At 63.1% G+C, this 56,108-nt stretch carries 51 protein-coding genes and 3 tRNA genes (1 of these 54 cut by a window edge); 29 read left to right on the top strand and 25 right to left on the bottom strand.

Annotated features, from left to right (window positions below):
• Positions 1-73: 73 nt before the first annotated feature.
• Positions 74-150: transfer RNA gene (locus tag ACGYK2_RS11100), tRNA-Arg, on the bottom strand.
• A 147-nt stretch (positions 151-297) separates the two neighbouring features.
• Between ACGYK2_RS11100 and ACGYK2_RS11095 the strand changes: the two genes are divergently transcribed.
• Both ACGYK2_RS11095 and ACGYK2_RS11090 read left to right on the top strand, forming a co-directional pair.
• Positions 298-1,335: a LacI family DNA-binding transcriptional regulator gene (locus tag ACGYK2_RS11095; RefSeq protein ID WP_120349930.1), complete on the top strand. Its 1,038-nt coding sequence runs from the start codon at positions 298-300 to the stop codon at positions 1,333-1,335.
• Complete coding sequence (locus ACGYK2_RS11090; RefSeq protein ID WP_271688762.1) at positions 1,332-2,546, top strand: winged helix-turn-helix domain-containing protein; 1,215 nt, start codon at positions 1,332-1,334, stop codon at positions 2,544-2,546. Before ACGYK2_RS11095 ends, ACGYK2_RS11090 begins: the two co-directional genes overlap by 4 nt.
• Here the strand turns inward: ACGYK2_RS11090 and ACGYK2_RS11085 are convergent.
• Complete coding sequence (locus ACGYK2_RS11085) at positions 2,543-3,238, bottom strand: aspartate/glutamate racemase family protein (protein WP_271688761.1); 696 nt, start codon at positions 3,236-3,238, stop codon at positions 2,543-2,545. The genes ACGYK2_RS11090 and ACGYK2_RS11085 overlap by 4 nt on opposite strands.
• 164 nt (positions 3,239-3,402) lie before the next feature.
• Between ACGYK2_RS11085 and ACGYK2_RS11080 the strand changes: the two genes are divergently transcribed.
• The 8 genes from ACGYK2_RS11080 to ACGYK2_RS11045 all read left to right on the top strand — a co-directional run bounded on the left by ACGYK2_RS11080 (position 3,403) and on the right by ACGYK2_RS11045 (position 11,049).
• Positions 3,403-4,644, top strand: coding sequence for an FAD-binding oxidoreductase (locus ACGYK2_RS11080; RefSeq protein WP_271688760.1), 1,242 nt, complete (start codon positions 3,403-3,405; stop codon positions 4,642-4,644).
• 38 nt (positions 4,645-4,682) lie between these two features.
• Complete coding sequence (locus ACGYK2_RS11075; protein WP_271688759.1) at positions 4,683-5,672, top strand: TRAP transporter substrate-binding protein; 990 nt, start codon at positions 4,683-4,685, stop codon at positions 5,670-5,672.
• A gap of 76 nt (positions 5,673-5,748) precedes the next feature.
• The gene (locus ACGYK2_RS11070) at positions 5,749-6,273 is read left to right on the top strand and encodes a TRAP transporter small permease (RefSeq protein ID WP_067264971.1); all 525 of its coding nucleotides are present in this window, start codon (positions 5,749-5,751) and stop codon (positions 6,271-6,273) included.
• 4 nt (positions 6,274-6,277) lie between these two features.
• Entirely contained in the window at positions 6,278-7,588 is a 1,311-nt protein-coding gene (locus tag ACGYK2_RS11065; RefSeq protein ID WP_271688758.1) for a TRAP transporter large permease, read from the top strand.
• A 21-nt stretch (positions 7,589-7,609) separates the two neighbouring features.
• Positions 7,610-8,536, top strand: coding sequence for a hypothetical protein (locus tag ACGYK2_RS11060; protein ID WP_271688757.1), 927 nt, complete (start codon positions 7,610-7,612; stop codon positions 8,534-8,536).
• On the top strand, positions 8,529-9,257 hold the full coding sequence (locus tag ACGYK2_RS11055) for an allophanate hydrolase subunit 1 (protein ID WP_271688756.1): 729 nt from the start codon (positions 8,529-8,531) through the stop codon (positions 9,255-9,257). The genes ACGYK2_RS11060 and ACGYK2_RS11055 overlap by 8 nt, the downstream gene beginning before the upstream one ends.
• Entirely contained in the window at positions 9,254-10,285 is a 1,032-nt protein-coding gene (locus ACGYK2_RS11050) for a biotin-dependent carboxyltransferase family protein (protein WP_271688755.1), read from the top strand. The genes ACGYK2_RS11055 and ACGYK2_RS11050 overlap by 4 nt, the downstream gene beginning before the upstream one ends.
• A complete protein-coding gene (locus ACGYK2_RS11045; protein ID WP_271688754.1) occupies positions 10,282-11,049 on the top strand; it encodes a LamB/YcsF family protein in 768 nt (255 codons plus the stop codon). The genes ACGYK2_RS11050 and ACGYK2_RS11045 overlap by 4 nt, the downstream gene beginning before the upstream one ends.
• Here the strand turns inward: ACGYK2_RS11045 and ACGYK2_RS11040 are convergent.
• Complete coding sequence (locus ACGYK2_RS11040) at positions 11,046-11,915, bottom strand: branched-chain amino acid aminotransferase (RefSeq protein ID WP_271688753.1); 870 nt, start codon at positions 11,913-11,915, stop codon at positions 11,046-11,048. The two genes, ACGYK2_RS11045 and ACGYK2_RS11040, sit on opposite strands and share 4 nt — an antisense overlap.
• Positions 11,916-12,086: 171 nt before the next feature.
• On the opposite strand from ACGYK2_RS11040, the gene ACGYK2_RS11035 reads away from it, so the two are divergent.
• The 5 genes from ACGYK2_RS11035 (at position 12,087) to dxs (ending at position 16,509) form a co-directional block, all read left to right on the top strand.
• Complete coding sequence (locus ACGYK2_RS11035) at positions 12,087-12,599, top strand: MarR family winged helix-turn-helix transcriptional regulator (protein ID WP_271688752.1); 513 nt, start codon at positions 12,087-12,089, stop codon at positions 12,597-12,599.
• Positions 12,596-13,297, top strand: a complete 702-nt coding sequence (locus tag ACGYK2_RS11030) for a response regulator (protein WP_271688751.1) — start codon at positions 12,596-12,598, stop codon at positions 13,295-13,297. The genes ACGYK2_RS11035 and ACGYK2_RS11030 overlap by 4 nt, the downstream gene beginning before the upstream one ends.
• A gap of 109 nt (positions 13,298-13,406) precedes the next feature.
• On the top strand, positions 13,407-13,649 hold the full coding sequence (locus ACGYK2_RS11025) for an exodeoxyribonuclease VII small subunit (RefSeq protein ID WP_271688750.1): 243 nt from the start codon (positions 13,407-13,409) through the stop codon (positions 13,647-13,649).
• Positions 13,650-13,657: 8 nt separating this feature from the next.
• Positions 13,658-14,539, top strand: a complete 882-nt coding sequence (locus ACGYK2_RS11020) for a polyprenyl synthetase family protein (RefSeq protein ID WP_271688749.1) — start codon at positions 13,658-13,660, stop codon at positions 14,537-14,539.
• A gap of 41 nt (positions 14,540-14,580) precedes the next feature.
• Positions 14,581-16,509, top strand: coding sequence for a 1-deoxy-D-xylulose-5-phosphate synthase (dxs, locus tag ACGYK2_RS11015; RefSeq protein ID WP_271688748.1), 1,929 nt, complete (start codon positions 14,581-14,583; stop codon positions 16,507-16,509).
• Here the strand turns inward: dxs and ACGYK2_RS11010 are convergent.
• From ACGYK2_RS11010 to ACGYK2_RS10990, 5 genes are all read right to left on the bottom strand, one after another.
• Positions 16,506-17,099: an exopolysaccharide biosynthesis protein gene (locus tag ACGYK2_RS11010; protein ID WP_067264997.1), complete on the bottom strand. Its 594-nt coding sequence runs from the start codon at positions 17,097-17,099 to the stop codon at positions 16,506-16,508. The genes dxs and ACGYK2_RS11010 overlap by 4 nt on opposite strands.
• 26 nt (positions 17,100-17,125) lie before the next feature.
• Complete coding sequence (locus ACGYK2_RS11005; protein WP_271688747.1) at positions 17,126-17,980, bottom strand: SDR family oxidoreductase; 855 nt, start codon at positions 17,978-17,980, stop codon at positions 17,126-17,128.
• A 143-nt stretch (positions 17,981-18,123) separates the two neighbouring features.
• On the bottom strand, positions 18,124-20,007 hold the full coding sequence (locus ACGYK2_RS11000) for a nucleoside-diphosphate sugar epimerase/dehydratase (protein ID WP_271688746.1): 1,884 nt from the start codon (positions 20,005-20,007) through the stop codon (positions 18,124-18,126).
• A 240-nt stretch (positions 20,008-20,247) separates the two neighbouring features.
• Positions 20,248-20,859: a sugar transferase gene (locus tag ACGYK2_RS10995; protein ID WP_271688745.1), complete on the bottom strand. Its 612-nt coding sequence runs from the start codon at positions 20,857-20,859 to the stop codon at positions 20,248-20,250.
• Between the two features lie 10 nt (positions 20,860-20,869).
• Positions 20,870-21,775, bottom strand: a complete 906-nt coding sequence (locus ACGYK2_RS10990) for an NAD(P)-dependent oxidoreductase (RefSeq protein WP_271688743.1) — start codon at positions 21,773-21,775, stop codon at positions 20,870-20,872.
• Between the two features lie 129 nt (positions 21,776-21,904).
• Here ACGYK2_RS10990 and ACGYK2_RS10985 point away from each other — a divergent pair, with 129 nt between their 5' ends.
• Positions 21,905-23,023: a polysaccharide biosynthesis/export family protein gene (locus tag ACGYK2_RS10985; protein ID WP_271688742.1), complete on the top strand. Its 1,119-nt coding sequence runs from the start codon at positions 21,905-21,907 to the stop codon at positions 23,021-23,023.
• A gap of 2 nt (positions 23,024-23,025) precedes the next feature.
• Here ACGYK2_RS10985 and ACGYK2_RS10980 read toward each other — a convergent pair whose 3' ends face one another.
• Positions 23,026-24,270 (bottom strand): glycosyltransferase family 4 protein, encoded by a 1,245-nt coding sequence (locus ACGYK2_RS10980; protein ID WP_271688741.1) that lies wholly within the window; start codon positions 24,268-24,270, stop codon positions 23,026-23,028.
• 123 nt (positions 24,271-24,393) lie between these two features.
• On the opposite strand from ACGYK2_RS10980, the gene ade reads away from it, so the two are divergent.
• From ade to msrA, 6 genes are all read left to right on the top strand, one after another.
• Positions 24,394-26,196, top strand: a complete 1,803-nt coding sequence (gene ade, locus ACGYK2_RS10975; protein WP_271688740.1) for an adenine deaminase — start codon at positions 24,394-24,396, stop codon at positions 26,194-26,196.
• The gene (locus ACGYK2_RS10970; protein WP_067262140.1) at positions 26,193-27,656 is read left to right on the top strand and encodes an AMP nucleosidase; all 1,464 of its coding nucleotides are present in this window, start codon (positions 26,193-26,195) and stop codon (positions 27,654-27,656) included. Before ade ends, ACGYK2_RS10970 begins: the two co-directional genes overlap by 4 nt.
• A gap of 127 nt (positions 27,657-27,783) precedes the next feature.
• Positions 27,784-28,071, top strand: coding sequence for an HU family DNA-binding protein (locus ACGYK2_RS10965; protein ID WP_007118569.1), 288 nt, complete (start codon positions 27,784-27,786; stop codon positions 28,069-28,071).
• Positions 28,072-28,251: 180 nt separating this feature from the next.
• On the top strand, positions 28,252-29,121 hold the full coding sequence (locus ACGYK2_RS10960; RefSeq protein ID WP_168612445.1) for a DMT family transporter: 870 nt from the start codon (positions 28,252-28,254) through the stop codon (positions 29,119-29,121).
• A 79-nt stretch (positions 29,122-29,200) separates the two neighbouring features.
• Positions 29,201-29,650 carry a peptide-methionine (R)-S-oxide reductase MsrB gene (gene msrB / locus ACGYK2_RS10955; RefSeq protein ID WP_067263849.1) on the top strand — a complete coding sequence of 150 codons (450 nt, stop codon included), beginning with the start codon at positions 29,201-29,203 and terminating at the stop codon, positions 29,648-29,650.
• Entirely contained in the window at positions 29,647-30,156 is a 510-nt protein-coding gene (gene msrA, locus ACGYK2_RS10950; RefSeq protein WP_271688739.1) for a peptide-methionine (S)-S-oxide reductase MsrA, read from the top strand. Before msrB ends, msrA begins: the two co-directional genes overlap by 4 nt.
• A 28-nt stretch (positions 30,157-30,184) precedes the next feature.
• Here the strand turns inward: msrA and ACGYK2_RS10945 are convergent, their stop codons facing one another.
• The 9 genes from ACGYK2_RS10945 to ACGYK2_RS10905 form a co-directional block, all read right to left on the bottom strand.
• Positions 30,185-32,191 (bottom strand): hydantoinase/oxoprolinase family protein, encoded by a 2,007-nt coding sequence (locus ACGYK2_RS10945; protein ID WP_271688738.1) that lies wholly within the window; start codon positions 32,189-32,191, stop codon positions 30,185-30,187.
• A gap of 11 nt (positions 32,192-32,202) precedes the next feature.
• Positions 32,203-33,267: a tRNA epoxyqueuosine(34) reductase QueG gene (gene queG / locus ACGYK2_RS10940; RefSeq protein ID WP_271688737.1), complete on the bottom strand. Its 1,065-nt coding sequence runs from the start codon at positions 33,265-33,267 to the stop codon at positions 32,203-32,205.
• Positions 33,267-33,935, bottom strand: coding sequence for a glutathione S-transferase family protein (locus tag ACGYK2_RS10935; protein WP_271688736.1), 669 nt, complete (start codon positions 33,933-33,935; stop codon positions 33,267-33,269). Before ACGYK2_RS10935 ends, queG begins: the two co-directional genes overlap by 1 nt.
• 58 nt (positions 33,936-33,993) lie before the next feature.
• Positions 33,994-34,722 (bottom strand): monofunctional biosynthetic peptidoglycan transglycosylase, encoded by a 729-nt coding sequence (gene mtgA / locus ACGYK2_RS10930; protein WP_168612441.1) that lies wholly within the window; start codon positions 34,720-34,722, stop codon positions 33,994-33,996.
• 7 nt (positions 34,723-34,729) lie between these two features.
• Positions 34,730-35,434, bottom strand: a complete 705-nt coding sequence (locus tag ACGYK2_RS10925; RefSeq protein ID WP_271688735.1) for an SGNH/GDSL hydrolase family protein — start codon at positions 35,432-35,434, stop codon at positions 34,730-34,732.
• A 149-nt stretch (positions 35,435-35,583) separates the two neighbouring features.
• Positions 35,584-40,116, bottom strand: coding sequence for a glutamate synthase large subunit (gene gltB / locus ACGYK2_RS10920; protein WP_271688734.1), 4,533 nt, complete (start codon positions 40,114-40,116; stop codon positions 35,584-35,586).
• A 163-nt stretch (positions 40,117-40,279) separates the two neighbouring features.
• Positions 40,280-41,713 (bottom strand): NAD(P)-dependent oxidoreductase, encoded by a 1,434-nt coding sequence (locus ACGYK2_RS10915; protein WP_271688733.1) that lies wholly within the window; start codon positions 41,711-41,713, stop codon positions 40,280-40,282.
• Positions 41,714-41,872: 159 nt separating this feature from the next.
• Positions 41,873-42,679 carry an undecaprenyl-diphosphate phosphatase gene (locus ACGYK2_RS10910; protein ID WP_271688732.1) on the bottom strand — a complete coding sequence of 269 codons (807 nt, stop codon included), beginning with the start codon at positions 42,677-42,679 and terminating at the stop codon, positions 41,873-41,875.
• Positions 42,679-43,665 carry a complex I NDUFA9 subunit family protein gene (locus tag ACGYK2_RS10905; RefSeq protein WP_271688731.1) on the bottom strand — a complete coding sequence of 329 codons (987 nt, stop codon included), beginning with the start codon at positions 43,663-43,665 and terminating at the stop codon, positions 42,679-42,681. Before ACGYK2_RS10905 ends, ACGYK2_RS10910 begins: the two co-directional genes overlap by 1 nt.
• 168 nt (positions 43,666-43,833) lie before the next feature.
• On the opposite strand from ACGYK2_RS10905, the gene ACGYK2_RS10900 reads away from it, so the two are divergent.
• Positions 43,834-43,919: transfer RNA gene (locus ACGYK2_RS10900), tRNA-Leu, on the top strand.
• Between the two features lie 93 nt (positions 43,920-44,012).
• On the opposite strand, the gene ACGYK2_RS10895 is transcribed toward ACGYK2_RS10900, so the two are convergent.
• The 3 genes from ACGYK2_RS10895 to ACGYK2_RS10885 form a co-directional block, all read right to left on the bottom strand.
• Positions 44,013-44,408: a PleD family two-component system response regulator gene (locus ACGYK2_RS10895; RefSeq protein WP_271688730.1), complete on the bottom strand. Its 396-nt coding sequence runs from the start codon at positions 44,406-44,408 to the stop codon at positions 44,013-44,015.
• Between the two features lie 75 nt (positions 44,409-44,483).
• Positions 44,484-44,663: a hypothetical protein gene (locus tag ACGYK2_RS10890; protein ID WP_067265753.1), complete on the bottom strand. Its 180-nt coding sequence runs from the start codon at positions 44,661-44,663 to the stop codon at positions 44,484-44,486.
• Positions 44,664-44,781: 118 nt separating this feature from the next.
• Positions 44,782-45,864, bottom strand: coding sequence for an NAD(P)/FAD-dependent oxidoreductase (locus ACGYK2_RS10885; protein ID WP_271688729.1), 1,083 nt, complete (start codon positions 45,862-45,864; stop codon positions 44,782-44,784).
• Between the two features lie 249 nt (positions 45,865-46,113).
• Here ACGYK2_RS10885 and ACGYK2_RS10880 point away from each other — a divergent pair, with 249 nt between their 5' ends.
• Genes ACGYK2_RS10880 through ACGYK2_RS10865 form a run of 4 tightly spaced genes read left to right on the top strand, consistent with a single transcriptional unit; the run spans position 46,114 to position 50,451 of the window.
• Entirely contained in the window at positions 46,114-47,205 is a 1,092-nt protein-coding gene (locus ACGYK2_RS10880; RefSeq protein ID WP_271688728.1) for an ABC transporter ATP-binding protein, read from the top strand.
• Between the two features lie 59 nt (positions 47,206-47,264).
• Positions 47,265-48,308 (top strand): ABC transporter substrate-binding protein, encoded by a 1,044-nt coding sequence (locus ACGYK2_RS10875; RefSeq protein ID WP_067265759.1) that lies wholly within the window; start codon positions 47,265-47,267, stop codon positions 48,306-48,308.
• Between the two features lie 60 nt (positions 48,309-48,368).
• Positions 48,369-49,598, top strand: coding sequence for an ABC transporter permease (locus ACGYK2_RS10870; protein WP_271688727.1), 1,230 nt, complete (start codon positions 48,369-48,371; stop codon positions 49,596-49,598).
• 4 nt (positions 49,599-49,602) lie between these two features.
• Positions 49,603-50,451 (top strand): ABC transporter permease, encoded by an 849-nt coding sequence (locus ACGYK2_RS10865; protein ID WP_271688726.1) that lies wholly within the window; start codon positions 49,603-49,605, stop codon positions 50,449-50,451.
• Between the two features lie 64 nt (positions 50,452-50,515).
• On the opposite strand, the gene ACGYK2_RS10860 is transcribed toward ACGYK2_RS10865, so the two are convergent.
• Positions 50,516-50,591 (bottom strand) — tRNA-Lys (locus tag ACGYK2_RS10860).
• Between the two features lie 104 nt (positions 50,592-50,695).
• Here ACGYK2_RS10860 and dapF point away from each other — a divergent pair.
• Together dapF and mtaB are read left to right on the top strand one after the other, a co-directional pair.
• A complete protein-coding gene (dapF, locus tag ACGYK2_RS10855) occupies positions 50,696-51,529 on the top strand; it encodes a diaminopimelate epimerase (RefSeq protein ID WP_271689908.1) in 834 nt (277 codons plus the stop codon).
• Positions 51,526-52,779 (top strand): tRNA (N(6)-L-threonylcarbamoyladenosine(37)-C(2))-methylthiotransferase MtaB, encoded by a 1,254-nt coding sequence (gene mtaB, locus ACGYK2_RS10850; RefSeq protein ID WP_271688725.1) that lies wholly within the window; start codon positions 51,526-51,528, stop codon positions 52,777-52,779. The genes dapF and mtaB overlap by 4 nt, the downstream gene beginning before the upstream one ends.
• A gap of 257 nt (positions 52,780-53,036) precedes the next feature.
• On the opposite strand, the gene ACGYK2_RS10845 is transcribed toward mtaB, so the two are convergent.
• The 3 genes in view from ACGYK2_RS10845 to petA are tightly spaced (at most 15 nt apart) and all read right to left on the bottom strand, a layout consistent with a single transcriptional unit that may run on beyond the window.
• The gene (locus ACGYK2_RS10845) at positions 53,037-54,431 is read right to left on the bottom strand and encodes a cytochrome c1 (protein WP_271688724.1); all 1,395 of its coding nucleotides are present in this window, start codon (positions 54,429-54,431) and stop codon (positions 53,037-53,039) included.
• An 11-nt stretch (positions 54,432-54,442) separates the two neighbouring features.
• A complete protein-coding gene (gene petB / locus ACGYK2_RS10840; protein ID WP_067265773.1) occupies positions 54,443-55,786 on the bottom strand; it encodes a cytochrome b in 1,344 nt (447 codons plus the stop codon).
• Between the two features lie 15 nt (positions 55,787-55,801).
• Positions 55,802-56,108: the 3' portion of a ubiquinol-cytochrome c reductase iron-sulfur subunit gene (petA, locus tag ACGYK2_RS10835; RefSeq protein WP_271688723.1), read on the bottom strand. Its footprint extends 254 nt past the window's final position; only the last 307 of its 561 coding nucleotides appear in the window; its start codon lies beyond the right edge, outside the window — the gene reads right to left on this strand; its stop codon occupies positions 55,802-55,804.

The following is a 56,108-nucleotide window of genomic DNA, read 5'->3' as shown; positions in this document are numbered from 1 at the left end:
ATTCCTGATTATATCTGGGGCAATCTGACAGACCGGATGGGGATTTCAAGGCACAAGGGGGTGAGGATGCTAATGGTGACCCCGGCAGGATTCGAACCTGCAACCTGCCCCTTAGGAGGGGGCTGCTCTATCCAGTTGAGCCACGGGGCCGACAGGCTTGGGTTTAACGCAAGCGTCTGGCGATGTCATCGGCAGATTGGCAACCGAATGACTGCGCCTCGCAGCAGTGCTGCGGCAATGCTTGATCGCGCCTCCCGCTTCGCGCTACCTATGGGTGAGGAAAACAGGAAAACCAAATTGACCACACCCCCCAAACGCCCGTTGACCCTGCGTGATGTGTCCGATGCTTGCGGCGTTTCCGAGATGACGGTCAGCCGCGTCCTGCGCAAGCGCGGTGACGTGTCGGAAGCCACCCGCAACCGTGTTCTCGCCGCCGCCAAGGCGCTTGGCTATGTGCCCAACCAGATCGCCGGATCGCTGGCCAGCCAGCGCGTGAACCTTGTGGCGGTCGTGATCCCTTCGCTGGGCAATATGGTGTTCCCCGAAGTTCTGAACGGCATCAACCAAGTGCTCGAAGACACGCCGCTGCAGCCAGTCGTGGGGGTGACGGACTACCTGCCCGAGAAGGAAGAGCGGGTGCTTTATGAGATGCTCTCATGGCGGCCCTCTGGGGTGATCATCGCGGGGTTGGAGCATTCCGACGCCACCCGCGCCATGTTGCGCAATGCGGGCATTCCGGTGGTCGAGATCATGGACACCGATGGCAAACCCGTCGATGCGATGGTGGGGATTTCGCACCGCCGCGCCGGGCGCGAGATGGCGCAGGCGATCCTGCGCGAGGGCTATGAGCGGATTGGCTTCATGGGCACGAAAATGCCCCTCGACCACCGCGCGCGGAAACGGTTTGAAGGTTTTACCGAAGGGCTCGCCAAGGCGGGGGTCGAGATCGAAGACCGGGCCTTTTACTCCGGCGGCTCCGCGCTGGCCAAAGGGCGCGAGATGACGCAAGAGATGCTCGAACGCTCACCCGACCTTGATTTTCTCTATTACTCCAATGACATGATCGGCGCGGGCGGGCTGCTGCATCTGATCGACCAAGGCATCGACATTCCCGGTCAGATCGGCCTTGCCGGGTTCAACAACGTCGAGCTGCTGCAAGGTCTGCCGCGTCAATTGGCGACGATGGACGCTTGCCGGAACGAGATCGGTCAGGCCGCGGCGCGGATCATCCTCAACCAGACCCAGCCCGAGCCGGACCCGGAAATGCAGACCCAGATCACCCTGACGCCAACACTGTCGCTGGGCGACACCCTGCGCCGCCGCCGTCAGGGGTGAGTCGCCCAAGGCTCGGCAATGCCGCCGCGCGGCGGTTGTTTCTGGCGCGTCACCTGCTGTCGGACCCGCCGCAGGGCCCGGCCAAGGGCGCGGCACTGCTCAAGCTGATCCATGATCTGGGTTTTGTGCAGCTCGACAGCATCAACACGGTGGCGCGGGCGCATGATCTGATCCTGTTCGCCCGCCGTCCGCGCTATCGCCCCGCTGCGCTCAAGCGGCTTTATGAAAAAGACCGGGCGCTGTTTGAGCATTGGACCCATGACGCCGCCGTCATCCCGATGGAATTTTACCCGCAATGGCATCTGCGCCGAACCCGCGATGCGGCCAAGCTGCTGGGCCGCTGGAAGGATTGGCAGCGGCACGACTTCGAAACACAGATGCAAAACGTGCTCGCGCAGGTCCGGGCCGAGGGCAGCGTCACCTCATCCGACGTGGGCCGCGACGAGCCGCGCAGCAGCGGGGGCTGGTGGCAATGGCATCCGTCGAAAACCGCGCTGGAGTATCTGTGGCGCAGCGGCGCGCTGGCTGTGACCGGGCGCGAGGGGTTTCGCAAGCGCTATGACCTGACCGAGCGGGTGGTCCCCGCCGCGCTGCGCGACCCGGCGCATGCCCCCGACATAGAGCAGACGATCGACTGGTGCTGCGATCAGGCGCTGGCGCGCTTGGGTTTTGCCACGGCAGGGGAATTGGCCGCCTTCTGGGCCCATATCTCCCCCGCCGAGGCGCGCGGCTGGTGCGCGGCAGAACAAGGCGCGGGGCGGCTGGAGGAGATCGACATTGAGGCGGCCGACGGCAGCCTGCGCCCCGCCTTTGCCCGCCCCGGCTGGGCCGATGACCCCGCCCTTACCCGCGAACCGCCCAAACGGCTCCGGGTGCTCAGCCCCTTCGACCCCGCCCTGCGCGACCGCAAACGCGCCGCCCGGCTTTTCGGTTTCGACTACCGGATCGAGGTCTTCGTGCCCGAGGCGCAGCGCGAATACGGCTACTATGTCTTTCCGCTGCTACAGAGCGACAGGCTGGTGGGACGGGTCGATATGAAGGCGCATCGCGATCTGGACGTCTTGCACGTCACCGCGCTCTGGCCCGAACGCGGGGTTCGCTGGGGCAAGGGGCGGCAAGCGGCCTTCGAGGCAGAGCTGCACCGCCTCCTGCCGCTGGCCGGGGTGCGCCGGATCAGCTTCACCGACGGCTGGCTGCGCGCGCCGCTTTAGTCGAAACGGGGCGGCAGCAGCCCTGCGTGAAACCAGTTGAGATAGCTGTGGATCGAATGCACGGGCCGCCCGGTCGCTGCCGCGATATTCGTAGCATATGGCACCATGTTGGTGCATTCCAAAAGAATCGCCCCGACATCCGCGTGGGCCTCCACCAGCCGCTGCGCTGCCTGCACCATCTCGGCCCGCGCCTGCGCCACGTCGAGGTCGGGCAGATTGCCGAGGATCGTTCGGGCGAAGCCGCTGCCCTCCATCCCCACCACCGGGCTGCCCTCGGGCACGCCCGCCGCGTGCAGATGGGCGGGCGAAAGCGTGGCGGCGGAGATCGTCAAGATGCCCACCCTTTGCCCCGGCGGCAGGCAGGCCGCGATCTGCCCCGCCTGCTCCAACGCAGAGGCGGCAACGGGCACGCCCAGCGCTTCGGCGAGGCGAGGCCGGATCAGCGCCAAGAACCCGCAGGTGGTGGCAATGCCGGTGCAGCCTTCGGCGATCAAGTCGCGCCCCGCGGCGATGAAAGCCTGCACGAAGGGCTCGATATCGTCGCACACGATCGCTTCAGGCGTGGCCCCCGGCACCACGGCGTAGCGCACCGGGAAATCCCAACTGCCCGCATGGCCGACATCCCCCAGAATGCGGGGAAACCGCGTGTCCAGCATGAGGATTCCCAGCCGCGCGCCCGTCTCGTTTGTCATATGCCCTCCGTTTGGGCGCAGGGTGCCTTTGCGGGCAGGACGAGACAAGCGAAACTCTAACGATGACATTTTATCAGCATTTTGTTGACGTGATGATTTTTTGTGTAAAAGATGCCCCAAAGGAAACAAGCCATGACCCAACGCGAAATCGAAAGCCACCACCCATGAACCGGCATGTCGTCGTTATCGGCGCCGGGATTGTCGGCGTCTCTGCTGCGATCTGGCTGCGCCGCGCCGGGGCGGAGGTGACACTGGTCGACCGGGCTGAGCCGGGGCGCGGCACCTCGCATGGCAATGGTGGCGTGCTGGCGGCGGCGGGCGTCGCGCCGGTGACCGGGCCGGGCCTGCTGCGCAAATCACCGGGGATGCTGCGCGACCCTGAGTTTCCGCTGTTCCTGCGCTGGCCCTATCTGCCCCGCCTGCTGCCATGGCTGCGCCGCTACATGGCCCACGCCAATGACCGCGATACCCGCCGCATCTCTGCCGGGTTGGTGCCCATCGTGAGCGACAGCGTGGCGCAGCACAAAGCCCTCTGCGCCGATCTGGGGCTGGAGGACTGGGTTCGCGACAGCGACTATTGCTTTGCCTATACCAACCGCGCTGCCTTTGAGGCTGAGGCCTACACCTGGGCGCTGCGCCGCGAGGCGGGTTTCGAGCCGGACATCATCGAAGGCGGCGCGGTCAGGGAATTCGACCCGGCCTATGGTCCGCAGATCACCTGCATCGCACGGCTGGCCGACCACGGCTTCATCGCCGACCCCGGCGGCTATGTTCGGGCTTTGGCCAAGGCTTTCGGGGGGATTGGCGGCACCATCCGGCAGGCCGAGGTGCAGGACGTGGCGATCACCGACGAGGAGGTCACTTCGGTCCTCACCGATCAAGGCTCCCTGCCCTGCGATGACGTGCTGCTGGCGACTGGTGTCTGGTCGAAAACGCTCATGCGCAAACTGGGGATCAACGTGCCGCTGGAATCCGAACGCGGCTACCACATCGTCTTCAAGGATGCCGAGGGCGGCCCATCGCGCCCCACCATGATGGCGGCGGGCAAATTTGTCGCCACGCCCATGGCCGAAGGGCTGCGCTGTGCCGGGATCGTCGAGTTCGGCGGGCTGGAAGCGGGTGCGTCCAAAGCCCCCCTGGCGCTGCTGCGCCGTCAGGCCAAGGCCGCCTTTCCCCATCTCACCGCCAAGGAAGAGATCGAATGGCTGGGGCACCGACCCGCCCCCAGCGACTCGCTGCCCCTGATCGGGCAGATCGGGACGAGCCGGGTCTACACTGCCTTCGGGCACCATCACATCGGGTTGACGGGCGGTCCGAAAACGGGCCGACTGATCGCCGGATTGATCACGGGGCAGACGCCAAACACGGATCTGACCCCGTATCACCCCCAACGCTTCGACGGATGACGCCAAGCGTGGGACTGCAACAACAAGGGAGAAACCACATGACACTGACAGCAAGACTGATGGCAGGCGCGGCAATGACCGCGCTGACGCTGGGCACCGCCATGCCCGCCTTCGCGGCCGAGAAATGGGACATGCCGATGGCCTATTCGGCCTCGAACTTCCACTCCGAGAACGGCGTGCAATTCGCCGAATGCGTGGGCGAGAAGACCGGCGGCGAGATCGAGATCACCGTGCACCCGGGCGGCGCCCTCTTTGCTGGCGCGGACATCAAGCGCGCGATCCAGACCGGGCAGGTCCAACTGGGCGAGCGCCTGCTCTCCGGCCACCAGAACGAGAACGCGGTCTTCGGCTTTGACTCCATCCCCTTCCTCGCGCCCTCTTTCGAGGCGAGCGCGCAGCTTTGGGAAGCCGCCAAGCCCAAGGTTGAATCCGTGCTGGAAGAGCAGAACCTCGTCTTGCTTTATAACGTGCCATGGCCGCCCCAAGGGCTCTACTTCAAGAAAGAAGTCGACTCGGTCGAAGACATGAAGGGCGTGAAGTTCCGCTCCTACAACAACACCACCGCGCGTCTGGCTGAATTGACCGGCATGTCGCCCGTCACCATCGAGGCCGCCGAAGTCAGCCAAGCCTTCGCCACCGGTGTCGCGGAATCAATGATTTCTTCGGGTGCCACTGGCTATGACCAGAAGGTCTGGGAGAGCCTGACGCATTTCTACGAAGTCGACGCATGGTTGCCGCGCAACTATGTGATGATCAACGCCGATGTCTGGGCCGAAGTCTCGGACGCGAACAAAGAGGCGATCACCACCTGCGCGACCGAGGCCGAAGAGCGTGGCCTGCAAGCGTCCAAGGACTACACCCAGTTCACCTATGATGGGCTGCGCGAAGGCGGCATGAACGTGGAACCGGCCAGCGAAGAGCTGATGTCGGGCCTGCGCGAAGTGGGTGAGACCATGACGCAAGAGTGGCTCGAAGCCGCGGGCGAAGACGGTCAGGCGATCGTCGACGACTACAAGGCGATGCAGTAATCACGAAACCTGCGGCGGCCCGTCACCCGGGCCGCCGTTCTCGTGCCCGGGCATGATTTGACGGAGGGAGAGCCGCATGAAGGCGCTGCGCAGACTATTGGACGGGCTATATACCGGGGCGGGGGCGCTTGCCGCGCTCTGTCTGGTGGCCATCCTTACCTTGATCGTGGCCCAGATGGTCGCCCGTTGGACTGGCAACGTCTTTCCGGGCGCCGCCAGCTATGCGGGCTATGCCATGGCCGGGGCCAGCTTCCTTGCCTTCGCCAATGCGCTCAACCGCGGCTCGCATATCCGCGTTTCGATCCTGCTTAACGCGCTGAGCGCGGGCGGGAAGCGGCTGCTGGATATCTGGTGTTTCGCCGTGGCGGCGGCGGTCGCGTGGTATTTCACCTATTACGCCTATTGGTTCGTCTACTGGTCGTGGAAATTCCACGAAGTCAGCCAAGATCAAGACGCTACGGCCCTTTGGATTCCGCAATCTGTCATGGTGATCGGCGGCGGCATCCTTGCCATCGCGCTGACGGACAATCTTTTGCACCTCATCTTCAAGGGCGACCACCGCGTCACCCGTGACCTAGTCGATCAAAGCTTCGGGGAATGACGCCATGACCGAGATCTATGCCATTACCCTGTTTCTGATCGTTCTCTTCTTCCTGCTCGGCACCGGTGTCTGGGTTGGCCTCGCCCTGATGGGCGTGGCTTGGGTCGGGATGGAGCTTTTCACCACCCGCCCCGTGGGCGACGCCATGATCACCACGATCTGGGCCAGTTCCTCAAGCTGGACGCTGACCGCGCTGCCGCTCTTTGTCTGGATGGGCGAAATCCTCTACCGCACGCGGCTGTCGCAGGACATGTTCCGCGGGCTGTCGCCTTGGCTGGCGAAACTGCCGGGCGGGCTGGTGCATACCAATATCGTCGGCTGCACGGTCTTTGCCGCCGTCTCGGGCTCTTCCGCCGCGACGCTGACCACCGTAGGCAAGATGTCGATCCCCGAGCTGCGCGCGCGCAACTATCCTGAAAAGATGATCATCGGCACGCTGGCCGGGGCCGCCACGTTGGGCCTGATGATCCCGCCCTCGCTGGCGCTGATCGTCTATGGTGTCACGGTGAACGAAAGCATCACCAAACTCTTCTTCGCCGGCGTCCTGCCCGGCCTGCTGCTGGCGCTGATGTTCATGGGCTATGTCGCCGTCACCAGCATGTTGTCGAAGGACTGGAACCCCGATGCGGAGACCGGGATGAGCTTTGGCGAAAAACTGCGCAACTCGCGTTTCTTGCTGCCGGTCTTTGCGCTGATCACCGTCGTGATCGGGTCCATGTACCTCGGCTTTGCCACGGCGACCGAGGCGGCGGCCATCGGCGTCATCGGCTCCCTCACGCTGGCGCTGTTCCAAGGCTCGCTGAACTGGCACAGTTTCCGCGAGAGCCTGATGGGGGCGATGCGTACCTCTGCGATGATCGCACTGATCCTTGCGGGCGCGGCCTTCCTGAAACTGTCGATGGGCTTCACCGGTCTGCCCCGCGCGCTGGCCGACGGGATCGCGGCGATGGAGCTTTCGCGCTTCGAGCTGCTGATGGCGCTCTTGGTCTTCTACATCGTGCTGGGCATGTTCCTCGACGGCATCTCCTCGGTCGTGCTGACCATGGCGGTGGTCGAGCCGATGGTCCGCAGCGCGGGCATCGATCTGATCTGGTTCGGCATCTTCGTGGTCGTGGTCGTTGAAATGGCGCAGATCACCCCCCCGATTGGCTTCAACCTCTTCGTGCTGCAAGGCATGACCAACCACGAGATGGGCTATATCACCAAGGCCGCGCTGCCGATGTTCGCGATCATGGTCTTCATGGTCTTCGTCCTGATCTGGTTCCCCGAAGTGGCCACATGGCTGCCCGAAAACCTGCGCAGCGCACCGGTTTAGCGGTGAAGGGCCATGCGCTATATGCTGAGACTGCCCTCGCGCCATGCGCGGGCCTGCCTGATCGTCGGGCTGCTGGCGGGGCTGGCCCTGCCCAGCCTTGCGGCGGCGCTGGCCGGGTGGCTGCCGCAGATGGTGGCGGCCCTGCTGACGATCACCGCGCTCAGGATCGGGCACCGCGCGGCCCTTGGGGCAGTGCGCGATCTCATCTGGGGGCTGGCCTCGGTGCTGGCCTTGCAGACGCTCCTGCCCCTGCTGCTGCTGGGCGGCTTCGTGCTGGCCGGGCTGGGGCAGACCCCTGCGGCACTGGCCGTGACCCTTGCCGCGGCGGCCCCGGCGCTGACGGGCAGCGTGAACCTCGCCCTGTTGATGCGGCTCGACGCGGGGCGGATGATGCAGCTGATGGTGCTGGGCACCGCCGCCTTTCCGCTGACCGTCCTGCCGGTGCTGGCAGCCCTGCCGCAACTCGGCCCGGCCTCGGAAATCGCCCTCGCCGCCCTGCGGCTCTTGGCGGTGATCCTTGGCGCGACGGGGCTGGGCTTTGCCCTGCGCCATGTCTTTCTGCCCCATCCCACCCCGCGCCAGACCGAGGCGCTGGACGGCGCATCGGTGCTCGCCTTCTCGGTCATCGTTGTGGGGTTGATGGCGGCGCTGAACCCCGCGCTGCGCAGCGATCCATGGGCCGTGGCGGGCTGGACGCTGCTGGCCTTCGCCCTAAGCTATCTGTTGCAGGCGGGCACGTTGCTGCTGACCCGGCGTGGCCCGCTGCGCGCCGTGGCCGGACCACTGGCGATCGGCGCGGGCAACCGCAATATCGCGCTGTTTCTCGTGGCGCTGCCTGCGGATGTCATCGCGCCGCTGATGATCTTTATCGGCTGCTGGCAACTGCCGATGTATCTGACCCCGGTGCTGCTGCCGCGCCTTTACGAAAGGATGCTTCGCAATGACTGACTGGCCCCGCATCCGCAGTGTCGGCCTCTCCGGCCTATTGGTCACCTTTGCCGAGAAGATGTCCGAACCGGCCAACCGCGCCGCCCTCGCCTTTCGCGCGGCGGTAGAGGAACAGGACTGGCCCGAGGTGAGCGAGACGAGCACCTCGCTGGTGTCGACCTTCGTGCAATTCGAGGTCTCCCAAGAGGCCATCACCACGATGACCGACCGCCTGCGCGGACTGCTCGAAACCCGCGACTGGTTCGCCGAAGCCCTCCCCGCCGGGCGCAGCCTGTGGCATGTGCCCACGGTCTATGGCACCGATCTGGCCCCCCAGTTGGAGGAGGCCGCCGAGGCCGCGGGCCTCGACCCCGACACGGCCATTGCGGAACTGTCGCAGGCGCGGGTCCGGGTGCTGACCATCGGCTTCGCCCCCGGGCAGCCCTACATGGGCGAACTGCCCCCGCATTGGGACATCCCGCGCCAGCAGGGGCTGACGAAATCGGTGCCGCCGGGGTCGCTGGTGGTGGCCATTCGGCAGCTGATCATCTTCACCAATGCCTCCCCCACCGGCTGGCGGCACATCGGCCAGACCGCTTTTCGCACCTTCCGCCCGGGCAGCGACATGCCCTTTCCGCTGTCGCCGGGCGATGAGTTGATCTTTCCGTCGATCACCCGGCAAGAGTTCGACCGCATCGCCGACGACCCCACCGGCGGCGCGGAGCGGGAGGCGCTGACATGAGCGGCACGCTGACCATCCATCAAGCCGGTCCGGCCATGACCATCCAAGACCTTGGTCGCCCCGGCTATCGCGCCGTTGGCCTAACCCACGGCGGCGCGGCGGACCCGACTGCCCTGCACGAAGGGGCGGCCCTGCTGGGGCAAGATCCCAACAGTGCCGCGCTGGAGATGGCCGGGAGCGGCGGCAGTTTCGAGGTCGATCAGGACACCCGCATCGCCCTGACCGGGGCGCAGATGCAGGTGAGCATCGACGGCGAGCCGATTGCATGGAACGCCAGCCACCTTCTGCCCGCCGGGGCCAAGCTGACCATCGGCGGCGCGCGGGACGGGGCCTATGGCTACCTCCATGTCGGCGGCGGGCTTGACGTGGCGCCGGTGATGAACGCGCGTGCCAGCCATCTGGCCGCTGGCATCGGCGCGCTGCTGCAAAGTGGTGAGACTCTGCCGCTAGGGGTCGATAAGGGCGGTGAGGCGAACCTCACCCTGGCCCGCGACAGCCGGTTCGGGGCCGAGCGGGTGCGCATCGTCGCCTCCATGCAGACCGATGCCTTCGACGAGGGAACCCGCCAGCGGTTCACCGAAACGACCTTTCGCCGTGATCCGCGCGCCAACCGCATGGGCGCACGGATGGATCATGACGGCGAAGGTTTTGCCACCGGCGGGCAGTTGACCATCGTGTCCGAAGTCATCACCCCCGGCGACATCCAGATCACCGGCGACGGCGCGCCCTTCGTGCTGATGTGCGAATGCCAGACCACCGGCGGCTACCCCCGCATCGGCACGGTGATCCCCTGCGACCTGCCGATCGTCGCCCAAGCCCAGCCGGGTGCTGCGCTGCAATTCGCCTTCGTCGACCTCGACGAAGCGCTGGCCGCCGAGACGCGCCACCGCGCCGACCTCGCTGCCCTGCCCAAGCGCCGCCAACCGCTGTTGCGCGACCCGGCGCGGATTCGCGACCTTTTGGGCTATCAACTGATCTCCGGCGTGGTTTCAGCCACTACCGACCCCTTCGAGAAGGAGCAGACATGACCACCGTCGATCTAAACGCCGACATGGGCGAAAGCTTTGGCCCTTGGAAAATGGGCGACGACGCGGCGCTTCTGCGCGTCGTGACCTCGGCCAATATCGCCTGTGGCGGCCATGCAGGCGACGCCGACGTGATGGCGGCCACGATGCGCATGGCACATGAAAACGGCGTCGGCATCGGCGCGCATCCGGGGTTCATGGACCTCGCCGGTTTTGGCCGCAACCGCCTCTCGGTGCCGCGCGGCACCTTGCAGAATCAGATCCGCTATCAGGTCGCCGCGAGCGTCGGCATGGCGCGCAGCGTCGGCACGCAAGTGCGGCACCTGAAGCTGCACGGGGCGCTGGCGAATATGGCGTCTGAGGATGAGGAACTGGCCCGCGACCTCTATGAGGCAGCGCTGAGCGTGGCGCCCGACCTCATCGTCATGGTGCTGGCCGCCACGGCGCAGGAGGCGGCGGTGAAATCACTGGGCTGCAAATGGGCCGGGGAGATCTTCGCCGACCGCGCCTATAACGACGACGCGACGCTGGTCGACCGCAGCAAGCCCGGTGCGGTGATCCACGATGCGGAAGCGGCAGCGGCGCGGATGGTCGAGATGGTCAAGGCAGGCGCGATCATCACCGAGAGCGGCAAACACATCCCCAGCCGGATCGACACGATCTGCCTGCATGGCGACACCGCAGAGGCCGTTCAAATCGCAACCGCCGTCCGCAAGGGTTTGCAGGACGGCGGCGTAACTTTGGCAAAGTTCAGCGGCAGCGTTTAGCTGCGCACCAGCTTTTCATAGTCCAAAGCGATCTCACGGGTCAGCGCGCCGACCTCAAAGTTCCAGTCGCCGATCTGCCCCACCGGGGTCACTTCGGCGGCGGTGCCAGTGAGCCAGCACTGCTCGAAACCTTCCAACTCTTCGGGCATGATGTGGCGCTCGTGGACCTTGATGTTCTTCTCGCGCAGCATGTCGATGACGGTCTGCCGGGTGATGCCGTTGAGGAAGCAATCGGGCGTCGGCGTGTGCACTTCGCCATCCTTGACGAAGAAGATATTCGCGCCCGTCGCCTCGGCCACATAGCCGCGGTAGTCATACATCATCGCGTCCGAGCAGCCCTTCGCCTCGGCCGCATGTTTTGACATGGTGCAGATCATATAGAGACCCGCCGCTTTGGCATGGCTCGGGATCGTCTCGGGCGAGGGGCGCTTCCATTTGGAGATGTCGAGCTTGGCGCCCTTCATCTTGGCATCGCCGTAATAGGCACCCCATTCCCATGCTGCGATAGCCATGCGGACCGGGTTGCGGGCCGAGGCGACACCCATGTCTTCGCCCACACCACGCCAAGCGACCGCACGCACATAGGCGTCTTGCAGGCCAGAGGCGGCGAGGACTTCGGCCTTGGCAGCTTCGATCTCATCAATGGTGTAGGGGATCTCAAAGTCGATCATCTCAGCCGAGCGCTTGAGCCGTTCGGAATGCTCGCGGCTTTTGAAGATTTTGCCGTTGTAGGCGCGCTCGCCCTCAAACACCGAAGACGCATAGTGCATCGCATGGGTCAGGATGTGGACGTTGGCCTCACGCCAATCCACCATTTCGCCATCCATCCAGATGTGTCCATCCCGGTTGTCATATCCGCCTGCCATGGTGTTTCCCCTCCAAATGACGCGCTATCTTTTCAAAAATTGCGCAACAATCGGCAGATGCAGACATTTAATTGCGCAAAACACGAGATTCGATAGCCTTTCACTATTGGAATGTCAACAACGCTGACGTAAACTGATCCCCAACAGGCCCGAGAGAGAATGAGACACACTATGGCTGACGGGCGCATGATGGCCCCTAGCAGCGGCGACAGCCTGCTGTTTTTGACGGATGAACAACTGCGGCAGGGGATCGAGGCGATGTTCTTTGCCTATCGCGGCTTCACCGCCGATCCTGACCGGATTCTGGCCGATATGGCCTATGGGCGCGCGCATCACCGCGCCATCCACTTCATCAACCGCGCCCCCGGTACGACGGTGAACAACCTGCTCAATATCCTCGGGGTCACGAAACAATCGCTCAACCGTGTCTTGCGCACGTTGATCGCCGATGGTCTGGTGCAGAGCAAGGTTGGCCGCAATGACAAGCGCGAGCGGCATCTGTTCCTGACCGACGAGGGTCGCACGCTGGAACAGGAGCTATCAGACGCTCAGCGCGCGCGCATGCGGTTGGCCTTTCGCACCGCCGGACCCGAAGCCGTGGCCGGTTTCAGAACGGTATTGGAGGCCATGATGGACCCCGAAATGCGCCAAAGCTTTGACCGGCTGCGCGAAAGCGCCCCATGAACGATCTCGACCCGCACCTGCTGGTCGTCGACGACGATGAGCGGATTCGCAGCCTGTTGAAGAAGTTCCTGATGCGGAACGGTTTTCTGGTCAGCACGGCCCGCGATGCGGCCCATGCGCGGCGGGTGCTGGCGGGGTTGGAATTCGACCTCATCGTGCTCGACGTGATGATGCCCGGCGAAGACGGCATGGCCCTGACCCGCGCTTTGCGCGAAACCCTGCAAACCCCGATCCTGCTGCTGACCGCCAAGGGCGAGACCGACAACCGCATCGAAGGGTTGGAGGCCGGGGCGGATGACTACCTGCCCAAACCCTTTGAGCCAAAAGAACTTCTGCTGCGCATTAACGCCATCCTGCGCCGAATGCCCGACACCACTGCTGCCGACACCGCGCCAAAGGTGCTGTCGCTCGGCGTGATCCGCTATGACATGGAGCGGGGGGAGATGTGGCAGGGCGACGATCTGGTGCGCCTCACCGCGACCGAAGTTCAACTGATGAAGATCTTCGCCGCCCAGCCCTGTGTCGCGCTGAGCCGTGCCAAATTGGTCGAGGAACTGGGCCGCGACCGGGGGCAAGCGCAGGAACGCGCGGTCGATGTTCAAATCACCCGCCTGCGCCGCAAGATCGAGAGCGACCCGAAACAGCCGCAATACCTGCAAACCGTGCGCGGCGCGGGCTATATGCTGGCCCCGGACTGACCTAGGCCCGCCTGCTCAAACGGGCCGGTGAAATTCATCACGCAAGCCCGCTGGCAATGCGCGGCGCGAAGTTCTATTGTCGCGCGAAATTCCGAAAACGAGGCGCGCAATGTCCGACACACCCGTAGAAGAGATGAACTTTGAGACCGCCATGACCGAGCTTGAGAAAGTCTTGGGCCAGCTTGAAAACGGCAATGTCGCATTGGACGAAAGCATCGCGCTTTACGAACGCGGGGCCAAGCTTAAGGCGCGCTGCGAGACCAAGCTGAAAGAAGCTGAAGAGAAGGTCGCCGCGATCACGCTTGACGGCGATGGCAACCCGAATGGGCTGAAACCCGTCGAAGGGCTTTGACCGCCCACATGCAAGAGACCACCCCCCGTCCCTTGGCAGAGGCGCTTGCCCATGCCCGCGATCTGGCGCAAGCGCAGATCGACACAGCACTCGGCACCTATGATGGCCCTGTGGCCGAGGCGATGCGCTATGCCTGCGGCGGCGGCAAGGGGCTGCGCGGCTTTCTGGTGATCGAATCCGCCCGGCTGCATGGCATCGCCCCCGGCATGGCCGCCCCTGCGGCGGCGGCGATCGAGGCGCTGCACGCCTATTCGCTGGTGCATGACGACCTGCCCTGCATGGATGACGACGATCTGCGCCGGGGCCAGCCCACAGTGCACCGCAAATGGGATGAGGCCACTGCCGTTCTGGCCGGTGACGCGCTGCAAATGCTGGCCTTTGAACTCCTTGGTCAAGCGCCCTGCCCTGCAGAGGCGCGTCTGACCTTGATGACCAGCCTCGCCCAAGCGGCAGGCGTCGGTGGCATGGTCGGCGGTCAGGCATTGGACATTGCCGCCGAGACCGCCCCCGCCCCGCTGTCGCTGGCCGAGATCACGGCGCTTCAGGCAGGCAAGACCGGCGCGTTGATCGAATGGTCCGCGATGGCCGGGCCGCGCATGGCGGATGCCGATGCCTCCGCCCTTGGGGCCTACGCCAAACACCTCGGCCTCGCCTTTCAGATCGCGGATGACATCCTTGATGTCGAAGGCGACGCCGAAACGGTCGGCAAGGCGGTCGGCAAGGACGACGCGGCGGGCAAGGCCACTTTCGTGTCCCACCTCGGGCTGGCCGGGGCCAAGACCCGCGCCGCCGAATTGGTGGACATGGCCTGCGACGCCCTATCTGAATATGGACCAGAGGCGCAGAGCTTGCGAGCCGCTGCCGCCTTCGTTATTGCCCGCGACAGCTAGCCGGGCGGCACATGCGCCAATGCGGCACCAGAGAGGCCCCGATGAGTGACAAACCCGCCACACCCCTGCTTGATCAGGTCACCCGCCCTGCGGACCTGAAACACCTGTCCGATGCCGAACTGACCCAAGTCGCGCGCGAACTGCGGGCCGAGACGATCTCGGCCGTGTCGGAAACCGGCGGGCATCTCGGCGCGGGGCTTGGCGTGGTGGAATTGACCGTGGCGCTGCACGCGGTCTTCGACACGCCGCGCGACAAGATCATCTGGGACGTCAGCCACCAGTGCTACCCGCATAAGATCCTGACCGAACGCCGCGACCGGATCCGCAGCCTGCGCATGAAGGACGGGCTGTCGGGCTTCACCAAACGCAGCGAATCCCCCTACGACCCCTTTGGCGCGGCCCATAGCTCGACCTCGATCTCAGCCGCGCTTGGCTTTGCCGTGGGCCGCGATCTGGGCGGCGTGATCCCCGAAGGTCTGGGCGACGCGATTGCCGTGATCGGCGACGGCGCGATGTCTGCCGGCATGGCCTATGAGGCGCTGAACAACGCGGGCGACCTGAAGAAACGCCTGATCGTCATCCTCAACGACAACGAGATGTCCATCGCCCCGCCCGTCGGCGCGATGTCGAGCTACCTGAGCCGCCTCTACGCCGAAGCGCCGTTTCAGGATTTCAAAGCCGCCGCCAAGGGCGCGGTGAGCCTGCTGCCCGAGCCCTTCCGCGAGGGGGCCAAACGCGCCAAGGATATGCTTAAAGGCATGGCCGTGGGCGGCACGCTCTTCGAAAACCTCGGGTTTTCCTACCTCGGGCCGATCAACGGGCATGACATGGACCAGTTGCTGCCGGTGCTGCGCACCGTGCATCAACGCGCGACCGGGCCGATCCTGATCCACATCCAGACGCAGAAGGGCAAGGGCTATGGCCCTGCTGAGGCCGCGCGCGACCGCGGCCATGCCACGGCCAAGTTCAATGTGGTGACGGGCGAGCAAAAGAAAGCCCCCTCCAACGCGCCGAGCTACACCCGCGTTTTCGCCGATAGCCTGCTGGCCGAGGCCGCCGAGGATGACAAGATCTGCGCCGTGACCGCTGCCATGCCCGATGGCACCGGCCTCGACCTTTTCGCCGAACGCCACCCCAGCCGCTGCTTCGACGTGGGCATCGCCGAACAACACGGCGTGACCTTCTGCGCGGGTCTCGCCGCGGCGGGGATGAAACCCTTCTGCGCGATGTATTCCACCTTCTTGCAGCGCGGCTACGACCAAGTCGTGCATGATGTCGCAATCCAGCGCCTGCCGGTGCGTTTCGCCATCGACCGCGCGGGGCTCGTGGGCGCCGACGGGCCGACCCATGCGGGCGCCTTCGACGTCGCCTTCCTTGCCAATCTGCCCGGTTTCGTGGTCATGGCAGCCGCCGATGAGGCCGAGTTGCGCCATATGGTCGCCACCGCCGCTGCCCATGACGACGGCCCCATCGCCTTCCGCTATCCGCGGGGCGAGGGGCGCGGGGTCGAGATGCCGGAGCGCGGCACGCCGTTGGAAATCGGCAAGGGCCGGATGATCCGCGAAGGCAGCAAAGTCGCGCTTTTGTCCTTTGGCACGCGGTTGGAGGAGGTCGAGAAGGCCGCCGAACGACTTCGGGCCAAGGGCATCACCCCCACCATCGCCGATGCCCGTTTCGCCAAGCCGCTGGACCGTGAGATGATCCTCAAGCTCGCCCACGACCACGAAGCGCTGATCACCATCGAAGAGGGCGCAGTCGGCGGCTTCGGCAGCCATGTCGCACAGCTGCTGGCGGATGAGGCGGTGTTCGACAAGGGGCTCAAGTTCCGCTCCATGGTGCTGCCCGATACCTTCATCGATCAGGCCAGCCCGGCGGATATGTATGCCGTGGCGGGGATGAACGCCGAACAGATCGCTGCCAAGGTGCTCGAAGTGCTGGGGATCGGCGACTTGGACGCACAGCGCGCCTAACTGGCGGCGGTCAGCACCAGCAGGCCACCCGCGACCAAGGTGATCACGACACAGACATAGCCCAAAAGCACGAAAAGCCCGTCGCGGGTGAACAGCCCAAACACCAAGAGGGCAACGGTGCCCGCTCCCAGCGATGACATCATCGGCAGCACCTCCATAAAGGGCCAACCGAGCGGGATGATCGTGACCACCACCAGTGTGATGAACCGCATCGGCCCGGTGGTGAGGAACTGAAGGCGCGGCTTGCAACGCCCGTCGACGAAAGCGCAAGGACGGCGCAGAAAGCGCACGCAGCCGCTCAACCGATGGCCCGCCACCTCACGCCGCAACAAGAACTGTGGCATCCAAAGCCTGCGCCGTCCGGTCACGGCCTGCACGGCCAGCAAGATGATCGTCACCGCCGCGAGGGTCGAGACGCCGGGAATGCCCGACAGGGGCGAGACCAGCAGCAAGGCGACGATCAGGATCAGGGGGGTGATCGAACGGTCCCCGATCTCATGCAGCACGTCGTTGATCGACACCGCTTCCTTCTCTGCCGCGCGCTCCATGCTATCCAGCAAATGGGCCAACGTGTGTTCGTCTTGACGCATTCAGAGCCTCTGGCGGTGCCTCGGATTCAGTCTTCCGCCTCCAGCAGCGCGGCCAGACCAGAGCGGTAATCGGGATAGATCGGTTGCCAGCCCAACGCCGCCTTGGCGTGATCGTTCCGGACCTTCTTGCTCTCCGCGTAAAAGCTGCGAGCCATGGGGGTCATCTCGGCCTTGTCGAAGTCCACCGCCGGGGGCAAGGGCAGGCCCAAAAGCGCGGCGGCATGGCCGATCACATCCTGCGGCGGGGCCGGATCATCGTCACAAAGGTTATAGATCGCCCCCGGCTGCGGTTTGGCCAGCGACAGGTCCAGGGCTTGGGCGATATCCTCCACATGAATACGCGAGAAGACCTGCCCGGGCTTGATGATGCGCCGCGCCGTGCCTTTGCGCACCTTGGCGAATGGTCCGCGCCCGGGGCCGTAAATGCCCGCGAGCCGGAAAATATGCAGCGGCAGGCCGGGGATCGCACTCCATGCCGCTTCCGCCTGCACCCGCGCCGCGCCGCGCCGGGTGGAGGGGGTGAGCGGTGTCGTCTCATCCACCCAATCGCCCCCATGGTCACCGTAAACACCGGTGGTCGACAGATAGCCAACCCACCGCAAATGGGGGGCCGCCGCGGTGATTTCATCCTGTAAATCCAGCAGAACCGGATCCCCCTCCGGCCCCGGCCCGGCAGAGACCAATAGGTTGGGCACCTCTTGCAAAAGCGGAGACAGATCGCTGCCGGGCCAGACCATCGGCTCCACCCCCGTCGCTGCGATCTCATCCAGTTTTTCGCGGCTACGGGTCGTGCCAATGATGCGCCAGCCCTGCGGGAGCAACCGGGCCGCCAAGGCCCGCGCGCTATAGCCATGGCCGAGGGAAAGAAGCGTTTTATCCATACCGCCAAAGTGGCCCGCTTGGGCCGCAACCACAAGCGGCAAGCGGTGGATTTACTCTTTCAGGAGGTCGATCCGCTGCGATCATTAGAACCTGCGCGATTAACCCCGGTGCTCCGTTGGTAGCGAGCCTGCCATGCACTTCGCTATGAGGACCTTCGCAATGCCTCAGGCGGGGCGAACCCCTCAACCCAACGGTAGACCACCTGACGCGCCAGCGCTTCGTCATTCGCCACCAGCGCTTCGCGCAGATCTCGCAGGGCAGAGGCGATTTCGAGTTCGTGCAGCCCGTTTTCCCGCGCGGAATAGATTTTGGGATGGGCCGTATTGATCAGCAGACCGCTCAACGTGAGCTCTTCGGTCATCTTTTCGCCGGGGCGCAGACCGGTGATCTCAATCTCGATATCGCCATCGGGGTTGTCTTCGTCCCGCACCGTGTATCCGGCGGTCTCGATCACCTGCCGGGCCAGTTTGAGGATCGGCACGGGTTTGCCCATGTCCAGAACAAAGACCTCGCCCCCTTGGGCCAGCGATCCGGCCTGTAGGACCAAGCGCACGGCCTCTTCGACCGTCATGAAGTAACGCGCCACCCCGCGGTCCGTCACCGTCAACGGGCCACCGCGGCTGACCTGCTCTTGGAACAGTGGCACGACCGACCCGGAGGACCCCAGAACATTGCCGAAGCGGACCATGGAGAAGATGACACCGCCCGGACCGCCATATTTGCGCGCCATATCCTGAATGACGAGTTCGGCAAGCCGCTTGGACCCGCCCATGATATTGGTCGGGCGCACGGCCTTGTCGGTGGAAACGAGGATGAAACGCTCCACCCCCGCCCGGGCCGCCTGTTCGGCCAGAGCATGGGTGCCGAGGACATTGTTCACCAGCCCCGACAGCGGGTTCGCCTCGACCAAGGGCACATGTTTATAGGCCGCGGCATGAAGGACCACATTGACCCCGTGTTGCGACAGCACTTTGCGCAGCTGCCGGGTATCCGTCACCGTCCCCAAGACCGAAACGATTTCGATATCGCTGCCCTCGGCCAACTGGCGGATCTCCATGTCGGCGTTATAGAGGGCCAGTTCGCTCAACTCGAAAAGCACCAGTTTGGTGGGCCGACAAAGCAACACTTGGCGGCACAGTTCCGACCCGATGGAGCCGCCTGCCCCCGAGACGAAAACCACTTTACCCGCATAGCTCTCGCCCCCTTCGTTGATCAAAGGGGTGACCTCATCCCGGTTCAAAAAGCGGCTCGGAGAGACGGGGGAGAGCTTGTCGACCAAAGCCTCTTCGCCGATCAGCTGCGCGAAGGAGGGGAGGGTCTGCACCTCAAGACCTAGCTTTTCCAACCGCCGAGCGATCTGGGCCTGTTTGGGGGTGCTGAGCGAAGGCACGGCAAGCAGCACGCGGTCGATCTGCTTTTCGACGGTAAGTTCAGCGATGCCCCCTGGGGAATAGACCGGCAGCTTCGAGACGTTGAGCCCCTGAAGCGCGATATTGTCATCAACAAAAGCAATCGGTTCGATCGTTTCATGGCCGCGCAGGGCCGAAACCAGTTGCGTCCCCGTGGTGCCTGCGCCGTAGATCAAAACGCGGCACCGCGCGTCGCCCGTCCGGTAGATTTGCAACACGATATGCAACAAGATGACCCGCGACAGGACCACCAGAGAGAAAAAGATCGCCCCGAACATCACATGTACGCCGATTGGGAAATCCAGTCCCAGAAGGGTCGCGCCCAGCAGAGATACGGCCGCAAGGATAGTCCCGAGTATTGCGGTGCTTCCGACCGCTGCGGTCTCGTAGGCGTTGAGTTGTGTTGTGCAAACCCCCAAGCGGATCGAAACGATTACGCCGACGATCAGGGTAATGGGTAGCGTGAGGGCATAATTCAACAAGGCATCGACGAAGGGTTCAGGTAGCCCGCGCACCGCCAGAGCGATGATGGCAGCTAACAGGATCAGGCAGGAGTCAAGCGTCAGCATGATCACGCGCTTTTGCCGCTTGGTCAGCGACTTGATAATGCTCAGCATGCGCCGTCTCCTGCTTACGAGTATATTAGCCGCAGCGCGGCCGAAACCTATTAGTAGCTCTCTTTTGTCCATGGAGCTTTTCGAGAGCGCCAAGAAGCGCAAAAACAGTAAATAGCGCTTAATGTATCACCATTCGAATCTGCATTCGCTTAAATTTTCAGCAAATAATGCCATGATTTTGTGAGGAACACCAATTCTTAACTAATTTGCCCGTCAACACTCTGCTGACAACCACAAACATTAACTGCTGCGAAAGAGGTTGCTAATGGTTTGAAACACCAGATCAAAGTCGTAGCATATGCTTTGATGGCGCTGATAGATCAGATCAAGCTGCGCCTTGCGCGGGACGCAGGTGCGACAATAGACACGATCGGTCTCTGCTGCGGTCTCGCAGTGCGACAGCAGCCGTTCTTCATGTTTGTGGTAGCGGATCGTGGCCAATCCGGTCACGCCGGGCCGGGATTTCAGGACTTCGGCATAGACCTCGGGAAAACGCTCAACATATTCGCGCAGCGGCGGGCGGGGGCCGACAAAGCTCAGATCACCGCGCAGGATGTTCCACAGCTGGGGAAACTCATCCAAGCGCCGCGCCCTGAGCCATGCGCCCGTGGGGGTGATCCGCGCGGCCTTGTTGCCGCCCGATACGCCCTGATCCTCTTCGGCCACAGTCATCGTGCGCAGTTTCCAGAGCTTGAAACTCTCTTCCGGCGTTTTCATCCGTTCGGCCACATGGAAAAGTGGCCGCCCCTCTTTGACCAGCAGCCAGACCAGCAAGCCCAGCAGGATCGGCCCCAAGATGACAACGAGAAGGCTGGCGAAGAACAGATCGAAAATGCGCTTGCGCCAAGTCATTGATGGGTCTTCATCGTTTGTTCATATCCTGCTGCCATTCCTGCACCAAACCGGCGGGCGTTTGAGTTTCTGGCGTGAAATCGACGTGGCGTTCAAGTGCATTCGTATCCAGCCGCACCTCGGGAATGGCAGCGGCAGGGGCGGGTTTGGGCTCCCACGCCAGCCCCGCCGCATCCAGCAACGCGCCCATTTCCACCGCGCCGGGGGCCGCGATGTTCAGAATGGGCGGCAGTTTGACTGCTTGGCAAAGCGCGTGAAGCACCCGCGCCAAGGTCACCGGCCCGATGTAACTGCGGCTTGGCGTGCGACCATTGGGGAAGCGATCAATTTGCATGCCCGGCCGCCAGCCGCCGAGGATCGCATCCGCCCCCGCTACGTTGCCGATCCGTAGCGCGGTGACTGCGGTCTCGCCGCTCGCCTCTTGCACCGCCTTTTCCATCGCAAGCTTCTGTCGGCCGTAGTCCGACAGCGGAGCGCAGGACAGGTCCTCTCGCAGCGGGCCGTCCTCTGCACCGTAGACCGCCGCCGATGAGGCGACGATAAGCCGCGGGACCCCCGCCGTCTCTGCCAGTTTCAGCGCAGCTAAGGCGAGGGTCGCGTTATCTCCCAAGGCAGCACCCCCAGCCCCCGCCCGGGCTGGCGTCACACCCGCCAAAGAGATGATCGCTCCTGCCCCACTTGCGGCTGCGAGGGCTGCATCGCTTGGGCTCTCTTCCGCATTCGGCAGCTTGAGATCATAAAAGCCGGGCCGCGGCTCTCTCGACTGGCTGCGCAGCGCCTCCGGCTCTGGCCAATGGCGGCGCAGCATGCCGCCCAGCCGCCCCGTCGCGCCAAGCAAAAGCACATCGCCAGATGCCAGAACCCTGCCCGAAAGCGCATTGCCCATTGAAATCATTGACGCCATAAGTTCAGTCATTATCCTGTCGAATTAGAATTGTAATCATAGGCCGCGCAGGCAGCATTCTGCGAGACCCGTTATTTTACATTAGACATTGATCAAATACCCCGGTTTGCCGGTAAAACATTCGGAAGCGATGCGCATCTTATGAAGCACCTCAGCAAGCTGTTCCTCTCGATCCTGCTGGCATCTTCTCTCGCGGCCTGCGCAAACCTTCCGCGCGGTGCCGCCATTCAGAAAGAGGTGACACGGGCGGCGGAGACTCCAGATGCGGATATCGCTGTCTATCCGGTAACCCATGCCTTTCTGCCCCATGTTGCCCATTGGCCCCGAACCGATAGTAAGCGCCATAGTTGGATCGGCGCCAGCCGGGGATCGAATGCCCAAGTCATCCGCCCCGGCGATCGGCTGGACCTTTTGGTCTGGGACAGCGGCGATAACTCCTTGCTGACCTCTCCGGCTCAACAAGTCGCCACACTGCCCGGCATTCGCGTCTCGGAAAGCGGGACCATCTTCATGCCCTATATCGGCAAGGTCAAAGTCTCTGGCCGCACACCGGATTCGGCCCGTCAATTGCTTCAACGGCAGCTTGAGGGGATCGTGCCCTCCGCACAGGTGCAACTGGCGATGACCGAAGGACGCGGCAATTCGGTGGACCTCGTGGGCGGGGTCAACAAGCCCGGCAACATCCTGATGCCAGACAACAACTTCACCGTTCTCGCTGCAATCTCAGCTGGCGGCGGCGTGCTCTCCAGTATCGAAAACCCGCAGGTCAAACTGCTGCGCGGCGCCAATATCTATACCACCTCGATCGACCGGCTTTACGAGAACCCAAGCCTCGACACCCGGCTGATCGGGGGCGATAAGCTGATCATCGAAGATGACCGCCGCTACTTCCTGTCGCTGGGTGCCGCCGGGCGGGAGGCACAGTTTCCCTTCAACCGCGACGAAGTCTCGGCACTGGATGCATTGGCAATCATCGGCGGGGTGAACGAATCCCGCGCCGATCCCGAAGGCATCCTGATCCTGCGCGAATACCCCGCCAGCGCGGTGAGTGCGGGCGTGCGCGGCCCGCGCCGCACGCGGGTGGTGTTCACGCTGGATCTGACCACATCCGACGGGCTGTTCTCGGCGCGGAATTTCCATATTCAATCCGGCGATCTGGTGCTCGCGACGGAAAGCCCGCTGTCGGACACCCGCACCATTCTGGGCCTTGTCGGTTCGGTCTTCGGGCTGGTGAATACCGCCGGCAACCTCAGCAACTGACCCTAGCCGATCCGCTTGCCCTCGGGCACCAATGCGTTGATCTGCGCGAGGTGTTCGGGCAAGCAGCGGGTCAGGAAATCGTAATTCTCAACCACATGGGCCCGCGCCGCCGGGCCGAGATGGGCGTGATCCTGCGGATGGGCGAGCACCTCTACCACCTGCGCTGCCAACGCATCGGGGTCGAAGAAATCCACCAGCAGGCCGGTTTCACCGTGGGTCACGGCCTCGCGCACCGGGGCCACGTCAGAGGCGACGATCGTGGCCTGCATCGACATGGCCTCGAGCAAGGACCAAGACAGCACGAAGGGCATCGTCAGATAGATGTGACAGCGGCTGATCTGCACGAGCTTCTTGAAGTCGGGATAGGGCACTTTGCCCACGAAATGCACGCGGTCCCAATCGACCCTATCCTGCAACTCCGCCGCCATCTCTCCGCGCAGACCGCCGGGGTGATCGCTCTGCTTGCCGTAGGAGACCTCATTGCCGCCGACGATCACCACCCGCGCATGGGGCCGCTCGGCCAAGATACGCGGCAGGGCGCGCATCATCGTGTGAAAGCCGCGGGTCTTTTCCAGATTGCGCGCGACATAGGTGATGATCTCATCCTCGCGCGTGACGGGCCGCGCCAAACGCCCTAGACGCAGGCTCACATCTGGGTCGGGCAAGAGCTGATCGGTGCGGATGCCATCATGACAGACATAAAGCTTGCGGTGAAAGCTCTCGGGAAAACGGTCGCGCTGCCAATAGGTCGGGCAATGGCCCAGATCGACGGTTTCAATATTGGCCAGCGGTACGATGTTGCGGGCATGGTTGAGGTAGGGCGCATGGGCCGAGATTTTCTCGGCTGGGTCAAAGCCCACCATCCCGCCGGTCATGTTATAGTAATACTCGAAATAACCGATGATCGGCACATCCGGCCAAAGCTGTTTGAAGAAACTCAACTCCCCCCAGCCGACGTGACCAATGATGATGTCAGGGCGAAATCCCTCTCGCGTTTCGATCTGCTGGGCGGCGTTGACGGCACCGAACCCATTGCCTGAGGCTTCCTCCCAAATGCGCGAGAGACCATAGGCCTTCTCGTCGGGGCGGTGATGGGGCCGGTAGACACGGGTTTCGACCCCCGGCAGCTGCGGCGCATTTTGACGTTGGGTCAGAAAATAAATGCGATGCCCGCCCGCCTGCGCCAGCCATTGTATCAACTCCCGGTATTGGCCGGGCATGTTCTGGTGCACAAAGAGAAAATTCATATAATCGTTCCGTAAATGCCTTGCGCGCCAGTTAGCCGCAAGCGGCGCGCTCTGGCAACATCGCGCGCCCTTTCCGATGGCGTGATCGCTTGAACCTCCCCCGGCCCTATGTCACCTTTGGACATGACAGATAAAACGTTCCCCTCTTGGCCCGATGTGGCCGCGCAATTGGTCGAGGTCGCCGCCGGACGGCGCGCGGCCGATACGATTATCACCGGCGGCACATGGGTGAATGTGCACACCCGCGAATGCCTGCCCGACCATGACATCGCCATCGCCGCCGGGCGCATCGCCTTCGTCGGGCCTGATGCCAGCCATTGCCGCGGCGATGATACCCATATCATCGAGGCCAAGGGCCGCTACATGGCGCCCGGCCTTTGCGACGGGCATATGCATATCGAGAGCACGATGCTCACCCCCGCCGAGTTCGCCCGCGCCGTGATCCCGCATGGCACCACCTCGGCCTTCACCGACCCGCATGAGATCGCCAATGTGCTGGGCCTCGACGGCGTGCGCATGATGCATGACGAAGCGTTGATGCAGCCCATCAACATCTTCACGCAGATGCCATCCTGCGCGCCTTCCGCCCCGGGGCTGGAAACCACGGGTTTTGAGATCACCGCCGAGGACGTGGCAGAGGCAATGACGTGGCCCGGCATCGTGGGTCTGGGCGAGATGATGAACTTTCCGGGCGTCAGCAACGCCGATCCGCAGATGCTGGCCGAAATCGCGGCCACGCAACGCGCGAACAAGACCGTGGGCGGGCATTACGCCTCCCCTGACCTCGGCCCCGCCTTCGCCGCCTATGTGGCAGGCGGCCCGGCGGACGATCACGAGGGCACCTGCGAGGCCGACGCCGTGGCGCGGATGCGGCAGGGCATGCGCTCGATGATCCGACTCGGTTCTGCGTGGTACGACGTGAAGACGCAGATCACCGCGATCACCGAGAAAGGGCTCGATCCGCGCAACATGATCCTGTGCACCGATGACAGCCACTCGGGCACCATCACCAACGAGGGCCACATGAACCGCGTGCTGCGCCATGCCATCGACTGCGGCTGCGACCCGCTGGTGGCGCTGCAGATGGCAACGCTCAACACCGCCACGCATTTCGGGCTGGAACGCGAGATCGGCTCGCTCACCCCGGGCCGCCGCGCCGACGTGATCCTGACCTCGGACCTTTCGAGTTTCCCGGTCGAGATGGTGATCGCCCGGGGCGAGGTCGTGGCCGAAAGCGGCGACTGCCTTGTCGATTGCCCGCATTACGACTGGCCCAGCAGCGCGCGCAACACCGTGAACATGGCGCGCGACCTCGCGGCGGCGGACTTTGACATCCCCGCCCCCGAGGGCGCCAATGCCGTCACCGCCAATGTCATCGGCGTGGTCGAGAACCAAGCCCCGACACGGGCGCTGAAGTTCGAACTGCCGGTGACCGAAGGCCGCGTGCAGGGCACCGGCGAGGTCTGCCAGATCGCGCTGGTCGAGCGCCACCGCGCCACCGGCACGGTGACCAACGCCTTCGTCTCGGGCTTCGGCTACGAGGGGCGCATGGCGATGGCCTCGACCGTGGCGCATGACAGCCACCATATGATCGTCGTCGGCACCGATGCCGAGGAGATGGCCCGCGCCGCCAACCGGTTGCGCGAAGTGGGTGGTGGCATCACCATCTTCCGCGAGGGCGAGGAACTGGCGCTGGTGGCTTTGCCGATCGCCGGGCTGATGTCCGACCGCCCCGCCGCTGAGGTCGCCGCCGATGCCGAAGCCCTCGTTCAGGCGATGATCGACTGTGGCTGCAAGCTGAATAACGCCTATATGCAGCACTCGCTTCTGGCCCTCGTGGTGATCCCCGAACTGCGGATCTCGGACCTTGGGCTGGTCGATGTGCAGAAATTTGAAATCATACCTTTGTTAGAGCCGCAAACATGACAACGATCCTGACCCCGGACACCCCGAACCCGGAAAGCTTCCGCGATGCGACCGCTGCCGTGGACCGTCTGACCGAACTCTATCAGCAGGCCACCACCTTCTTGCGGGAGTCTTTTGCCAAGGCGATGGAGAGCTCGGCCCCCGATGCCCGCGTCCGCGCCTTTTACCCTGAGCTGCGGTTTCGCACCTCCTCCTATGCGCATGTGGATACGCGGCTGTCTTTCGGGCATGTCTCCTCTCCCGGCACCTTTGCCGCGACGATCACCCGGCCCGATCTGTTTCGGAACTACCTGATCCAGCAAATCGGCCTGTTGATCGAAAACCACGACCAGCCGGTGATTGTCGGCCCTTCGACCACGCCGATCCCGGTGCATTTCGCCATGTCCGGCGATAACGCGCTGAACGTGCCGCAGGAGGGGGCGGCGGACTTCACCCTGCGCGATGTCTTTGACGTGCCGGATCTGTCGACCACCAATGACGATATCGTCAACGGCACCTATGTGCCCGAGGATGACGTGCGCCCGCTTGCACCCTTCACTGCGCAGCGGGTCGATTACTCCCTCGCGCGGCTGGCGCATTACACGGCCACGGATCCTGAGCATTTCCAGACCCATGTGCTGTTCACCAACTACCAGTTCTATGTGACGGAGTTCGAGCAATACGCCCGCGAGATGCTGCGCGACCCGGAAAGCGGCTATACCGCCTTCGTCTCGACCGGCAATGCCGAGATCACCGACCCCGATGCGCCCTTGGCCGAAACGCTGAAGACGCCGCAGATGCCGACCTATCACCTCAAGCGGGCGGATGGGTCGGGTATCACGCTGGTCAACATCGGCGTCGGCCCGTCCAACGCTAAAACGGCGACGGACCACATCGCCGTGCTGCGCCCCCATGCTTGGCTGATGGTCGGCCACTGTGCCGGGCTGCGCAATACGCAGGCTCTGGGCGACTTTGTGCTGGCGCATGGCTACCTGCGCGAGGATCACGTTCTGGATGACGACCTGCCGGTCTGGGTGCCGATCCCGGCGCTGGCCGAGATCCAGATCGCGTTGGAGCAGTCGGTGGCGCAGGTCACGCAGTTGGAGGGCTATGAGCTCAAGCGCATTATGCGCACCGGCACCGTCGCCACCATCGACAACCGCAACTGGGAACTGCGCGACCAATCCGGCCCGGTGCAACGGTTAAGCCAATCCCGCGCCGTGGCGCTGGATATGGAAAGTGCCACCATCGCGGCCAACGGCTATCGCTTCCGGGTGCCCTATGGCACGTTGCTATGCGTGTCGGACAAACCGCTGCATGGGGAGTTGAAACTGCCCGGCATGGCCTCGGACTTCTACAAAACCCAAGTCGCCCGCCATCTGATGATCGGCATCCGCGCCATGGAGTTGCTGCGCCGCATGCCGCTGGAGCGGATCCACAGCCGGAAACTTCGGTCCTTCGACGAAACGGCGTTCCTATAGGGCTAGAAACAGCGGAAAATCGCATGTTTTCGCGTTTATAGCGCCACAATTCGTTGTGTTATCCCACAACATACCGTTACATTCCGGCCATGAGGCCCTAAAAAGCGGGCAGTCTAAGGAGAATAAAATGGCAAAACCGATGACCAAGACCCAGCTCGTTGCTGCTCTGGCAGAAGAGATGGACACCGACAAGAAATCCGCAGGCGCAGCGCTCGACGCCGTTTGCAACCTGATCACCCGTGAAGTGTCCGCCGGCGGTGCCGTGACCCTGCCGGGCGTTGGCAAAATCTATTGCCGTGAGCGCCCCGAGCGGATGGTCCGCAACCCCGCCACTGGCGAACAGTTCAAGAAAGACGCCGACAAAGTGGTCAAGATGACCATCGCGAAAGCGCTGAAGGACAGCGTGAACGAGTAAGCCTTGGGCTGAGCGTTTACGAAAGGGTCGTCTTCGGGCGGCCCTTTTTTGTTGTGGGATTGATGGAGGGCCATCGCCTCCGGCTTGTTTCCGGGCCGGGTGGCACATCTTACCAAACCCACCTTGCCCTCCCCCTACAAACCCGCCATTCCTTAGCAAGTTCAGCACAGGGGGCATTTCATGGACATCCGCGCAATTCTCATGGGGCTGGCCTTTGCCGTGATGTGGTCCTCGGCCTTCACCTCTGCCCGCATCATCGTGATGGACGCCTCGCCCCTGCTGGCCCTTTCCCTGCGCTACCTGATCTCGGGCCTGATCGGCGTTGGCATCGCGCTGGCCTTGGGGCAAAGCTGGCGGCTCACCCCCGCGCAATGGCGGGCGACGATCATTTTCGGCGTGCTGCAAAACGCGGTCTACCTCGGCCTTAACTTCATCGCCATGCAGACCATCGAGGCGTCCCTCGCCGCGATCATCGCCTCGACCATGCCGCTGCTCGTCGGCTTCGCCGCTTGGGCCTTCTTGGGTGAAAAACTGCGCCCTCTGGGCATCGCAGGGCTGTTTGCCGGTGTCATCGGCGTCGCCATCATCATGGGCGCGCGCTTGGGCGGGCAAGTAGACCTCTATGGCCTCATCCTCTGCGCCATCGGCGTTGTGGCCCTCACCGCCGCCACCCTGTTGGTGCGCGGCGCGACCTCGGGCGGAAACTTCTTGATGGTTGTGGGCCTGCAAATGCTCGTCGGTTGCGTTGCCCTCTCCATCGCCACCGCGCTGTTCGAAACACCCCGCATCGACCCCAGCCTGCGCCTGACGCTTGCCTTCGCCTATACCTGCCTCGTGCCCGGCTTGGCCGCCACTGTGGTCTGGTTCTGGCTGGTCAACCGCATCGGCGCCACAAGGGCGGCGACCTTTCACTTCCTCAACCCCTTCTTCGGCGTGGCCATCGCAGCGCTGCTGCTGGGCGAAACGCTGGGGCCGCGCGACATCCTTGGCGTCGCGATCATCGCGGGCGGCATCCTCGCCGTCCAAGTCTCGCGCCAGCGCAGGGCATAACGCCAGTGTGAGGCGCACCCCCTTTGAATTTCACCGCCACACCCCATCTAATAGGCCAAGCCCATGAACGGAGGACGCCATGCCGCAATACGAGAAAACCAATGCCGCGATTGACGCGCTGAGCCCCGAAGAATTCCACGTTACCCAACGCAGCGGCACCGAACGCCCCGGCACCGGCAAATACCTCGACAATAAGGAACCGGGCATCTACGTCGACATCGTTTCGGGCGAGCCGCTCTTTGCCTCTTCGGACAAATACGAAAGCGGCTGCGGCTGGCCGAGCTTCACCAAACCGATCGAGCCTGCCTATGTCGAAGAGTTGGAAGACGCCTCGCTCGGCATGGTTCGCACGGAAGTGCGCAGCAAACATGGAGACAGCCACCTTGGCCACGTCTTCCCCGATGGCCCGCCCGACCGGGGCGGGCTGCGCTATTGCATCAATTCCGCCTCCCTGCGCTTCATCCACCGTGACGACATGGAAGCCGAAGGCTATGGCGAATATCTCAACCAAGTGGAGAATGTGACATGACAACCGAACGCGCAATATTGGCCGGTGGCTGCTTCTGGGGCATGCAGGACCTGATCCGCCGCCGCCCCGGCGTGGTCTCGACCCGCGTCGGCTATACCGGCGGCGACGTGCCTAATGCGACCTACCGCAACCACGGCACCCATGCCGAAGGGATCGAGATCATCTTCGACCCCGCGAAGACCTCCTACCGCGAGTTGCTGGAATTCTTCTTTCAGATTCACGACCCGACCACGGTGAACCGTCAGGGTAACGACATCGGGATGAGCTACCGTTCGGCGATCTACTACGTGAACGACGAACAGAAAGCCGTCGCCGAAGACACCATCGCCGATGTCGAAGCCTCCGGCCTCTGGCCCGGCAAAGTGGTGACCGAGGTTGAGCCCGTGGGCGACTTCTGGGAGGCCGAGCCCGAGCATCAGGACTATCTTGAGCGGCTGCCCAACGGCTATACCTGCCACTTTCCGCGCGCCGATTGGGTGCTGCCCAAACGCGACGCCGCAGAATGAAGCGCTGCCCCCGGCCCCGCGCCGGGGGTTAGCCCACCGCAACCCGCGGGCGGCCCGAAGCTTCGACGGTCAGCGCGGCCTCGACGAAAACCTCCCGCCCCTCGACATCCGCCAGCCGGATATCCCGCGTAACATGACATTCAATCTCCGCCGCCCCGGCTGCCCCCGCGCGAGCACGGGCGGCTTCGGTCAAAGCGCGCTCCGCTTGGGACAAAGCGCCTTCAGCGGTCGGGAAATCCTGCGGGCCATTAGCGAGGTGGAGGCGAAACACCCCCTCTTGCGGTACGGTGATGGTCGCGCTTTCGCGCATGGTGACCCGGCCCACCACTGCGCCTATGGCATTGGCGACATGGGCGTATTTGGGCAAGATCATCTCACTGCTCAGCCTTTTGCCCACCGCCGGATAGTAGGTCGCCGCCGAGGCGCCCAGGCCCACCATAGGTAAGTTCAGCCCCGCATCGATCCGCAGCACGCCGCGATGGCCCGAGAGGCCGCGCTGCATCAGCACATGGCGCGCCAGAACCTCTGGCGGCAGGTCGAAACCAGGTTTTTCTTCGGCAAATGCGGTCTCTAACAGGGCCAAGGTCGTCTGGTCGGTCAATCGGTCGAGGATGATCTGAGCGAGGTCATCAGGATCAGGACAGAACCGCATCCCCGACCCGCCGCGCTTGCGCCCGAACAGGGTCAACGCCTTGCGCGCGGCATCGGCATCCCATGCAGAAAGATGCCCCGTCACATGGCTCGCATCCGTGGGCGTCACCCCTGCCAGTTGCACCAACCCGCGTGCGACCAACCGCGCCAAAGCGCTTTGGTCGACCCGGTTGCGCAGCACATCCCCCAAGGGCCAGACATCGCCACCGATCCGCTCCAACAGCGCCATGTCGCGCGGGGCCAGACCTTCGGCCCCCTGCCCCTCTACGGCGCGGACAAAGCGGCCGTCATGCTCTGCCACCACGCTGCGGCGCAGCTGCGCGTCCAAGGCGTTATGCACCACCTCCGGCGCGGCGACCGCGATGAGAGAGATCGGCAGCAGGCGCTTCGGCCCAAGAGTCACGCCTGCGGTTAGACCCTGAGACGTGAAATGCACCTCGCTGTCGCCGCCCAGCCCATGGGTGCGCATCGCGACCGCCTCGGCCATGGTGCGGTAGGGACCGACCTGCGCGCCCGCCGGGTCAATCGCCGGGCGACCGTCGCGCAATAGGGCCACATCGGTCGTTGTGCCGCCGATATCCGACACCAGTGCCGTCTCTGCCCCGGTCAACCACCGCGCGCCCACCAGCGACGCCGCAGGGCCGCTGAGGATGGTCTCGATGGGCCGTTCGCGGGCCTGCGCGCTCGACATCAGCGCGCCATCACCGCGCACCACCATCAACGGCGCGTGGATGCCCAGATGGCGCAATTGATCCTCCGCCCGGCCAATCAGCAGGTCGATCATGCCGATCAACCGCGCGTTCAACAGCGCCGTGAGCGCCCGCTTCGGCCCGTTCAGCTTGGCCGAGAGACTGTGAGAGGCCGAGACGGGGCGCCCCGTGACCTCTGCCACCAGCTCTGCGACCCGCTGCTCATGCGTGGGGTTGCGCGTGGCGAATTGGCTGGCCACGGCAAAGCCGCTGACCTCGGCCTTATGCGTCTCTAAAAAGGCGATCAGGGCCGGTTCGTCCAGTGGTGCAACCTCGGCCCCCGCGTGGTCATGGCCGCCAGAGAGCAGCAGACAAGGGTCCCCCCGCAGCGCCTCCGACAGCCCATGCGCCTCAAGGTCAGCCGCGCGAAACCCGACATAGATCAACGCCACGCGTCCGCCCTGCCCCTCGACCAGCGCATTGGTCGCCAAGGTGGTGGAGAGGGAGGCCATCGCGATCTCTTCCGCCGCCACGCCGGATTGGGCCAAAACCGCGCTGACCGCCTTGCCCACGCCCACGGCCAGATCGGCACGGGTCGTCAGCGCCTTGGCGGTGGCGATCACCTCTGTCTCATCGCGGATCAGCACCGCATCGGTATAGGTGCCGCCCGTGTCCACGCCCAATAACACCGCCATGCGCGTGCCTCCTATGCCAAACGCGCTGCCGCCCAACGCGCGGCATCGGCCACGGTGGGGTCAGCGTCTTCGGTCAGAGATTGCGCCACGGGGCGCAGCCGCGCCAGCCCGGAATTGCCGATGGCATAAAGCACGTTGCGCACGAAACGATCCCGCCCGATCCGTTTGATCGGAGAGCCGGAATAGCGCGCGCGGAAAGCGGTATCGTCAAGGCCCGCAAGCTCGGCCAGATCGGCGGGCTGCACCGCCGGACCGTGATAGCGCATATCGCTGGCCGCCACGGCGAACTTGTTCCACGGGCAAGCGGCAAGGCAATCGTCGCAGCCATAGATCCGGTTGCCCATCTTCTCGCGCAGGTCCAGATCGACCGGCCCTTTGTGTTCGATCGTCAAATAGGAAATGCAGCGCCGCGCGTCGAGTTGATAGGGCGCAGGGAAAGCATCCGTTGGGCAAGCCTCAAGACAGGCCCGGCAAGAGCCGCAGTGGTCCATCTCTCGCACATCTGGGGGCAGATCGAGCGTCGTAAAAACAGAGCCTAAAAAGGCCCAATTGCCGAACTTTCGGCTGAGGAGGTTGGTATGTTTGCCCTGCCAGCCCAGCCCGGCGGCCTGTGCCAAAGCCTTTTCCGGCACGGGAGCGGTATCGACGAAAACCTTCACCTCCGGGTCCAGCGCGCGCGCCTCTTCCATAAGCCACCGCGCCAGCCGCTTCAGCCGCTTCTTGACGATATCGTGGTAATCGCGCCCCTGTGCGTAGACCGAAATCCCGCCCTTGTCGGGATGCTCCAACACCGCGCGGGGGTCATGTTCGGGGGTGTAGCTTTCGGCCAGCATGATGACCGACCGCGCCTCGGGCCAGAGGGCGGCAGGGTTGCCGCGCCAATGCATGCGCTCTTCCATCCAGCCCATCTGTCCGTGAAACCCGGCCTCGACAAAGCGGGCGAGCCGTTCGGGCACTTCGGGCACGTCTTGGGGGCGGCAAATGCGGCAGGCGACAAAGCCTTCCTCAAGCGCCCGGGCCACCACCCGCGCCTTGAGAGCCTCCGGCCCGGGTTCGGCGCGGGGGGCGGCAGGCATCAGAAGTCGAGGTTGTTGTAATGCAGCGGAGGCGGGAAGCCCGGCAGTTGATCGGCGAGGATCGAGCGGAAAGCCGGGCGCGACTTGATCTTGGCGTACCAATCCTTGACCACGTCAGAGCGGTTCCAATCCACGTCTGAGATATAGTCGAGCGAGGACAGATGCGCGGCGGCGGCGAAATCGGCCAGCGTCATCACATCGCCCGCCAGCCAGCGGCGGTGATCCAGCAGCCACGCCATGTAGTCGAGGTGATATTTGATCGCCTTGGCCCCGGCCTTGACGTTCTTGCTGTCCGGGTAGCCCTGTTTGGTGACCTTCTTGTTGACCCGCTCATACAGCAGTTTCGAGGTCACCTCGTCGTGGAACTTGTCGTCGAACCAACTGACCAAACGCCGCACTTCCAAGCGCTGCACCGGGTCGTTGGGCAGCAAGGACGCCTCGGGGCGGGTCTCTTCGATATATTCACAGATCGCGGCGCTTTCCGCCATCATGATCCCGTCGAGCCGCAGCACAGGCACCTTGCCCGCCGGGTTGCGGCGCAGGAAATCGGGGTCTTGCTCCCAATAGCGCTCCTCGACCAGTTCCACCTCGATCTTCTTCTCCCCAAGGCTGAGCCGCACCTTGCGGCAGAAGGGGGACAAGGGAACGTGAAACAAGCGAGCCGTCATATAAAGTCCGTGTGGTTAAAGGGATTGCACTCTTCCATGCCTGCTGGCGCGAGGATTTTCAACTCTCGAAACAGGCGGCGCGACCGTCCGCGCGGATGGTCGCCGCCCCGTCCATGATCTGGGCCGTGCGCTTGCGGGTAAAGTCACCGGGGCGCGAGGCGGAACGCTCTTTCGGGTCGGGCAGGATCGCGGCAAGGCGGGCGGCCTGCGTGGCGCTCAGGTCTGCCGCCGCGACGCCAAAGTAATGCGGCGCCGCCGCACCAACGCCAAAGACACCTTCGTCAAACTCGGCCACATTCAGATAGACCTCGATGATCCGCCGCTTGGGCCAGAGGGTTTCGACCAGCGGGGTCATCCCGGCTTCAAGCGCTTTGCGCAGCCACGACCGGCCATGCCAGAGGTAGACGTTCTTGACCGTCTGCTGGCTGATCGTCGAGGCCCCGCGGGCCGACCCGTTCTCGATCGCGGTACGAATCGCCTGCATGTCAAAACCCCAGTGGTTGCAAAAATTCGCATCCTCCGCCGCCACGGCGGCGCGGGCCATCACGGGGGCGATCTGTTCCAGCGGCACCCAGTCCCGCTGCACCCCGCCCAAACGGCGCGATTCCGAGAACATGTAGAAACCCGTGGGTGGATTGACGAAGCGGAACAGCAGCACCAACAGCACCGCCAAGAGAAAGGCCAGCGCCAGGGCGCGCAAGGCCCAACGGCGCGCGCGTTTCTTGAGCGAGGGGCTGCTCTTGCTCGATTTCTTACCCTTGGGGGCGGTCTTTTTCCGTGTCGCCATGGATCAGCTATAGGCCGTCTGCGGGATTTTGTGAACGGCTCTCGCGCGCGGTGATCTCTTGCGCGAGGTAGGCCCCGATCCGGGCAGAGCCTCGGGCCGAGGGGTGCACGTTGTCGCGAGCGAAGAGCCCGCGATCCCCCCGGTCGATCACGTCTTCGGAATCGACGAAATGGACCCCGGGGCGGCGCGCGGCGAAGCGGGCGATGCGGGATTCGATTTCGACCAGATCATCACGGCAGCCCGCGAAGGCGCCCGAACCGGAGCCCGCGTAATAGCCCATCCACATGACCTGCGCGCCGGTCTGGGCGCGGAGGCGTTGCAGGAAGGCAGGGATGCTGCCGCTTTGACCATCCGGCGCAATCAGCGCATCGACAGCGGCTCCGCAGGCGCCACAGCCGCAATCGGCGTTCAGGTCATTCGCGCCGCCATTGACCACCACCCAGTTCCAGCGTCCGCCGGGGAACTGTTGCTGGATGTCAAAGCCGACGGCGGAGGCCACGGTCGAGGCATTGTCGAACTGAGCGCCCGGCACGGCGCGGCTGGTGACGTTGCGGCCCGTTTGACTGGCGATGACATCGGGGATGGCGCGGCCCCCGTTCCACGCCATGATGGAATCGCCCAAGATGAGGATGTCACCCCCGCCGCGCGGGGCGGTGTCGGTGCAAGCGGCAAGGCCGGTGACTAGGGCGAGGGCGACTAGGATTTTATGCATGGGGTCCTCCGATGCGGAGGAAGTAGCGCATCCCGTCCCGTCTACCACCCCGCCCCGGAAGCAAGCCGTAGGTGCCGGGCCATTGCCTGCCCGCCCGGACGGGTAGGCGATGGCCCTCCCCGCGCGACCGGAGCCGCGCGGGGCAAAGATTACTCCGCCGGAACCGCGGTTTCTTCCACGCTGAGCGGCGCGGGCAGATGCACCAACATCTCCTTCGGGCAAACCTGCAAGAAGTTGTGCTTCTCGGTCTCCCAATGCTGAAGGATATCAGCGGCCTTGCGGCTCTTGGTCTCGGCGACATGGCGCTCCAGCAGACCGTGCAACTGATCGAGCCAATGATCGACGGTGACCGGGCAGGTCACGATGGTCTCGGCATTCATCAACTTATGGGCCGAGCCTTCGGGATCATAGAGATAGGCCATCCCCCCGGTCATCCCGGCAGCAAAGTTCGCGCCGATCTCACCAAGGATCACCGCCACACCGCCGGTCATATATTCGCACCCGTTGCTGCCGCAGCCTTCGATCACCACATACGCGCCCGAGTTGCGGACGGCGAAACGCTCGCCCGCCCGGCCCGCGGCAAAGAGGTATCCCGCCGTCGCGCCATAGAGCACCGTGTTGCCAATGATCGTATTCTCCGACGCCACCACGGGGCTTGCCATCGAAGGCCGCACCACGATCGTGCCACCCGACAGACCCTTGCCGACATAGTCATTGGCATCGCCCGAGACTTCGAGCTTGAGCCCCGGTGCGGCGAAGGCCCCCAGTGACTGCCCAGCCGAGCCGGTCAGCTTCACCGTCAGGTGATCCGGTTGCAGCGAATTGCGCATCCCGAAGCGCTTGACGATATGGCTCGACACCCGCGTGCCGACGGTCCGGTGCGTGTTTTGGACGGCATAGGACAGTTGCATCTTCTCACCGTCCTCAAGGAAGCGCGCGGCATCGCGGACGATCTGCGCGTCCAGCGTGTCGAGCACAACCTGACGCGGCTTGTCGCGGTCATAGACGTTCTCATTCGCGCCATCGACGGTGATCAACAGCGGGTTCAGGTCGAGATCATCAAGGTGCGCCGAGCCTCGGCTGACCTGCGTCAGCAGGTCCGCACGGCCGATGACCTCATCAAGGCTGCGCGCCCCGATGGAGGCGAGGATTTCCCGCACCTCCTGCGCGTAGAAGGTGATGAGGTTCACGACCTTATCCGCATTGCCGGTGAACTTGCCGCGCAGCGCTTCGTCCTGCGTGCAGACGCCGACGGGGCAGGTGTTGGACTGGCACTGGCGCACCATGATGCAGCCCATGGCGATGAGCGCGGCGGTGCCGATGCCGTATTCCTCGGCCCCCATCATCGCGGCCATGACGATGTCACGCCCAGTGCGCAGGCCGCCATCGGTCCGCAGGGTCACCCGGTCGCGCAGGTTGTTCATCGACAGGACCTGATGCGCCTCGGTGAGGCCCATCTCCCACGGCAGACCCGCGTATTTGATCGAGGTCGCAGGCGATGCCCCGGTGCCGCCGTTGTGGCCCGAGATCAGGATGATGTCGGCCTTGGCCTTGGCTACGCCGGCAGCAATTGTACCAACACCACTCGAAGCGACGAGCTTAACGGTTACCTTGCAGCGCGGGTTGATCTGCTTGAGGTCGTAGATCAACTGCGCGAGGTCTTCGATCGAGTAGATATCATGGTGCGGCGGGGGCGAAATCAGGGTTACCCCCTTCGTCGAATGCCGCAGCCGCGCGATCAGGTCGGTGACCTTCATGCCCGGAAGCTGGCCACCCTCACCGGGCTTGGCACCCTGCGCGACCTTGATCTCCAACTCTTCACACTGGTTGAGATACTCTGCCGTCACGCCAAAGCGACCCGAAGCAACCTGCTTGATCTTGGCTGACGGGTTATCGCCATTGGCTTCCGGCACGAAATGCGCCGGATCCTCGCCGCCCTCACCGCTGTCGGACTTCGCCCCGATGCGGTTCATCGCCACGTTCAGCGTCTTATGCGCCTCAGGCGACAGCGCCCCCAGCGACATGCCCGGCGTTACGAAACGCTTGCGGATTGAGGTGATGCTTTCCACCTCCTCCAACGGCACCGGGTTGCCGCGCGGCTTGATGTCCAAAAGGTCGCGCAGATGGATCGGCGGATTGCTCTGCATCTTTTTCGAATACTGCTGCCACATCTGGTAGGACGCTTTGTTGCAGGCCATTTGCAGCATGTGCATGCTGCTCGCCTCCCAAGCGTGTTTCTCACCCGAGCGGCGCAGCTTGTAGAAGCCACCGATGGGCATCACGACACCGTCGCCCTGCCAGCCCTTGGCGTGGACTTCCTCGGCCTTGCGCTGGATGCCGACGACACCGATGCCTGAGATGCGGCTGGTCATGCCGGGGAAATACTCGGCACACATGGCACGGGACAGGCCCACTGCCTCGAAGTTCAGACCACCGCGATAGGACGAGATCACGGAAATCCCCATCTTCGCCATGATCTTGAGCAGACCTTGGTCAATCGCCTCACGGTATTTCTGCACCGCCTGCGTCAGGGTCATGTCCAGCAGCCCGCGCTCAATCCGGTCGGCGAGGGAATCCTCGGCCAGATAGGCGTTCACCACGGTCGCACCGCAGCCCACCAGCACGGCGAAGTAATGCGGATCGACACATTCGGCAGAGCGCACGTTAAGCGAGGTAAAGGTCCGCAACCCCTTGCGCACGAGGTGGCTGTGCACCGCGCTGGTGGCGAGGATCATCGGCATCGCCACGCGGTCAGCACCGCTGTGCTGATCGGTCAGCACCAGATGCCCCGCGCCCGAGCGCACGGCGTCTTCCGCCTCGGCCCGGATGCGCGCCAGACCGGCGCTCAGATTGCCGTTGCCGGGCTCGAAGGTGCAGTCGATGGTGACGGTATGCACTTTGAACTGGGCCATCAGCTCATCGAACTGCGCGTTGCCCACAAAGGGGCTGTCGAGCACGATGATTTCGGTCTGCGAGCTGTCTTCGTCGAGCACGTTCTTGAGGTTGCCGAACCGTGTCTTGAGGCTCATCACCCGGAATTCGCGCAAGGAGTCGATCGGCGGGTTGGTGACTTGGCTGAAGTTCTGGCGGAAGAAGTGGCTCAGCGGGCGGTACTGGCCGCTGAGCACCGCCGAAGGCGTGTCGTCGCCCATCGAGGCCAGCGTTTCCTTGCCGTCTTCGGCCATCGGCGCGAGGATCTGTTCCAATTCTTCGATGGTATAGCCCGCGGCCACCTGACGGCGGCGCAACTCGGCCCCTTCGAACAGCGGTTTTTCGGTGACACCGGCAAGGACACCATCCATCTCGGTGATCTTGCCGACCCATTCGCCGAAGGGCTGGTTGGCGGCTAGTTTGTCTTTGATTTCGGTATCGTGGAAGAGTTTGCCCTCTGCCATATCCACCGCGATGATCTGGCCGGGGCCAAGCGCGCCCTTGGCCACGACGCGCGCCTCGTCCAGCGGCACCATCCCGGCCTCGGAACCGGCGATCAACATGCCGTCCGAGGTTTCGACATAGCGCATCGGGCGCAGCCCGTTGCGGTCAAGCCCGGCGCAGACCCAGCGGCCATCGGTCATCGCTAGGGCGGCGGGACCGTCCCAAGGCTCCATGACGGAGTTGCAATAGGAATACATGTCGCGCCATGCCTGCGGCAGTTCCACGGCCTGTTTGGACCAGGATTCCGGCACCAACATCGTCTTGGCCATTGGCGCGGAGCGGCCCGCGCGCACCAGCACTTCAAACACGGAATCAAGCGCCGCGGAGTCGCTGGAGCCGGAGGCCACGATCGGCTTGATGTCCTCGGCCATCTCGCCAAAGGTCGCGCTCGCCATGCGGATCTCATGGCTCTTCATCCAGTTCATATTGCCCTTGAGGGTGTTGATCTCACCGTTATGGGCCAACATGCGGAAGGGCTGCGCCAACCACCACTGCGGGAAAGTGTTGGTGGAATAGCGCTGGTGATAGATCGCGAAGGCGCTAATGAATTTGTCGTCTTTCAGGTCGGGATAGAACTCCGCCACCTGTTCGGCCAACATCATGCCCTTATAGATGATCGAGCGGCAGGACATCGAAGCGATATACATCTGCGGCACCTGCGCCGCGATGGCGGCTTTCTCAATGCGGCGGCGGATCACGTAGAGCTCGCGCTCAAAGGTCTCTTCATCCACGCCCTTGGCGTTGGAGATCAGGATCTGCTCAATCTCGGGCCGGGTCGCATTGGCCTTTTCACCCAGCACCGAGATGCCGACCGGCACATGCCGCCAGCCATAGATGTAGTAACCCATGCGGAGAACTTCGGTCTCCACGATGGTCCGGCATGTCTCTTGCGCGGCGAAATTGGTGCGCGGCAGGAAGACTTGGCCCACGGCGATCAACTCGTCCTCACGCGGGGTGTGACCGGTGCGGCGGACTTGTTCATAGAAGAAGGGCACAGGGATCTGCACATGAATGCCCGCGCCATCGCCGGTCATGCCGTCGGCATCGACCGCGCCGCGGTGCCAGATCGCCTTGAGCGCGTTGATCCCATTGACCACAACCTCGCGGGTCTTCTCGCCATTGATGTTGACCACAAGGCCCACGCCGCAGGAGGAATGCTCTTCCTCGAAACTATACATGCCCTTTTCGGCCATCATCGCGCGTTTGGCTTCTTCGCGGGCCACCCAGGCGTCATCATATTTGGTCATGGCTTGGTTCCTTCCACAAACGCCGCAAATCCTGCTTTGACTTGGGCCTTGGTTTTGTTCTCGTGCGCGCTGGCAAAGGCAGGGCCGTCGGGCGTCACGTCTATTTCACTCTTGGTCTCGGGCAGCGCCGCAGGGGGCGGGGCGGCAGGCCGCCCCGATACCATCACTCCGCCGCGATGCGCTGTGCGCCGTTGAAATCGTCAAGGATCGCCTGCGCGCAGTCGCGCCCGTCTTTGATCGCCCAAACCACAAGGCTCGCCCCGCGCACGATGTCGCCCACGGCATAGACCCCGTCGAGCGCGGTCGCCCCGGTGACGTAATCGGCCTTGATCGTGCCCCAGCGGTTGACCGGCAGCTCCGGCTCGTTCCAAAGCGTCGGCAGGTCTTCGGGCTCAAAGCCGAGGGCCATAATCACCATGTCGGCTTCTTCGACATAGTCGGCGCCTTCGATCACCTCGGGCGACTGGCGGCCCGTCACGTCAGGCGCGCCGAGGCGCATCTTTTGCACCATCACGCCGGTCACCGGATCGCCGACGAAGCCCTTGGGCGCGCTCAGCCATTCAAAGATCACGCCTTCTTCTTCGGCGTTTTGCACTTCGCGCTGGCTGCCCGGCATATTGGCCCGGTCGCGGCGGTAGAGGCATTTGACGCTTTCCGCGCCCTGTCGGATCGAGGTGCGCACACAGTCCATCGCGGTGTCGCCGCCGCCGATCACGACAACCTTTTTGCCCGCAGCGTTCAGACGGCCGTTTTCGAATTCTTCGACCGTGTCGCCAAAGCTCTTGCGGTTGGAGGCGGTGAGGAAGTCGATCGCCCGTTCCACGCCGAATCCGCCCACACCGGGGGCTTCGATCTCACGGGTTTTATAGACGCCGGTCGCGATGATCACGGCATCATGCTTGCCCCGGATCGCGCCAAAGCTGATGTCGACACCGACATCGCAATTCAACTCAAAGGTCACGCCACCTTCGGCCAACTGCGCATTGCGGCGTTCAACCACGTCTTTCTCAAGCTTGAAGCCGGGAATGCCATAGGTCAGCAAGCCGCCGGCCCGGTCGTAGCGGTCATAGATGGTGACCTGCACGCCCGCGCGGCGCAGCATATCCGCTGCCGCCAGACCGCCCGGGCCCGCGCCGATGATGCCGACACTTTCGGGCCGCTCTTCGCGCGGGGCGGCGGGTTTGACCCAGCCCTGCTCCCAAGCGGTGTCGGTGATGTATTTCTCGATCGAGCCGATGGTGACGGTTCCATGGCCCGACTGTTCGATCACGCAGTTGCCTTCGCAGAGGCGGTCCTGCGGGCAGATACGGCCACAGATCTCGGGGAAGGTATTGGTCGCTTGGCTGATCTCATAGGCCTCTTGCAAACGCCCCTCGGCAGTCAGGCGCAGCCAGTCAGGGATGTTGTTGTGCAGAGGGCAATGGGTTTGGCAATAGGGCACGCCGCATTGGCTGCACCGGCTCGACTGCTCGGCCGCTTTGGCATCCGCATATTCGGCGTAAATTTCATCGAAATCCGTCCGGCGCAAATCGGGCGGGCGTTTTTCGGGCATATCCCGCGCAACGTCTGTAAATTTTAGCATGACCTGCTTCGCCATATACCCGTTCCTTCGACAAATTCCGTCAGAAGGCTCGTATACGAGAGCGCCAAAGTAAATAAAAGACAGCAATGCTGACCTATTTACCTCTTTCCGAGCAAATAGGAGGCTCGGCCATTATTTTTATACATCATTTAAGGTCCGATGCGGACCTACCCACTAAAACCCAGCCCAAAGTGCGAGGATAACCACCCCGCCCACAAGGATTCGCCACCACCCGAAAAGCGCATAGCCATAGCGGCTGATGTAATCGAGCACCCAACGCACCACGAAAACGGCAGAGATAAAGGCCATGGCGAAGCCCACGGCAATCTCGCCCATGGCCGAGGCATCCAGCACATCGCGGTTCTTGTAGATGTCATAGGCGAAAGCGCCCGCCATCGTCGGCATCGACAGAAAGAAGGAGAATTCCGCCGCCGCCCGTTTACTGGCGCCCAGCAACAGGGCGCCAACAATTGTCGCCCCCGAACGTGAGGTGCCCGGCACCATGGCGAGGCATTGGATCACGCCGATCTTGAAGGCCATCGAGAGCGGGAACTTAGTCGCGTCGGAATGGGTCGGCGCAGGAGCAATGCGGTCTACAACCAGCAGGACCACCCCGCCCAGTACCAACATGACAGCAATCAGCAAGGGCGTCTCGAAAAGGACTGTTTTGATGAAGTCATGCGCCAAAACGCCGATCACGACCGCTGGCAGAAAGGCCAGAAGCACGGACCAGATGAACCGCCGCGCCTGCGGATCATGCGGCGCGGCCGAGAAGACCGCCCAAAGCCGCGCGGAATAGACCGTCAGGATCGCCAGCACCGCGCCCAATTGGATCACGACCTCAAAGGTCCGTCCGGCGCTTTCGAAACCCAGAAAATGACCGGCCAGCAAAAGATGCCCGGTCGAAGATACGGGGATGAACTCTGTCAGCCCCTCCAGCAAACCCAGAAAGGCGGCGATCAGAGTGGTCGATTGTTCCATTATCCCTGCCGCAGGTTACGTGCCGATGCTTTGATGGCGTCATATTGCCCCGAGGGCCGGAACCGCCAGAGATAGTCGGGGAGCACCGCATCCATCGCGGTTGGGGTGATGCCAAGCTCGGCAAAGCCGCGCGCGTCTTCCGCTACGACATTGTCCTTGCGCAGGTTCTTGACCTGATCGCGGGTCAGCATCTTGTTGGTGAACAGCCCAAAGGTAGCCGTCTGCACCATATCGAACCCGAAGGCGACGATCTTGGCGAGGAACCACGGCATGTTGAGCACCAAACGACGGCGGTGAATCACCTTGAGCATGCGCTGCATCAACCCGCGGAAGGTATCCACATCGGGACCGCCGAGTTCATAGACGCCCGAAGCGACCTGCCCCTCCAGTGCTTTTTCCGCCGCCTTGGCCACGTCATCGACGAACACCGGCTGGAACCGGGTCGAGGCACCGGCGACCGGCAGGATCGGGCCGGTGCGGGTCATGCCTGCAAAACGGTTAAAGAATTCATCCTCTGGCCCGAACATGATCGAGGGTCGCAGGATCACGGCATGGGGCATATGTTTGAGAATGGCCGCCTCGCCCTCGCCTTTGGTGCGGGCATAGTCGCTCTCGGCCTCCATATCCGCGCCGATGGCAGAGACATGCACGAAATGACCGATCCCTGCGGCGGCGGCCATGCGCGCGATACGCTCGGCCCCTTCGGATTGGACGGCGTCAAAGCTGTTCTTGCCGGTCTCGACCAGAATGCCAACGCAGTTCACCACCGCATCCGCGCCGCGCAGCGCGTCGGCCACGGAGCCATCGTTGCGGATGTTGCACAAAACAGGTTCGACCTGGCCGACCACACCATAGGTCCGCACAAAGAGCGCCTCGTTGGGATTGCGCACCGCCACCCGCACCCGCCAACCAGCTCTGGCCATGCGATACGCGATATAGCGTCCGACAAACCCCGAACCGCCATAAATCGTGACCAGCTTAGACATTCTGCCGCTCCTGTAGATAAATTCTCTGACAGGATGTACCCGCGCACCGCCCCTGTCACAAGGCCAAACCCCCGGTTGCAGCGCCTCGCGGGCAGGATTTTCCGATTTTCGTATAAATTGCGATTGACAGTCACCCGGCTGAGCCTTAGAGCACCCCACACGATACGTGCCCAGGTGGCGGAATGGTAGACGCGCTAGCTTCAGGTGCTAGTACTGGCAACGGTGTGGAGGTTCGAGTCCTCTCCTGGGCACCATATTCCCCGACAGATGATTGACTGTAGATCAGGCCTTAAACGGCCCAGACGCTACCCCCTCGGGGGCGCTGCGACCGCCGGTCACGCACGGCCCTATTGAACGCGGACACCCGCATTTTGCAGGCAAAGCTGTAGCCGCGCAGCAAGCTCGGCTAGGCTGAAAGGCTTTTTCAAACAATCGCTTGCCCCCGCCGCCAAAGCGCGGCGCAGCAGATTGGCGTCTTTCCGGGTGGAGATCATGACGACCGGGATGCCCCGATAGAACGGCAAGCCCCTGACATGGCTACAGAACTCAAGCCCATCCATCGCGGGCATCATGAAATCGGTGATGATGACATCCGTCGCGATCCGCTCCTGCGCCAGCGCGACCAGAGCTTGGGCGGGGCAGCCATAATCTGCCACGCATGAGAACCCGACCTCGGCGAGGGACGCTTGGATGAACTGTCGTGCGATTTCAGAATCGTCGATAACGATAGCATTCCAGTTCATCACGCCCCGCCTTACACTTTTAATCACGCCCCAAGGGCCACCCTAGTGGTGCGAGACTTAATATGACGTGAATGCTTAAATGCGTTTGCCGACGAACATCGCCGAGTCGGAACGCACGCAGGCGATCTCACCCCTTTGCCAGATAAGCTCCCCCTGTGCGGTCGCGTATTTGCCCATGCTGACGCAGGCGGTGATCGGGGTGATTTCGCTAACGGCTTGGGCGGCGTCGAAACTGTTGCTGAACTGAATGGACATGGCTTGTGCTCCTGAGTTGACTTGTCTCAACCTTCACACATCTCGCCGCGCAATGCCTGCTGGCGTCGGGATAAGCGCCCTATTCTTAGGTATAGAGCGCCCCTCCCTCGGGCTGCGGCTAATGCCTGTTCAGCAGCTTTTGGTACTTCGATACAAAGAGATGCGCGCCCTTCATCTTTTGCGTCACCCAATCGCCCGCGGTGAAGAGCATCAAAAAGCTATTGCCGCGCACCGGCCCCAAGGGCAGCAGAATCGGCGCCTCTGCCCCCCAAGGGCGATAGGTTTTCATATCCGCCAGCTTGCGGCCCGTGATCAGCCCGGTGAGGGTCTTTCTCAGCCATGGCAACTGCCGGCTGACCGCAACGATGGTCATATTGTCGCCGGGGTCCGCCACATCCCCCGCGGCAAAGACATTGGGCAGGGATGAGGGGCGCAGATAGCCATCAGTCTTGATCCGCTCCGCAGCGGTGACCTCGGCCCCGGGCAGGTTCTTCAACAATTCTGACGCGGCGCGCGCGCCCAAGACGGGGAAGATCAGATCGAATCTCCGCTCCGCCCCGCCGTCGAGGGTGAGGCTGCCCGCATGTGGCTCTGTCAGGGAGGCGAGCCCTTCGGCCTTCTTGCCAAGGATCAGCTCCACCCCGGCGCGTTTCAGCTTCCTGCTCAACGACGCGCCGAGGCTGTCGGGCTTTCCGGCAAAAAGCTTGTCGTCTTTGGTGATCAGGGTGATCTCTTTGTCGGGCATGGCATGGGCGATCTCACCGGCAAGCTCGACCCCGACGGCGCCCGCGCCGATGATGCCTACGGTCTTAGCCGCCAGCAGCTTCTCACGCGTCTCTTGGTTCGCGGCCCGCAGCCCGTCGATATCTGCGCCCTTGGGCTTGAACGGCGTCGCATAGTCCGAGCCGGTGGCGACGACGATGTAATCCGCCTCGACCCGCGTGCCGTCCTCCAGCGTGACACACTCGCCATCGACATCAGTCGCCCGCGCCGCGACAACGCGACCCCGCTTCAGCAACCGGTCATAGGGGATCAGCGATTCCTCAACCAAACTGGGCTGCACCACGGCGCGGATCATCGCGGAGGCATGTACGAAATGGCTGCGCGGCTCGATCAAGGTCACCTCGGCGATCTGGTCCATCGCCTTGGCCAGTTCGGCCCCCAGATAGCCGCCCCCTACGATTGCGATACGCTTGCCCATCGGTGCCTCTCCTTTTGATCGGTTTCGCCTGCCGGACAGTCTGCCCGCGTGGTCAGCTTTCTACATAGGTGCTCTATCACCGATTTCTCGCCGAACGTGGCGAAAGCCGCCGATCCTGCCATCACCGGGGGCTAAATGCCCATGCGATAAGCGCCGGGAAGGGCGCGATTCTCTTAAATGGTGCAACATATTGTTTAGAATCATCGCACCTGTTTAACTCCCCCCAGCGACAGGGAGAGCCGCGACACAATGAAAGACACCAAAGCAGAGACTTTTCTGCGTTTCGATAACGTCAAGAAGAGCTACGATCAGGAAAATCTCGTCGTCAAAGGCTTCGACATGGATGTGCAGGAGGGGGAGTTCATCACCCTTCTTGGCCCCTCGGGCTCGGGCAAAACCACCGTCTTAATGATGCTGGCGGGGTTTGAGAGTGTCACCTCGGGCGATATCGCGATCAATGGCCGGTCGATCAACAAGACCGCGCCGAACAAGCGCAACATCGGCATGGTGTTCCAGAACTACGCGCTGTTCCCGCATATGACCGTGGCCGAAAACCTCGCCTATCCGCTGAGCGTGCGCAAAATGTCCAAGGCGGATATCAAAGAGCGTGTGGCCGAGTATCTGTCGCTGGTCGAGCTTTCCGCCTTTGGCGACCGTCGCCCCGGGCAGCTTTCGGGCGGGCAACGGCAGCGCGTGGCGCTGGCCCGCGCGATGATCTTCCAGCCGACGCTCATTCTCATGGACGAACCTCTTGGCGCGCTCGACAAGAACCTGCGCGAGCAGATGCAGTTTGAGATCACCCGCCTGCACAAGCAGATCGGCTTTACCGTCATCTACGTCACTCACGACCAGACCGAAGCGCTGTCGATGTCCGACCGGATCGCCGTCTTCAACGACGGTGTGGTGCAGCAATGCGCCCCGCCCGCGGAATTGTACGAGCGCCCGGTGAATGCCTTCGTGGCCGAGTTCATCGGCGAGAACAACTTCGTGCAGGGCCGCGTCACCCGGATCGAAGGGCAGATCGCCAAAGTCGAGACCGATACCGGCACGATCACCACGCAAACCTCCGAAGGGCTGACCGAAGGCGCGCAATGCCGCGTCTCGATCCGTCCCGAGAAACTGTTCATTCACCCCACGACCCATGCCCATGACAACGCGCTAACGGCGACTTTCGTCACGCGCATCTATGTGGGCGATTTCATCCGCTATTATTTCCGCCTGCCGGACGGCACCGACATTATCGTCAAAGTGCTCAACGACCTGTCCGCGCCCGAGTTCGAAGAGGGCGCGACGGCGCAGCTGTTGTCCCTGACGAAAGACTGCATCGCCTTTGCCAATTAAGGGCGACCGGGGGCAAACCGGGGCCCCGCATAAAACCTGGACATGACAAGGAGAGACCGATGAAGAAGCATCTGAGTTATCTGGCCACCGCGGCGCTGATCGCCAGCCCCGCCTTGGCCGAGGATCTGACGGTGACGTCCTTTGGCGGGGCTTACGGCGCCGCGCAGATGGAGCATATGATCCAACCCTATATGGATAAATCCGGCACCAACATCCTGTTCGAAGACTACGGCGGCGGCGTGGCCGAGATGAAGGCGCAGGTCGAGGCGGGCAACATCCTGTGGGATGTCGTCGACATCGAGGTGATCGACCTCGAACGCGCCTGTGCCGAGGGCTATCTGGAAGTGATCGACCAATCGGTTCTGCCCGATGGCGACGATGGCACCCCGGCGGCGGATGACTTCATCGATGACGCGCTGGCCAATGAATGCGGCGTGGGCAATATCGTGTGGTCCGTCGTCTTTGCCGTAAACACCGAGAACGGCGAAGGCCCCAAAACCATCGAAGACTTCTTTGATACCGAGGCGTTCCCCGGCAAACGCGGTCTGCGCAAGCGGCCTCAGGTCAACATGGAATGGGCGCTGCTGGCCGATGGCGTCGCCCCGGAAGAGGTCTATGAGGTGTTGGCCACCGAAGAGGGGCAGAAACGCGCATTTGCCAAACTCGACACCATCAAGGACGACATCACTTGGTACGACAGCTGGTCTCAGGCCCCCGTTCTGCTGAACGACGGTGGGGCGACCATGGTGCAATCCGCCAATGGCCGCATCTTCGCCGCGATCAAGGATGATGGCGCCCCCTTCGAGATCGTCTGGGACAGCCACATCTATGACCTCGACGTTTGGGCCATCATGAAGGGCACCGAGAAGAAAGAAGAGGCGATGGAGTTCATCAAGTTCGCCACAGGCACCGTGCCGCTCTCGGGGATGCAGGACGTGGCCTATGGCCCGACCCGCGCCTCTGCCCAAGCGCTGCTGCCCGAGGACGTGAAACAAGACCTGCCCACCGCGCATCTTGACGAAGGCGTCAAAGCCGATGGCATCTTCTGGGCCGACTATGGCGAGACGTTGGGCGAGAAGTTCAACGAATGGCTGCTGCAATAAGCATCCCGCCCCGCGCCTGACCGGGCGCGGGGCACCCAACCCCTATAGATGAGTAACCGCGTGTCCAGCCTCACTTCCCAAGACGCCGCCAACGCCCGTCGCCAAATGCGCAGACGCCGCCTGCAGGCGTTTCTTTTCGTGGTGCCGCTGCTGCTCTTCATCCTTTTCGCCTTTGTCGCGCCGATCACCACGATGCTGTTCCGCAGCGTCTACAACCCCACCGTGGCCGAACTGGTGCCCGAAACGCTGGAGATGCTCGAAGACTGGGAGGGCGAAAGCCTGCCCGACACGGCGGTCATCACCCAAATGGCCATCGACATGAAGCGCATGGCAAACAACCGCACCTCCGGCAGGTTCGCCGATGAGATCAACCGCGCCCTGCCGGGCATGTCGAGCGTCATCAAATCCACCGCCCGGGGCCTGCGCCGCGTCGAGGATGCCGAGCTTGCCGCCAATGGCGCCGAGATGCTGCTGGAAAAGAACGACCGTTGGGCCAAACCCGCCACTTGGCGCGCGATCCGCAGCGCCGGGCAGGTCTATACGTCGAGCTACTACCTCACCGCTGTCGATATGGAATACGACTCCGAAGGGGACATCGTCCAACGCGACACACAGATCTACAAACAGCTCTACACAAAGACGCTGAAGATGGCGCTGATCATCACCGGGCTGACGATGCTGCTGGGCTATCCGCTGGCCTTCTACATGTCGCAGGCCAGCCCCGCGACGGCGAACTTCCTGATGGTCTTTGTCCTGCTGCCCTTCTGGACCTCGCTCTTGGTGCGCACCACCGCGTGGATCGCGCTGCTGCAAGCCGGGGGCGTGGTGAACTCCTCTCTGCTCTGGGCCGGGCTGATCAACGAGCCGATAGAGCTGCTCTACAACGAGTTCTCGACCATCCTCGCCATGACCCACATCCTGCTGCCCTTCATGGTGCTGCCGCTCTACGCGGTGATGCGCGGGATTGATTCGAGCTTCATGCGCGCGGCGATCTCGATGGGGTCGAACCCCATCGGCGCGTGGTACAAAATCTACCTGCCGATGAGCCTGCCGGGTCTCTCTGCGGGGGCGCTTTTGGTTTTCATCATCTCGGTCGGCTACTACATCACGCCTGCGCTGGTCGGCGGCACCGACGGGCAGATGATCTCGAACATCATCGCTTTCCACATGCAGGTCTCGAACAACTGGGAACTGGCGGCGGCGCTTGGCTCGCTCCTGCTAATCCTGATCCTCGTTCTCTACTGGCTGTTCGACCGTTTCGTCGGCACCGACAACCTCAAGCTGGGATGACACCATGAGCCCATTGCCCGACTATTACACGATCTGGCACAAGGCGGGCCACTACGGGCTGCGCGTCATGGCGGGTCTGGTGCTGATCTTCCTGATGCTGCCGATCCTCGTCATCATGCCGCTGTCGTTCAACGCCGAGCCCTTCTTTACCTTCACCCAAGGGATGCTCTCGCTCGATCCGGACGCCTATTCGACGCGCTGGTATCAGGAGATCGTCGATGATCAGAAATGGCGCATCGCGATCCGCAACTCCTTCGTCATCGGCATCGCGGCGGCCAGCATCGCCACCGTGCTGGGCACGCTGGCGGCGGTGGGCCTCGCCTCGCCTTGGATGCCATTCAAACGGGTGATCACGGCGTTGCTGCTGTCGCCCATGATTGTGCCGCTGATCATCATCGCGGCGGGGATGTTCTTTTTCTACACGCAGTTCAATCTCGTCGGCACCTTCACCGGGCTGATCATCGCCCATGCCGCGCTTGGCGTGCCCTTTGTCATCATCACCGTCACCGCCACGCTCAGCGGCTTTGACCGCTCGCTCTTTGTCGCAGGGCTGAGCCTTGGCGCCTCGCCGATCAAGGTGTTCTGGGACGTGGTGATTCCGCTCATCCGCCCCGGCGTTATTTCGGGCGGGCTTTTTGCCTTTGTCACGTCTTTCGATGAGGTGGTGCTGGTGCTCTTCCTCGCAGGGCCAGAGCAGCGCACGATTCCGCGGCAGATGTTCTCGGGTCTGCGCGAGCAGATCAACCCGACGATTCTGGCGGTGGCGACGCTGCTGGTGGTGCTCTCGGCGACGATGCTTTTTGTGCTGGAAGCCCTGCGCCGACGCTCGGCCCGGCTGCGCGGTCAGGAATAGGCAAAACCGCCCGGGGGGCGGCACCAAACACCTGATCCATAACCATTTAGGAGGGGGGGGTGAGTGGTGAGCCGTGATGGGTTCGAACCATCGACCTACTGATTAAAAGTCAGTTGCTCTACCAACTGAGCTAACGGCCCACTAGGCGGGTAACTAGAAATTACGGGCGGCAGGGTCAAGCCCTTAATTACGAAAATCTTGCGAGATGCTGGATTAGTTTTCATGCCGGGGTTATATGCGCCGAATGTACAGCGATCAGACCCCCGGTTTGCCCTTCATGAAGATGCATGGGCTTGGCAATGACTTCGTCGTGTTTGATGCACGCGCGGAAGGAATCGACGTGACCCCGGCGATGGCACAGGCCATCGGGCACCGGCAATTTGGCGTGGGATTCGATCAGCTTGCGGTGATCACGCGCGGGACGGGCGACGCGCATCTGACCTTTTACAACAGCGACGGCTCCCTTTCTGCCGCCTGCGGCAACGCCACCCGCTGCATCGCGCGCTATCTGATGGACGACACAGGCCGCGATTCGCTGCATCTGACTACAGCACGCGGCGATCTGGCAGCGAAAGACGCCGGGGGTGGCCTGACCTCGGTCAACATGGGCCACCCGCAGCTAAAGTGGGACGAGGTGCCGCTGGCGCGCGAGATGGACACGCTGCACCTGCCGATCGACGGCGATCCGACAGCGACCGGCATGGGCAACCCGCATTGCACCTTCTTCGTCGCGGATGCCGAGACCGTGAACCTCTCCGACCTCGGCCCCCGCGCCGAGCATGACCCGCTCTACCCTGAGCGCACCAACGTGCAGGTCGCGCAGATCGTCGGGCCGGACCATATCCGCATGCGCGTCTGGGAGCGTGGCGTCGGCGTAACGCTGGCCTCGGGTTCCTCCTCCTGCGCCACCGCCGTAGCCGCCGCGCGCCGGGGCCTCACGGGCCGCGCCGTGCGCATCGACCTCGACGGGGGCACGCTGCATATCGACTGGCGCGAGGATGGCGTCTGGATGACCGGACCGACGATGCATGTCTTTTCCGGCACCCTCACCCCCGCATTTCTGGAGAGCCTGACATGAGCGCCCCGATTTTCAGCACCATGGGCTGCCGCCTCAACGCCTATGAGACCGAGGCGATGAAGGAACTCGCCGAACAGGCGGGGCTGGAGAACGCCGTGGTCGTCAACACCTGCGCGGTCACGGCCGAGGCGGTCCGCAAGGCACGGCAGGACATCCGCAAGCTGCGTAAGGCGCATCCCGGGGCGCGGCTGATCGTGACCGGCTGCGCGGCCCAGACCGAGCCCGAGACCTTTAACGCCATGCCTGAGGTCGATGCCGTGATCGGCAACACCGAAAAGATGCAAGGCGCGACATGGCAGGGCATGGCCGCCGATTTCATCGGCGAGACCGAGACTGTGCAGGTCGACGACATCATGTCCGTGACCGAAACGGCGGGCCATTTGATCGACGGGTTCGGCACCCGCAGCCGGGCCTATGTGCAGGTGCAAAACGGCTGCGACCACCGCTGCACCTTCTGCATCATTCCTTACGGTCGCGGCAATTCCCGCTCGGTCCCCGCAGGGGTCGTGGTGGACCAAATCAAGCGGTTGGTGGACAAGGGTTTTAACGAGGTGGTGCTGACCGGGGTCGATCTGACCTCCTGGGGCGCTGACCTACCCGCCACACCGAAACTCGGCGATCTGGTGATGCGAATCTTGCGTCTGGTGCCCGATCTGCCGCGCTTGCGGATTTCCTCGATCGATTCGATTGAGGTGGATGAAAACCTGATGCAGGCCATCGCCACCGAGCCACGCCTGATGCCGCATCTGCACCTGTCGTTGCAGCATGGCGACGACATGATCCTCAAGCGCATGAAGCGCCGCCATCTACGCGACGACGCGATCCGTTTCGCCCAAGAGGCCCGCGCCCTGCGTCCCGACATGACCTTTGGTGCCGACATCATCGCCGGTTTCCCGACCGAGACCGAAGCGATGTTCGAAAACTCGATGAAACTGGTCGAGGAATGTGACCTGACATGGCTGCATGTCTTCCCCTATTCCGCCCGCCCCGGCACCCCCGCGGCGCGGATGCCCGCGGTGAACGGTGCTGCGATTAAAACCCGCGCGGCACGGCTGCGCGCGGCAGGAGAACGGCAAGTGCAACGGCATTTGGAGGCGCAAGTCGGACGCACGCACGATGTGCTGATGGAGAACCCTCACATGGGGCGCACGGCGCAGTTCACCGAGGTGAGTTTTGCCGCGTCACAGGTCGAGGGCGAGATCGTGCGGACCGAGATTACCGGGACTTCAGGCACGCAGCTGACCGCCTAGCGCGCAGGGCATCGCCCTCCCTGGGGGCGATGGAACGAGGCTGTGGTCGGAACGGCTGCCGTACTCGAAACAACGCCGCATCATGAAACCTCGCCAAATCGCCCTCCGGGGGGAAGGAGGGCGATGCCCGGTGTGCCACCGGGCGGACCCTGTTGAGAGGTTTTAGGCCAAATGGCCGCCACCATTACGCATGGCCAAAAAAGCAAAAGGGCGCCGGTTTCCCGACGCCCTTCTCATTTCCAAAAGCCGTGGCCCGATCAGCCGTCCTTGCGACGGTTCTTGACCGGTGCCCAGAGCTTTTTGTTGGTCAGGTACAGCAGCACCGACAACAGACCCAACAGCACGACCCCGGCAAAGCCAGCCTGCTTGCGCGCGCCCAGCTTGGGCTCGGCGGTCCACATCAGGAAGGCAGAGACATCTTCGGCCATGTGCTGCACGTCGTTGGCATGCTCATCCGCGAACTCGACCAGCTCATCCGACAACGGGGGCGCCATGGCGATCCAGCCGCCCGGGAAGACAGTGTTCTCATAAAGAACCGTGCCCGCTTGCTCTTTCTCTTCGCCTGTGTAGCCGGCCAGAAGTGCGGTGATATACTCCGGCCCGCCGATCCCTTTGAGGAACTGGTTGATGCCCAAACCGTAGGGGCCGTGGAACGCGGCGCGTTTCTTGGCCATCAGCGAGAGGTCAGGTGCGTTCGGCAGGTTGGAGCCGGGGAAGTGGTCAACCGGGGTGCCGGGGCGGGTGTCGTCCAGCTCGGCGTCATAGACGTCATAGCCTTTGGCGTATTCGATCACCTGCTCTTCGGGCATGTTCGGACCGGTTTCGTCCGACAATGTCCGCATCGCGACATACTCCAGACCGTGGCAGGCCGCGCAAACCTCGGTGTAGATCTGCAGACCGCGCTGGAGCTGGTTTACGTCGTAACCGCCGAACGGACCATCGAAAGAGAAATCGATGTTGTCGATATGCGGTGTGGCGTGGGAATCGTCACCCTGATCGTCGTCACCGGCGTGATCTTCAGCGGCAGTTTCCTCGCCGTGGTCTTCCGCTTCCATGACACCCACGTTGGGGTCATCACTATGCGCCTGACCGGCAACATCGTCTTCGGCGATCACTTCGTTTTCAGCGTTTTCCTCGGCTGTCGATTGCGCTTCGTCCGTGGCTTCGACTTCCTCGGCAGGCGCTTCTTCGGCGTCTTCGGCAGAAACCTCTTCGGGCGCTTCCTCGGTGGCAGCATCCTCAGTGGCGGTTTCTTCGGCCGGGGCCTCTTCCGCTACTGGTGCTTCCTCGGCAGGCGCCGTTTCAGCCGGAGCTTCTTCGGTTGTCGCCTCTTCAGTTGGTGCGTCATCAACCGGAGCCTCGGCAGCAGGTGCCTCTTCGGTTGCGGTGTCCTCAGCAGGGGCTGCCTCAACCGCGGGTTCGTCAGCCGGGGCCGCGTCGACCTCGGGTTCGGCTGCGGGCGCGTCAGTTTCAGCAGGTGCCTCTTCCGCCGCTGGCGCTTCAGCAGGCGCGGTTTCGGCTTCGGCCTCCGGCGTTTCCGCCGGAGTTGTTAGCAGTTCTTCTTCTGTCGCTGTGTCCTGCGCCAGCACCGCCGTCCCCGGCAGGGCAAGGCCCAGAGTTACCACGGCAGAAAGGAGGTTGGTCTTCATCATGGTCATGATCCTTATTCCGCCGGGTTCACAAGCGTCTTGGTGCCGCCTGCCTTCGGCGCGTAATGCGCGTCAAAGTCGGCTTCGATGGTTTCAGGCTGCGCCAGCGGCTTCTCGATCACGCCCAAGAGGGGCAGGATCACGAGGAAGTAGGCGAACCAATAGGCCGAAGCGATCAGTGAGAAGCTCGCATAGGGCTCTTCTGCGGGCATCGCACCCAGCCACATCAGGGCGAAGAAGTCGATCACCAGCAGAGCGAACCACCATTTGAACATCGGACGATACCGGCCCGAACGTACAGAGGATGTGTCCAGCCATGGCACCAGCGCCATCACGGCAATCGCACCGAACATCGCCAGCACGCCGAAGAACTTGGCGTCGATGATGCCACCGGTCACGAAGGACGCGATCTGCACAACCCAAACCTCAGAGGTGAAGGCCCGCAGGATCGCGTAGAAAGGCAGGAAGTACCATTCCGGCACGATGTGTGCAGGCGTCGCCAGAGCGTTGGCTTCGATGTAGTTGTCCGGGTGGCCCAGATAGTTCGGCATGAAGCCAACAACCGCGAAGAACAGCGTCAGGATCACGGCCAGCGCGAACAAGTCCTTGATCACGAAGTAGGGCCAGAACGGCAGCGTGTCTTTCTTGGCGTCTTCCTTCGAGGTGCGGCGCACTTCGACCCCGGTGGGGTTGTTATTGCCGGTCGTGTGGAAGGCCCAGATGTGGAGAACCACAAGGCCCGCAATTACGAAGGGCAGCAGATAGTGCAACGAGAAGAAGCGGTTCAGCGTCGCGTTATCAACGGCAGGTCCACCCAGCAGGAATGTCTGCAGTGTTTCACCGACGAAGGGCACCGCGCCAAAGAGGCCGGTAATCACGGTCGCGCCCCAGAAGGACATCTGACCCCAAGGCAGAACGTAGCCCATAAAGCCGGTGGCCATCATCAGCAGATAGATCAACATGCCGATGATCCATGTGATCTCACGCGGGGCTTTATAGGAGCCATAGTAGAGACCACGGAAAATATGCGCATAGACCGCGATAAAGAACAGCGACGCGCCGTTCATATGCAGATAGCGGATCATATAGCCGCCGTTCACGTTGCGCATGATGTGCTCAACCGACGAGAAGGCCAGATCGACATGCGGCGTGTAGTGCATCACCAGAACGATGCCGGTGATGATCTGCAGTGCCAGACAGAAAGTCAGCACGATGCCCCAGATCCACATCCAGTTCAGGTTCTTGGGCGTGGGGATCATCAATGTGTCGTACAACAGGCCAACGATGGGAAGGCGGCGGTGCAGCCACTTTTCGCCGTTCGAATTCGGCTCGTAATGGTCGTGAGGAATTCCAGACATCTCTCTTCCGCTCCCTTAACCCAGTTTGATCGTGGACTCGTCCACGAATTCGGCGACAGGCACCGGCAAGTTGCGCGGAGCCGGCCCTTTACGGATGCGGCCCGCGGTATCGTAGTGCGACCCGTGGCAGGGGCAGAACCAGCCGCCAAAGTCGCCAGCATCACCCAAGGGCACGCAGCCGAGGTGTGTGCAAACGCCCATCTGAACCAGCCACTCGCCGCTTTCGTCCAAGGCGCGGTTGGCATCCGTGGCGGGCACGTCGCCGCCCAGGTTGGCGTTCTGCGCGATGGGGTCAGGCAGGCTGGACACGTCAACAGCGCTT

Origin of the sequence: Sulfitobacter sp. 1A10359 (assembly GCF_043558145.1) — a bacterium.
Taxonomy (GTDB): domain Bacteria; phylum Pseudomonadota; class Alphaproteobacteria; order Rhodobacterales; family Rhodobacteraceae; genus Sulfitobacter; species Sulfitobacter faviae.
This window is presented reverse-complemented; position numbering and strand designations above follow the sequence as displayed.

Bases quoted from the DNA above. Each gene is read 5' to 3' on its own strand.
- ACGYK2_RS11035 (WP_271688752.1), top strand. From the start codon at position 12,087: ATGGCTGACGGGCGCATGATGGCCCCTAGCAGCGGCGACAGCCTGCTG.
- ACGYK2_RS10970 (WP_067262140.1), top strand. From the start codon at position 26,193: ATGACAACGATCCTGACCCCGGACACCCCGAACCCGGAAAGCTTCCGC.
- ACGYK2_RS10890 (WP_067265753.1), bottom strand. From the start codon at position 44,663: ATGTCCATTCAGTTCAGCAACAGTTTCGACGCCGCCCAAGCCGTTAGC.
- ACGYK2_RS10880 (WP_271688728.1), top strand. From the start codon at position 46,114: ATGAAAGACACCAAAGCAGAGACTTTTCTGCGTTTCGATAACGTCAAG.
- ACGYK2_RS11005 (WP_271688747.1), bottom strand. From the start codon at position 17,980: ATGGATAAAACGCTTCTTTCCCTCGGCCATGGCTATAGCGCGCGGGCC.
- dxs (WP_271688748.1), top strand. From the start codon at position 14,581: ATGAGTGACAAACCCGCCACACCCCTGCTTGATCAGGTCACCCGCCCT.
- mtaB (WP_271688725.1), top strand. From the start codon at position 51,526: ATGAGCGCCCCGATTTTCAGCACCATGGGCTGCCGCCTCAACGCCTAT.
- petB (WP_067265773.1), bottom strand. From the start codon at position 55,786: ATGTCTGGAATTCCTCACGACCATTACGAGCCGAATTCGAACGGCGAA.
- ACGYK2_RS11030 (WP_271688751.1), top strand. From the start codon at position 12,596: ATGAACGATCTCGACCCGCACCTGCTGGTCGTCGACGACGATGAGCGG.
- ACGYK2_RS11040 (WP_271688753.1), bottom strand. From the start codon at position 11,915: ATGGCAGGCGGATATGACAACCGGGATGGACACATCTGGATGGATGGC.
- ACGYK2_RS10995 (WP_271688745.1), bottom strand. From the start codon at position 20,859: ATGACTTGGCGCAAGCGCATTTTCGATCTGTTCTTCGCCAGCCTTCTC.
- ACGYK2_RS11075 (WP_271688759.1), top strand. From the start codon at position 4,683: ATGACACTGACAGCAAGACTGATGGCAGGCGCGGCAATGACCGCGCTG.
- ACGYK2_RS10980 (WP_271688741.1), bottom strand. From the start codon at position 24,270: ATGAATTTTCTCTTTGTGCACCAGAACATGCCCGGCCAATACCGGGAG.
- ACGYK2_RS10960 (WP_168612445.1), top strand. From the start codon at position 28,252: ATGGACATCCGCGCAATTCTCATGGGGCTGGCCTTTGCCGTGATGTGG.
- queG (WP_271688737.1), bottom strand. From the start codon at position 33,267: ATGCCTGCCGCCCCCCGCGCCGAACCCGGGCCGGAGGCTCTCAAGGCG.
- ACGYK2_RS10990 (WP_271688743.1), bottom strand. From the start codon at position 21,775: ATGACTGAACTTATGGCGTCAATGATTTCAATGGGCAATGCGCTTTCG.
- ACGYK2_RS10965 (WP_007118569.1), top strand. From the start codon at position 27,784: ATGGCAAAACCGATGACCAAGACCCAGCTCGTTGCTGCTCTGGCAGAA.
- ACGYK2_RS11045 (WP_271688754.1), top strand. From the start codon at position 10,282: ATGACCACCGTCGATCTAAACGCCGACATGGGCGAAAGCTTTGGCCCT.
- ACGYK2_RS10935 (WP_271688736.1), bottom strand. From the start codon at position 33,935: ATGACGGCTCGCTTGTTTCACGTTCCCTTGTCCCCCTTCTGCCGCAAG.
- ACGYK2_RS11070 (WP_067264971.1), top strand. From the start codon at position 5,749: ATGAAGGCGCTGCGCAGACTATTGGACGGGCTATATACCGGGGCGGGG.
- msrA (WP_271688739.1), top strand. From the start codon at position 29,647: ATGACAACCGAACGCGCAATATTGGCCGGTGGCTGCTTCTGGGGCATG.
- ACGYK2_RS11080 (WP_271688760.1), top strand. From the start codon at position 3,403: ATGAACCGGCATGTCGTCGTTATCGGCGCCGGGATTGTCGGCGTCTCT.
- ACGYK2_RS10910 (WP_271688732.1), bottom strand. From the start codon at position 42,679: ATGGAACAATCGACCACTCTGATCGCCGCCTTTCTGGGTTTGCTGGAG.
- ACGYK2_RS10985 (WP_271688742.1), top strand. From the start codon at position 21,905: ATGAAGCACCTCAGCAAGCTGTTCCTCTCGATCCTGCTGGCATCTTCT.
- ACGYK2_RS10875 (WP_067265759.1), top strand. From the start codon at position 47,265: ATGAAGAAGCATCTGAGTTATCTGGCCACCGCGGCGCTGATCGCCAGC.
- ACGYK2_RS11060 (WP_271688757.1), top strand. From the start codon at position 7,610: ATGCTGAGACTGCCCTCGCGCCATGCGCGGGCCTGCCTGATCGTCGGG.
- ACGYK2_RS10945 (WP_271688738.1), bottom strand. From the start codon at position 32,191: ATGGCGGTGTTATTGGGCGTGGACACGGGCGGCACCTATACCGATGCG.
- dapF (WP_271689908.1), top strand. From the start codon at position 50,696: ATGTACAGCGATCAGACCCCCGGTTTGCCCTTCATGAAGATGCATGGG.
- ACGYK2_RS11065 (WP_271688758.1), top strand. From the start codon at position 6,278: ATGACCGAGATCTATGCCATTACCCTGTTTCTGATCGTTCTCTTCTTC.
- msrB (WP_067263849.1), top strand. From the start codon at position 29,201: ATGCCGCAATACGAGAAAACCAATGCCGCGATTGACGCGCTGAGCCCC.
- ACGYK2_RS10885 (WP_271688729.1), bottom strand. From the start codon at position 45,864: ATGGGCAAGCGTATCGCAATCGTAGGGGGCGGCTATCTGGGGGCCGAA.
- ACGYK2_RS10895 (WP_271688730.1), bottom strand. From the start codon at position 44,408: ATGAACTGGAATGCTATCGTTATCGACGATTCTGAAATCGCACGACAG.
- ACGYK2_RS11020 (WP_271688749.1), top strand. From the start codon at position 13,658: ATGCAAGAGACCACCCCCCGTCCCTTGGCAGAGGCGCTTGCCCATGCC.
- gltB (WP_271688734.1), bottom strand. From the start codon at position 40,116: ATGACCAAATATGATGACGCCTGGGTGGCCCGCGAAGAAGCCAAACGC.
- ACGYK2_RS10865 (WP_271688726.1), top strand. From the start codon at position 49,603: ATGAGCCCATTGCCCGACTATTACACGATCTGGCACAAGGCGGGCCAC.
- ACGYK2_RS10925 (WP_271688735.1), bottom strand. From the start codon at position 35,434: ATGCATAAAATCCTAGTCGCCCTCGCCCTAGTCACCGGCCTTGCCGCT.
- ACGYK2_RS11010 (WP_067264997.1), bottom strand. From the start codon at position 17,099: ATGCGTCAAGACGAACACACGTTGGCCCATTTGCTGGATAGCATGGAG.
- ACGYK2_RS11025 (WP_271688750.1), top strand. From the start codon at position 13,407: ATGTCCGACACACCCGTAGAAGAGATGAACTTTGAGACCGCCATGACC.
- ACGYK2_RS11085 (WP_271688761.1), bottom strand. From the start codon at position 3,238: ATGACAAACGAGACGGGCGCGCGGCTGGGAATCCTCATGCTGGACACG.
- ACGYK2_RS10845 (WP_271688724.1), bottom strand. From the start codon at position 54,431: ATGATGAAGACCAACCTCCTTTCTGCCGTGGTAACTCTGGGCCTTGCC.
- ACGYK2_RS10915 (WP_271688733.1), bottom strand. From the start codon at position 41,713: ATGGCGAAGCAGGTCATGCTAAAATTTACAGACGTTGCGCGGGATATG.
- ACGYK2_RS11000 (WP_271688746.1), bottom strand. From the start codon at position 20,007: ATGCTGAGCATTATCAAGTCGCTGACCAAGCGGCAAAAGCGCGTGATC.
- ACGYK2_RS11050 (WP_271688755.1), top strand. From the start codon at position 9,254: ATGAGCGGCACGCTGACCATCCATCAAGCCGGTCCGGCCATGACCATC.
- ACGYK2_RS11055 (WP_271688756.1), top strand. From the start codon at position 8,529: ATGACTGACTGGCCCCGCATCCGCAGTGTCGGCCTCTCCGGCCTATTG.
- mtgA (WP_168612441.1), bottom strand. From the start codon at position 34,722: ATGGCGACACGGAAAAAGACCGCCCCCAAGGGTAAGAAATCGAGCAAG.
- ACGYK2_RS10905 (WP_271688731.1), bottom strand. From the start codon at position 43,665: ATGTCTAAGCTGGTCACGATTTATGGCGGTTCGGGGTTTGTCGGACGC.
- ade (WP_271688740.1), top strand. From the start codon at position 24,394: ATGACAGATAAAACGTTCCCCTCTTGGCCCGATGTGGCCGCGCAATTG.